Consider the following 57,671-nt stretch of genomic DNA (forward strand, 5'->3'; position numbering starts at 1 on the left):
TTTGTTCCAAACTTTTATACACCTTTTTTTGATCTTTTTTGGGCGATTTTTCATAACTCTCTGATAACCATTTCCTAACCTTCAAAAGTTTTTTTTATTATTTTTTGAAGCTGTGCGTTGAATTGGCACTTTACCCGTTTTCTCTATACTATATATAGGTAGAAAGTAGTTTTCACTATACTATATATATGTATAAAGATTTTTAAAAGTATCCCGAAAAACCACAAAAGCCCATCCCCTAGCCCCGATTGCAGTGGAAATCCCGTAGCATAGCGAAGGAATTGTAACGAAAAGCGGGAATTGCGCATCCGAATAAACCCGAAGTCTCGCTCCAATTAATCAAATCGGATAGCTTTGACCGGAGAAATTTTGGTAATGATATACGAAGGAATCAATAAAACCAACAAACATATAAGTATAGTCCCGGCATTCAAAGCCAAAACATGGAGCGGATTAATAACCACAGGGGCCACACTTACATAATAATTTTCCGGATTCAGCTTCACGATCCCAAAATATTTCTGAACAAGCAACAATCCGATTCCAATTAGATTCCCCCAAAAGAGTCCGCGGAAAATTAAATAAGCTGCATTGTACAAAAATATTTTTCGAATACTCCAGTTATTGGCTCCGATTGCTTTTAAAATCCCGATCATTTGAGTACGCTCCAAAATGAGTACCAACAACGCCACCACCATATTAATAGTCGCAACCACCACCATAATAATAAGGATGACCAGAATATTAAAATCAAACAATTTTAACCATTCAAAAATATTGAAGTACTTCTCCTGAATCGTTATACTATTATAGGTAGGCGGAATTTCCTGGTACACTTCCTCTCCTTTTTCTTCGATTTTTGAAAAATCATCAATGAACACTTCAAACGAACCTACCTGATCGGGTTGCCATTTATTGATGCGCTGCAAATGACGAATATCTCCTAATATATAGGTAGCGTCAAATTCCTGCAGACCGGAATTGTAGATCCCGACGATTTTGAAATTGCGAAGGTTTGGCAGTTTACCTTCTTCCTTCATAAAATAAGTATTGAATTTATCACCGACTTTCAACTCAAGACGATTAGCCAAATACTGAGAGATGATCACTTCAGGATTTAAATTGGATCTCAAATCTGGCAATCTTCCCTGCACAAGAAACTCTTCGATGTTCGACCATTGATAATCTTTACCCACTCCTTTAAAAACGACCCCTTCAAAGGCTGATTCCGTTCGGATGATTCCCGCTTTACTGGCAACAGCCTGAACATGACTGATTCCTTCAACACTTTTAAATTTTGGATAAAAATCTTGGTTAATGGAAATTGGATCAACACTTACCTCGGATTGATTGTCGTCGTAATTTGAAATAATGATGTGCCCGTTAAAAGCCGAAACCTTTTGGCGTATTTTTTGCTGCAATCCAATACCGGTCGCCACCGAAGCAATCATCATGATACTACCAACTGCAATGGCAACAATTGCAATTTTTATTATTGGTGCAGATATACTACTTTTATGGTTTTTAGATCCCGTAAGTCGTTTGGCTATAAAATATTCTAATTTCAAAAGGTTATGATTTCAAATTCGATGTTCAAAAATACAGTTTTATTCTTGGTTTTGGCGATTGTTTCGTGTGGAAATTCAATTAAGACACGACAAGCAGAGCCAAAGCAAAAAGAGCCAACAGCAACTTCAGAAGAAAAAACTGCTCTTGAGATAAAAACCGGAGCGGATAATTTCGAAGCGTATCTTCCTTTACTGAAAAATAAAAAAGCAGGCATCGTAACCAACCAAACGGGAATTCTAACCAACAAAATTCATTTGGTCGATTTTTTACTGGAGAAGAAAATCAATGTTTCAAAGATTTATGCTCCTGAACACGGCTTCAGAGGAACTGCCGATGCCGGCGAACTCATCAAAGACGGAAAAGACACAAAAACCGGTTTACCAATTATTTCGCTTTACGGCAACAATAAAAAACCAAAACCGGAACAACTGACCGGAATTGACGTAATGGTTTTCGATTTACAAGATGTAGGTGCGCGCTTTTACACCTACATTTCTTCGCTGCATTATGTAATGGAAGCCTGTGCGGAAAATAATATCCCACTAATAGTATTAGACCGACCAAATCCGAATGGAGGCATTGTAGATGGGCCCATTCTCGAGAAAGAATTTACCAGTTTTGTGGGAATGCACCAAATTCCGGTGTTACATGGAATGACTATTGGCGAATATGCAAAAATGATTAATGGGGAAAAATGGTTGAAAAATGGAACACAATGTGACTTAACCGTGATTCCGTGTTTGAATTACAAAAGGGAAATGCCGTACAGCTTACCGGTTAAACCGTCACCAAATCTTCCGAATGACCAAGCGATCAATTTATATGCAAGCTTGTGTTTGTTCGAAGGCACCAATGTAAGTATGGGACGTGGAACCGAAAAACAATTTCAGATTTATGGCTCGCCATTTTTACCCAAAAGTGATTTCAGCTTCACTCCCGGGCCTAATCTTGGAGCCAAAGACCCAACTTATAACGGAAAACTATGTTTTGGAGAAGATTTATCCAAAGCAGAAAAAGTAAAACGTTTGGAATTAAAATGGCTGATCAAAGCCTATCAGACAACTGCAGACAAAACAAAGTTCTTTAATGATTTTTTCACCAAACTTGCCGGAACCAAAAAACTGCAACACCAAATTGAAAGCGGAGTTTCAGAAAATGAGATTCGAAAAAGCTGGGAACAAGGAATTTTGAACTTCAAAAAAACACGAAAACCTTACCTTATATATTAATAAAAAAAGAGCTCAAATTGAGCTCTTTTTTATTCTTCTATATCCTGACCAAATTGGAGTAAGTAGCCATTATTATCATAAATCGCAAATTCGCGCATACCCCACTCAAAAGTTTCAATTTCATAACAAACTGGTGCTTTGTCTTTCAATTGCTCCCAAACTTCTTCCACATTGTCTACGTTAATATAAAAGGAGCCCGTAAAAGCAGGCTTATCAAACGGAGTATGTTCATTGGGCCTAGCCAACATAAGTTCCACTTCTTCCTTATGCAAGGCTGCCCATCCCCATTCCTCATTATATTCTCTGCAAGTAAAACCTAGAATTTTGACGTAAAAATCGATCGTTTCTTTAAGTTGTTGTGTCCAAAGCATAGGACGTAATGCTTGAAATTTTGCCATAGTTCTTTTTATAAAGGTAGTTTCTTTTTCATTTCCTCCACTATATTATAAGCCGCAGGGCAAATTGCCACATTTTTTAAGGTGAGATTGGAAATCTGCTGAAACTTTTTTCGGTCGGTATGAGGAAATTCCCGACACGCTTTAGGGCGCACATCGTAAATCATGCAATAATTCTCTGCATCCAGAAAAGTACAGGGAACATTTTGCAAAACATAATCGTTGTCTTCATCAATTCGTAAATACTGATCAATGAATTGTTGCGGCTTCATACGAAAGTGCTTTGAAATCCGTTCGATATCGGCAGAAGTAAAAAGAGGCCCGGTAGTTTTGCAGCAGTTCGCACATTTAAGGCAATCGGTTCGCTTAAATTCGGCGTCATGAAGTTCCTGCATTACATAATCCAGATTCTTTGGTGTCTTCTTTTTCAGCTTGTCGAAATACTTTTTGTTTTCGTTATGCTTATCTTTGGCAAGCTTTTGAATTTCGTTTAAAGAGGGTTTCAACATTAGTATTAGATTTCAAAATGCAAAGTTAAACAACTTTAAACATTAAAACTTTAAATTTCAGATAATGAAAGATCTTTTCGGAAAAGCCATATTAGATTTTCAAACCAACAATGATCCGCAGGATCTGATTACCGAAACTTCGATTTCAGAAGCTGATGAAATGAGTGTAGCTTATTTGTTTCGCGGTTATAACGAAATGCCCAAGATGGAACAAAAAGCACTCGATCTGGCAAAAGGCAAAATTTTGGATGTAGGCTGTGGTGCGGGAAGCCATGCGCTATACCTTCAAAACGACAAACAAATGGATGTTACCGCCATAGATATTTCAGCCAATGCCATTAAAGCTTGCCAATTAAGGGGTGTAAAAAATACTCGAGTTCGAAATGTAATGGATCTTGAGAAAGAAAAGTACGACACCATTCTGCTAATGATGAACGGAGCCGGTATGTGTGGAAAATTAAAAAAAATCAGTGCTTTTTTACAACATCTAAAAAGTATTTTAAATGAAAACGGTCAGATTTTATTAGACAGTTCCGACATCATTTATATGTTTGATGAAGATGAAGACGGAGGAAAATGGATTCCTACCGATACTGATTATTACGGTGAACTCATTTTTAATATTGCATACAAAGGAGAAAAGGAAGAGCCTTTTGACTGGATGTACATTGATTACAATACCTTACAAAATGCAGCGCACGCCAACGGCTTAAACTGCGAACTGGTTTTGGAAGGCGAACATTTTGATTACCTGGCCAAACTTACCCACTTATAACAAAAAAAGCCGAACAAATTGTTCGGCTTTTTTGAATGCAAATTGATTATTGCATATATTTCATCATAATTCCTTGCAATCCTGCACCCCATTCTTGAGCAGCTGCTGTAACTTTCTCTGTTAACGCATCTCCTTTTTGAGTCATTTTTTTCCCGATTGGACTGTCGTAGAATTTCAACATTTGTTTGATGTCGTCGTGGGTGTACTCCTGCATGTACACTTCAGCTACCTTATCATAGTAAGAAGGCAACGATGCGTCAAATTCCACTAAAAAGGCAGCCTGTTTTTCGGCAGGAATCATTTTTAAAATTTGTGTTTTTGCCATGTTCATTTGTGAGCTTGCGGTAACTTTTAAAACTTTTAAAACATCAGATTTAAAAGCTTCTTTTGTTTGTGCTGATCCTAAATTCGCCACAAGAACAAGTGCGAATACAAAAAATAGTTTTTTCATTGTTTTGGTTGTTATAAATATTAATTAATAATTAACGTGATTGCTAAAGTCGATTTCATTTTAACTTTCTTTCCATTTTGCATTGCCGGAATCCATTTTGGCCCATTGGAAAGGAGCTTAACAACTTCATCCACTAGAAGCCTACTATTATCCGAAATCCTAAGAAGTTCAACATTGGACAAACTTCCCTCTTTATCTACAATAAAAGTAGCCATTATTCGCAACTCATTTTTGATTTTTGTGGGGTTTGTAAAGTTTTTCATGAAATAATCTCTAAAAGCGGAATCACCTCCTGGAAACTTTGCCGGTTTTTCAACTGCCACATAAATTTTCTCATCTGCGCCTTCATTGTCTTTTTCATTAGAAACAACTGATTGCTGTTTTTCCTGATTCAAATTTTGCTGTGCCCTTTTGAAGGTAAAGGGTATCTTATATGTCGTTGAAAATGGTTTTCCGTTACGCGTGGCAGGTTGCCATTTTGGAGAAAGACGCAAAACCCTGATCATTTCCAATGCAGAATCACCCCCTAAATCTTTTACAATCCTAATGTTTTTAAGTTCTCCAAGTTCGTTGATCGAAAAAGCGCAGATTAATTGTCCTTCTTTTTCAATTTTGGTCTTATCGAGATTTGTAAAAACAAAATCTGCAAATTTATTCAAGTCTCCACCTTGAAACTTAGCTTCAACTTTATCGCCGTCTAAATAAACTTCATCTTCGCCTCCAATTTGAGAAAAAACAGAGTTACACAACAACAATAAGAAAACAACAAGAGCAGATTTTTTAAACATTTTAAGGGATATTCAGGTATTTATGCGTTTGTAAAGATACGCGCCATTTCGGATTATTCATAACATAATCCACAATTAACGGGGTCATTTCTTCTTTTTTACTCCATTCCGGCTGCAGAAAAAGAATGGCTTTATCGTTTACTTTAGCTGCCTGTTCTTCGGCAAAAATAAAATCGTGTTTGTTGTGAATGATAACTTTTAACTCATGCGCCGATTGGTAAGCTTCTTCAACCGGTAATTTGGTTTTCTTGGGAGAAAGGCAAAACCAATCCCAACTGCCCGTTACCGGATAAGCCCCCGAGGTTTCAATATGCACACGAAGTTGCTGTGCTTTGAGCTTATTGGTTAAAGTAGTCATGTCCCAAGTTAAGGGTTCTCCACCGGTTACCACAACCGTCTCTGCATATTTTTTAGCATTGGCTACAATCACATCTGTGGCTGTTGGCGGATGCAATTCCGCATTCCAGCTTTCTTTCACATCACACCAGTGGCAACCTACATCACATCCTCCAATTCGGATGAAATAGGCCGCGGTTCCGGTATGATAGCCTTCTCCTTGTATGGTATAAAACTCCTCCATTAAAGGCAACATTTCGCCTTTTTCAACTGCAATTTGTATTTCTTTCTTTAACATTTTAATCCAAAATAGTCTGCAAAGATAGTTATTTTCAAAATGATTCCCGAGAATTCCCTTAGTTTCCCCTTTAGCCCTGATGGGAGCGGCACCTTGTAGAGCGGACAGCAGGAATTACCTTTGCAAAAATCCCCGGAGATTCGCTCCAAAAAAACAAAAACCGACAACTTGCGCTATCGGTTTTTAGTATAATGACGCTTAAAATTAAGCTTTTAATGCTTTCAAAGTTTTTGCAGCGTAAGCATTTGCAGGATCTAAAGCAATTAATTTTTCAAGGTTTTCAATTGCTTTTGCCTTTTCAGAACTGTTAGCGTAATGTGCACCTACAAAAGTATACGCCTCGATCAAGTTCTTTTTAGTAGCTGGTTTTGCTTTTTCCGCATCACCTTTAGTGTTCACGATTTTTACGTATTCCTCGTAAGAAGCCAACGCCACTTTTTTAGATTCCGGAGTATCCATAGCATCGTTTACACGCGCTTTGTAAAAATACGCATCCTGAGTTGTTGGCGATACTTCAATTACTTTTGAAAAAGCAGCATCCGCTTTAGTCAATTGATCTTTCGGTGAAGTTTTCTCATCGTAATCAAAATACAATGCATAACCTAAATAGAAATTATCATACAGATAGTTTTTCGATTTCGGGTTTTTGATGGCTACCTCGAACAATTTCGCAGCATTTTTATACAATTTCTCTTTAAACATTTTCTGTCCAAGAGGATTCAATTCATTTGCGATTACCGGATCTTTATCTACGGCTTTGTGCATTTCTGCAACTCCTTCGCTAAAGATTTTATCATCGTAAGTTCCGTCTGCTTTTTTAGCCTCAGCCATTTTGGTAAGTCCTAAATAAAGGTAATCTCTTGCGATAATTCTTTTTGGCTCAACTTTAGAGAAAAACTCCGTTAACGCTTTTGAACTCTCTGCAAAATTTCCGTTTTCGTAAGCGGCATATCCTAAATAACGGTAAATACGAGGATTTACATTATTTAATTTTTTCATTTCGTTGGCTTCTTTCTCAAGCGCTTTATAATCTTTAGCCAAGATCAAGAAGTCTGCATGACGCATACGAGAATCTACTGAATAATCGGTAAGGCTCATGTATTTTTCATAATACCCTAAAGCTTTTGCGATGTACTCGTTGTATTTTGCCGGCTCACTTTGTGCCCAAAACGAATAGGTTTCAGCAAGTTCACGATAAACCGGTCCGTAACTAGGATTGATCTTTACGATTTCTTCAAATGAGCTAACCGCTTCACCAAAAGCTTTTGCATTTTTAGTAATTGCAGCCAATTTCATTTTAGCAGCCAATAATGAATTGTCTAAATCATAGGCATTTCTATACGCACTGAATGCTTCGTTGGTGTTTTTGTCTCCAAAATAAGCATTACCTAACACATAATAAGCCTGAGCATTTTTATCGTCAATCAAAAGTACCTTTTTGGCAGCTTCAACCCCTTTTTTGTAATCCGGGTTTTCCGAATTCACATAGGCTCTGGCAATTAACAACAACTCGTCTACATCTTTTTTCTTGATGTTTGCAGTGGCTTTATTGAAATTATCCTGAGCAGCAGCCACTTTTTTGTTGTCCAAATCGATTTGTCCTAAACCGATAAGGTTAAGCGTACCTCTGTCTTTACTGGCAATACCTTTATTGAAGAAGATCATTGCAGAGTCTGTCTCGGATTCTCTTAAATAAACATCTCCTAAATAGAAAAAGTTTTTCCCATTATCCGGATTTGTTTTCACTAACGCTTTTAATATTTTTTTAGCTTTATCATACTGTTCCGCATCAATAGCCTTTTTAGCCTGCTCTAAATCCTGAGCAAAAACCGAAGAGGACAATCCAAGTAGTAATAAACTTAAAATCTTTGAACTTTTCATTTCTAAAACTTTTTAATACAATTATTTATTTTTTTCAATTTCGCTTCTCAACTCAATTTTTCTGGTTGGAAAACGAGAAGGAATCAGGCCGGACTTCAGTATAATTCGCTGTCCTTGCTGTCCTGCTATATACGATGCAAATCCCATGCCTAAACCGGTAGATCCCTGGAAATTTAACAAATATAATTTTCGAGTCACCGGATAACTCCCATCTGCAATATTAGTTTGATTCGGTTTAATAAATCTATTTTTTTCCTTAACTTTAACATTTTCAACGCCTAAAACCTGAATTTTATCAAGATAAGGCTGTAAATCTTCGGTCGGCTGAAAAATCCAGTTAACTCCTAAAACCCCAACAGCACCCTCATGTTCTGTAACGTATTTTATTACTTCTTTATTGGAATTCACCGAAAAAACATTCTCTTGCGGTAAAGTATCAACTCCGGCAAGCTTTTTTAATTCTCTTACCGTACTGGAATTCGGATTATCGAAAACCAGTGATTTATTACCCTTCGTTTTTTCGCCTTTCATTATTGAAATGACCTCGTTAAGGGTCAGGGTGCTATCCTGAGCTTTTTTGTTTCCGATAAACGTAATTGCATCAACCGCAAATTCCGTAATACGCGGATATACTTTTTTTGTGTTGTTAAAATAACTAATTTCCGAAGAATCCAAAGAACGGGACATAATGGCAATTTGCCCTTTGTTTTCATGAATAATTTTCAAAATCTCATTTTCCGGTTTACTTACCAGCTTCAATTTAACCCTTTTGTATTCGTTCTCAAAAAGAATCGCCAGGTCTTCAACAATTGGAAAAACGGTTTCGTCAACCAAAACAGTTGTACTTCCGGTAACTGCAGTTTCATTTAGTTTAGCCGCTGTGGTCTCTTTGTCTTTACAACCTACAACTGCGATGCTTGTCAAAGCTATAACTAAAAAAAGGACATAAAATATTTTTCTCATAAGCGCATCTAAATAGCTTTAAGCCACTTTATTCTTCTGTTTCTGATTCCAAAAGCCTGTAAAAGCGAAAAGCCGCATAAACAATTAGCAAAACCCCTAATATGATTCTCCTGGTATAAGGAATTTCAACCGGCATGCTTTTCCATACAAACAAAGTTACACCTAAAAACAGATACAATCCTAAAAAGACAAGTCCTAAAACAAACAGAAATCGCTGTTGTGGCGATTTCTGCTTAAAATTCTGAAATAATTTCATATTAGTTTGCTACCTGAATAGTAATCGGTAAGGTAAATTGTGACCTAACAGGACGACCATTTTGAATAGCCGGTTTCCATTTAGGCATACTTTTCAAAACTCGGATAGCTTCTTTTCCTGCTGCAGGATATCCACCGTCTCTCAAGACTTTTACTTCCGTAAAGCCTCCATCTTTTTCAACAACGAATCCCAACATCACACGAATTTGAGAAACACCTTCGTCTACTTCCGGTGCATTGAAAGAGCTACTGAATTTTTTGTAAAATCCAGCCATTCCACCAGGTGGTTCAGCGGTAACTTCTACAGCTACATATACCTTGTTGTCGTCTTCAACAACCTGATTCCCTTTATCTCCATCTCCAACAGGCTGATCGATTACGATGTCTCCCGCATCTTTATCTCCTTTTTGGTTTTTTTGACCCGGATCTGCTTCTTTCAAATCTTCCACCGTTGGTGGATCTTCATCACGAACCAACTCTTTCTTAACCACTTTTGGTGGTGGGAATTTCACCTGATCGTTTACCGATTTTGGTGGTTCAGGTGGTGGAGGTGGTGGTAAATCTTCTTTTGGTGGAGGTGGCAACAATGCAGTTTCAATTACTTTGTCCATGTTTTCCTTTTCATTATTAGCAAGATTCTCGTTAATAATGTTTTTTACCACAGGAGCCGCAATTGCTGCAGCAAACAAGAAAGCTCCGATTAAAAGAGATCTTGTTGTGGTTTTAGGATTCTCTGAACGCAATTGGTATGCACCATAAGCCTTGTTACGGCCTTCAAAGACCATATCAATCCACTCGGTTTTAAATATGTTTAACTTTGACATAATTATAATTTTAATGGTTAAAAAGAATTATTTGGTTAACAATCCTTCTTTATCCAACATTGCGTTTTCTTCTGGTGTAATATCAACAATCGCATAAGTAGGTACTTTAGCGATAGCCATCTCATCCAAAATATCTACTAAGTTTCTATAAGTAGATTTTTTACTTGCTTTGATCAAAACGATTAATCCTTTTTTAGGATCACCATATTTAGACAAAACTGTTTTTTCTTTATCCAACAGTTCTTTTCTAACACCGTTTTTACCATACCCAACTTTTGTTGGCCCTTGAATAGGTTTGTCTGGTAAACCATAATACCATACAATTTGGTTTTTCTCTCCCAAAAGCAAAGTCATGGTACGGTCGTCAGCAACGTCTAAAACTGGCTCGTCTTTTTTCTCTTGATCTTTATCCGGCATGGCCAAATTCATGGATTGAGGCTTTGACAATGACGTAGTAAGCATGAAGAAAGTAATCAAAAGGAATGCCAAATCCACCATCGCGGTCAAATCGACACCTGCATTTTGTTTTTTACTTCTTACATGGCCCTTCTTGCCACCGCCGCCACCGCCGGTATTTAATTCTGCCATTTTACAGTACTTTTTTTAATTAAAAATCTTCACTTCTTAAACCAGTAACCAAGAAGAACTTGTTTACCTTTTGTTGCTGAAGGATATCAATTACCTTTTTAACGGTTGGATACTCTTCTTTTGCATCTCCTTTGATTGCCACTTTCAATTCAGCTCCGTGAACGTCTTTAGCTGCAAAACGCGCTGCCAAAATCCATTCTCTTAACTGATTATCCAAAGAATCGTATGGAATACCTTGTTGTACACCAGGCTTGTTTCTATCGTCTCCTTTTAAAGCAATCAACTGTTTAAGATTTCCTACCGGAACACCAAATCCATCGATCAAAGAGAAACGCTTAGTTTCATCTTCGGTAAATGTAATTTTGTATTTCTCAGCAATTTTACCCAAAGCATCTCTTCGAAGATCTTGCCCTGTCATTCCAAAAAACACCTTTTTATCTCCTACGGTAATCGTTGCCAAATCGGTATCCGGCAATTTCGTTTGAACTGTAGAAGCTGGCGTGTCAACAGGAAGAGCCTCCGGAACTTTAGCCGTAGATGTCATTACGAAGAACGACAACAACAGGAACGCTACGTCACACATAGCCGTCATGTCAATCTTCGTGCTTTTCTTTGACATTTGAACTTTTGCCATTTTCTTTTGTTTTATAATTGATGATACATTTCAGAATTAGAAAATACCGTTGATTCATCAATATCTATTAATAAATAACTTTTAATTGCTGCAGAAAATTATCCACGAGCTTTCATTCTTCTGTAAGCCTGAGTAATAGCGAAACCAGCCTCGTCGATAGAATAAGTTAATTTATCAATTTTAGATGTAAACACGTTGTACATGATGATCGATAATGTAGATGTACCGATACCAGTAGCTGTATTAATAAGTGCCTCAGAGATACCTGTTGCTAGAGCAGCCTGGTCAGGAGCACCCGCAGCAGCTAATCCAGAGAACGCTTTAATCATACCTGATACCGTTCCTAATAATCCCATTAACGTACCAATAGATACTAAAGTAGCGATGATTGTCATGTTTTTCTCTAACATTGGCATTTCTAATGAAGTAGCCTCATCGATTTCTTTCTGGATAGATTCTGTAGCTTTCTCACTGTCAAAACCTTCTTTTCTTACTTCCTGGTATTTAATTAAACCAGCTTTCACTACATTAGCAACTGAACCTTGTTGAGTATCACACTCATTCATTGCCTCATCAATTTTACCTTGTCCGATTAAAACCTGAACGTTTTTAACGAAAGCCTCAACATTACCTTTACCGGCAGCTTTAGAAATAACGAAGAATCTCTCGAAAGAGAAAACTACCGCCATTAAAAATAATCCCATCAACGCTGGTACGATAAATCCTCCTTTGTAAACCATCCCTAAATAGTTTCCTGGTAGTGGGTGACCTTCTGGATCGTTGTTTTCAAAGTTTGAAGGGTGACCCATTACGAATTTCCATACTAGAAATCCGATAACTAAACAGATTACAATTGTTAAACCTGCAAAAAAGTTTGAACTTTTAGAGCTAGCTCCATTCTCAACAGTTTCGTTAGATACGTTTGTCATTTTTAAAAAATTTTAGTTTTTCGATTTATTTAACTTAATTTCTTACACACATTTTCAATGCATAAGAGTCGCAAATTTATGTTTTTAGAGGAAATAAAAAAACAAATTAAACTTTTTTTACAGGTTCTTTATAAATAATTTAACCTAGAAAACATGTTTTGTTTTAAATCTTTTCCCATATATTAACATAACTTTAATTTTATAACGCTTAATTGTTAATTTTATTCTAGGTGTCATTTGTTATTTTCATAATTATTTAAAAACACCCAATTTCATGTAAAGTTAATACTATTATATTTGTAAATAAAAACAATCTTACAAGAAAATACCTCCTTATATGTCAAATTCAAATTTTTCAGAACAAATCAATGCCGGGTACAGCTGCAGCGGAGAACATATCATTTTGGGCGCCGCCATTTTAAATGGTGAAGCAATAGCCGATACACAAATAAAAATTCCTCTAAAAACAATTAACAGACATGGTTTAATTGCCGGAGCTACCGGAACAGGAAAAACCAAAACAATACAGGTTTTATCGGAACAGTTGTCGCAAAACGGAATTCCGGTTCTGATGATGGACATTAAAGGAGACTTTTCCGGAATTGCCGCACAAGGCGAAGAAAAACCGTTTATCACAGAACGTCATGCAAAAATTGGAATCCCTTATCAAGCCAAAGCTTTTCCAGTAGAGTTAATGACTTTGTCTGAGCAGAACGGAGTGCGTCTAAGAGCAACGGTTTCCGAATTTGGCCCGGTATTATTTTCCCGTATATTAGACTTAAACGACACCCAAGGCGGAGTAGTTGCCGTAATTTTCAAATACTGTGACGACAATAAAATTCCGCTTTTGGATTTAAAGGATTTCAAAAAAGTACTTCAATACGCCACCGAAGAAGGCAAAGATGAATTTGAACAGAACTACGGAAGAATTTCCACCTCTTCCACCGGTTCCATTCTAAGAAAAGTGATCGAATTGGAACAACAAGGTGCTGATGTCTTTTTTGGAGAACTTTCTTTTGATATCGACGACTTGATGCGCATTGATGAAAACGGAAACGGCTACGTAAACATCATCCGCCTGACGGACATTCAGGACAAACCCAAGTTATTTTCCACTTTTATGTTGAGTTTACTGGCAGAAATCTATCAAAAAATGCCTGAAATTGGCGATAGCGGAAGACCTGAATTAGTAGTATTTATTGACGAAGCGCACCTAATTTTCGATCAGGCCAGCAAAACCTTATTGGATCAAATTGAAACCATTGTAAAACTGATCCGCTCTAAAGGAATCGGAGTATATTTTATCACCCAAAACCCAACCGATGTTCCTTCCGGAGTTTTAGCACAGTTAGGTTTGAAAATCCAGCATGCTTTACGCGCTTTTACGGCCAACGATCGAAAAGCCATCAAAATGACTGCCGAAAACTACCCGCTTTCCGATTTCTACAAAACAGAAGATGTGATTACTCAATTAGGAATTGGTGAAGCTTTTGTTACTGCCTTAAATGAAAAAGGAATCCCAACACCTCTTGCAGCCTGTATGATGCGCGCGCCGATGAGTCGAATGGATATTTTAACAGAGGCAGAAATCGCGTCCATCAACAATAATTCCAAATTAGTTAAAAAATACAATCAGGAAATTGACAGCGAAAGTGCCTATGAAATCCTGAACAAAAAAATTGAGCAAGCGACAGCTCAAGCTCAGGAGCAAGAAGAAACACAAGCTGAAGAAAAAAGAAAAAAATCAGAACCGAGTACCGCAGAAGTGATTGGTAAATCGGTAACAAAAGTGGTTACCAGCGCATCATTTATCAGAGGTGTTTTTGGCATCCTTACTAAAATGTTTAAAAAATAATGCGGGCTTTTTTCACCATTGGTTTATTAGTCCTTTCCAACGTTTTTATGACTTTAGCCTGGTACGGACATTTAAAATTCAAAGAACTGAAGTGGTTTGAAAACGCGGGCTTAATTACGATAATATTAATCAGCTGGGGCTTAGCTTTATTTGAATATTGCTTTCAGGTTCCGGCCAACAAGATTGGATTTCAAGGCAACGGAGGACCATTTTCTTTGATGCAACTAAAAGTAATTCAGGAAGTAATCACACTTATAATTTTCGTGATTTTTTCGATGTTGTTTTTCAAAAACGAAACCTTTCGCTGGAATCATGCCGTAGGTTTTTGCTTTTTGGTTTTAGCTGTGTATTTCATCTTCAAAAAATAAGTATTATGAAAAAGAAATTTGCATTGACAGTACTGATCGCATCGTCTTTATGGATAAGCTGTACCACAAAAGTTGAAACCAAAAACACCGAAGATTACAAAGCAGAAATCTTCAAGGCCGAAAAAGATTTTGAAACAACCGTAGCCAAAAAAGGCATCGCAGAAGGCTTTTATCAGTTCGCAGATGAAAATGCAACGATAAAAAGAGAGCAGGACACTTTGATTACCGGAAAAGAAAACATCAAAAAATACTATTCCAACCCGAAATTCAAAAAAGCATCCGTAACTTGGAAAGCAGATTTTGCCGATGTTTCCGTATCAGGTGATTTGGCTTATACCTATGGAAAATATGCCTGGACGGTAAAAGACTCTACAGGCAACTCAAAAACCTTCAAGGGTGTTTTCCATACGGTTTGGAAAAAACAAGATGACGGAAACTGGAAATACGTTTGGGATTAAACTTCAATTATTATGAAAAAATATTTTATTCAAAACGCTCCGTTCGTAGTACCAACTACTGACGGTAAACTAATCGAAGAACATCACGGTTTGGCTACAACCGCCAACAAAGAAATTTCAATCGCCCACATGATTGCGCCACCGAACTGGAGCGAACCTTTTCAAAGGCCGGAATTTGATGAGTACACCTATATAATAAAAGGAAAAAAACAGTTTATTATAGATGGAGAAACCGTAATTCTCGAAGCAGGACAATCCATAAAAATTGAGCGTAACGCACGAGTGCAGTATTCCAATCCTTTTTCGGAACCATGCGAATACATCGCCATTTGCACGCCGGCCTTTAGTATGGATTTGGTACATCGCGAAGAACTATAAAAAAAGAGACTAAAAGTCCCTTTTATTTTTTCAGCAATTCCAGAATCTGATTTTCTACCACTTCAGTATCCCAAATTTGTTCAATATTTTCAATACTCAGAACTTGCTCCATAATTTTATTTTGCTTATCTCCTTCTGCCAAGGCTTCTGAATAAGGCTGGTGACTAAAAGTTACTCTACTGTATAAAGGTACCCATTTTTCGGGATGCTTATCGGAAAACCACTTTTCAATTTTCTTTTGCAGATGGAATTTTGAATCTGCTGTTTTGGAACTCATTTCCATAAAATTGCGGTAAGACAGTTCCGCAATTGCATCTGTATTAGGTTTACGCGATTTTTGATACTCTTTGAAAATTGTCATCCAATCATCCCCGTACTTTTCCATTAATTGATTTAGGATTGTAATATCTTCAAAACCAGCATTCATACCATGACCATAAAAAGGAACTATCGCATGAGCCGCATCCCCTATCAAAGCTACTTTATCCTCATACGCCCAAGGATAACACTTCATGGTAACCAGATAACTGGTCGGGTTTTTAAAAAAGTCCTCTACCAAATCTGGAATTACTTCTTTAGTATCGGGAAAATGCTTGGCAAAAAAGGCTACTAAGGATTCCTTATCCTTCAGTTTTTCAAAAGAATTTTCTCCTTCATGCGGCATAAAAAGGGTACAGGTAAAACTTCCGTCGGGATTGGCTAACCCCATCAGCATAAACTCACCTCTTGGCCAGATGTGCAATGAGTTTTTATCAATTTTATGTGTTCCGTCTGGATTTGCCGGTATATGCAATTCTTTATAACCAACAGGTATAAAATCCTGAGAATAGTTAAACATGCTCTGACGCTGCATTCGGTGACGCACCCTTGAGAAGGCACCATCAGCTCCGAAAACGATGTCGTAATCCAGCTCATTCCATTGGCCTCGCTCTGTTTCTCCCTCATGCAAAGTCGCAGTGGTCAAGGTCACATCCCAAACTTTCGTATCGAAGAAAAACTCAACACCCGCAGCTTCGGCCAAGTCTACCATTTTTCTATTCAAAACACCTCGCGATAAAGAAAAAATGGCTTCGCCGTCCTTCCCATAGTACTGGTAGCTTAATTCACTATTGGCCATATGGATGGCACGCTTATCCACTGGAATCCCAATCTTTTTGATCTCATCGTCCAAACCGATTTCCTGCAACGTCCTCCAACCCCGATCAGACATCACCAAATTAATGGAACGCCCAGAAAACTGAACTTTTCGAATATCATGACTACGATCGTAAACATGAACGGTATGACCTGCTTTTTTGAGGTAAATTGCCAATAGTGTCCCGACTAATCCAGAACCAACTACGGCTATTTTTTGGGGAGTTTGCATTGATCTTTTCTTGAATAGATTACAAATGTAACGATAATAGCAATTTAATATCGTAATAAACTCGGATTTTATCAAAGAAAAAAGTGTCCAACATTTTACTTGTCGGACACTTTATATATTATTAAAACTCGTTATTTTTTCTTTTGACTCTCATCAATGATTGCTCCGGTTCCGGCACCAACACCTGCTCCGGCCAATCCACCAATAATTGCACCTTCACCTTTCTTTTTACTTACTGCTGCACCTGTCACAGCACCAACACCGGCTCCAATCAAAGCACCTTTAGCAGCTCCGCTCATTTTTTTTCTCTGAGGAGCCGCTCCTTGCGATGTATTATTGACAACCACTACTTCTTTTTTTGTGTTTTCAGTCGTTTTACTGTTTTCCGCCATTTTAACCGAATCGATTATTCGTTGTTTCTCCATGGCTATTTTCATGGAGTCAATAGTGGCCTGTTTAGCTAATTCACTATTCTCCTTTTGCATATCCTTACAAGACAACACCATCACAAACAACATCCCTAAAACTACTAACTTTTTCATAACTATTTGTTTTTAAAGTACTAGACAAAATAACTACCAAAACCTTTCATAACCCTTATATAATTTTCACAAAAAGTTATAGGATTCCAATAAGACACAAAAAAAGCGAACTCAAAAGTTCGCCTGCATTTTAAAACTGTATTTTCTGGCCCACGTTCAAACCATTGTTTTTAGCTAAAATCCCGCACATATGAAACAACATACGAGCTCCTACATTTCCGTCCCAGTCATCATCTCCCGGAGCAACTTCCACTAAATCAAACCCGATGATTTCTTTCCCGGAATCCGCTAATAAATTAAAGAGGTAAGCGGCCTGTTCAAAGGAGAAACCTCCTGGAACCGGAGTTCCCGTATTTGGACAATACCACGGATACATTCCATCAATATCAAAGGAAATACAAACTTTTTGTGGCAATTGGGCAATTATCTCTTCACATTGTTGTTTCCAGTTTTTACCTTCAAACTCCTGAGCTTTCAGATCGCTGTCGCTGTAAACTTTAACCCTTCCGTTAGATGCTTTAACCACATCTACCTCTTGCTCGCAAAAATCGCGGATTCCCACCTGAACAATTTTCGAAATCTGTGGAAGCTGTAAAGCATTGTACATGATCGAAGCATGGGAATACGTAAATCCTTCATAGGCAATGCGCAAATCCATGTGAGCATCCAAATGCAGAATTCCGAAGTTTTCATATTGACTCGCCAACGCTTCGTAGTAACCCAGTGGAGTTGAATGATCTCCACCCAAAAGCACGACTTTTTTTCCCTGTTTTACCCAATGCAAAACACGCTCTTTCACTTCGGTATGCAATTCTCTGCATACTTTATTGATTTTATCCAAATCCGATTGCAAGGCCGGAAAAGTAGCTACATCTTCACCTGCTTCCAAGGCCTCAATAATCGGCTGTGCTAATCCTTTATATTTTTCGGAGTTTTTTGCCCAATGACTAGGCGCCTGATCCATATAAATTCCCAATTTCCACAATTCCGGAAAATCCTGATGGTTCAAATCTACCTGAAAGGAAGCATCCATAATTGCCTCAGGTCCTTCAGAAGCACCCGCTCCATAACTTACCGTTACTTCCCATGGTACCGGAACCACAATAATCTCACTTTGATCAGCCGAAAACGGCAATCCAAATACCGTAGCATCGGCTAAACCTGGCTGCGACGGATCGAAATTCGCTATAATTTGTTCTTTTGTCATTGTATCCTTTTAATTAAAACGCAAAGTTACGCTTTATTCAAGATTCCTTGTTTTAAAATCTGTCCGAAATCGTACATATCTTCGAAGGAACAGTAAAAAGGAACGGGTGCCAATCGAATAACGTTTGGTTCTCGCCAATCGGTAATTACACCGTTTTTCATTAAATAATCAAATAATGCCCTGCCTTGTCCGTGAAGAAACACTGATAATTGACAAGCTCGTTCTTCTTTGTTTTCCGGTGTGATGATTTCAAATTCAGTTCCCTCAATTTCTTTATCCACCTCATGCAAAATGAATTCAAGGTAAGCAGTAATCAAGTCGCGTTTTGCAATAAGTTTATCCATTCCAACTTCAGCAAACATTTCAACCGAAGCCAAATAAGGCGCTAAGGAAATCACTGGAAGGTTACTCACCTGCCAACCGTCTGCCCCTCGAACTGGATCAAATTGAGGCTCCATTTTAAAACGGCGCTCTTTATTATGACCCCACCAACCGGCAAAACGCGGTAAATCAGTATTGTTGTGGTGTGCTTCGTGGATAAAGATTCCGGAAACGTTACCTGGTCCCGAATTCATATATTTGTAACTGCACCAAGCGGCAAAATCAACACCCCAATCGTGCAAATTCAATTTAATATTACCCGCAGCATGCGCTAAATCGAAACCTACATAAGCGCCATGTTTATGACCTGCTTCCGTGATGGTTTTCATGTCAAAAACCTGTCCGGTATAATAATTTACTCCTCCGATTAACACCAAAGCCAGCTCATCACCTACTTCATCAATTTTAGCTAAAACATCCTCCATCCGAATATTGTGTTCCCCTTCGCGACGTTTGATTTCCACAATGGCATCTTTAGCATTCAATCCGTGAAAATGCACTTGGCTCTGGAACATGTATTGATCGCTCGGAAAAGCCTTCTCTTCACAAATAATTTTATATTTCTTAGCCGTTGGACGGTAAAAAGAAACCATCAATAAATGAAGATTCACTGTTAAGGTATTCATCACTGTCACTTCTGAAGGTTTTGCGCCCACAATACCACTTAAGGGAAGTGCGAAACGCTCCTGGTAGTCCCACCAGGGTTTTTCTGCATAAAAATGACCTTCAACCGCCAGTGCTGCCCAATCGTTCATAATTTCATCCACATAAGCTTTGGTGCGTTTTGGCTGAAGCCCTAACGAGTTTCCGGTAAAATAAACTACCTCTTTCCCGTTTACCTTGGGAAAAATAAACTCCTCACGGTACTTTCTAAGTTCATCCTGAGCATCTAACTGCCTAGCAAATTCTCTGGTATTTTCGAATGTCATTTTCATAGTTTTTGGTGGCGCAAAAATAAGAAAATTTAATAATTCACGTTAACAATTATAAGGACGATATTTCATACATTTATAACACTTAAAACCCTATTCGTTATGAAAAACAACGTAAGTACCCTTATCATGGCATTAGCAATTATCATCGCTGCATTTCTGTTTTCCAGTGCTTTTAAGAATCGAAACCAAAGTAATGACACCATAAGCGTTACCGGATTGGGCAAACAAGATTTCACTTCTGATTTGATTGTTTGGAGCGGATCGTTTTCCAGAAAAAGCTATACCTTAAAAGAAGCCTATGCTTCCTTAGATATTGACAGAGAAAGCATTAAAAAATACCTTGTTTCTAAAGGAATTGGAAACGATGAAATTGTTTTTTCCGCTGTGAATTTCAACAAGGATTTCCAAACCACTTACAACGAAAACGGCACTACCAGAGAGCAGATTTTCACCGGTTTTTCATTAACTCAAAACGTGACCATACAATCAAAAAACGTAAATAAAATTGAGAACATCTCCAGACAATCCAGCGAACTGATCAATACCGGAATTGAATTTTACTCCAATCCGCCCGAATATTATTACACCAAACTGGCCGAACTTAAAATAAAAATGATAGCCGAAGCCACCAAAGATGCCCAAACCCGCGCAAAAAGCATTGCTGAAAATGCCGGTGCAGACTTAGGAAACCTGAAAAAATCGGACATGGGTGTGTTTCAGATTACCGGGCAAAACTCTTCGGAGGACTTCTCTTATGGAGGCTCATTCAACACTACTTCTAAAAATAAAACCGCAAGTATTACGGTAAAGTTGGTTTATCAGGTAGATTAAGTATATTTGAATACCAAACCTAAAACTACTTATGAAATACACTACCGAAATTGAAATCAATCAGCCGATTGACAAAGTAATTGCTCTGTTTGACAATCCGGAGAACATGACCAAATGGATGGAAGGACTCGAGAGTTTCGAACATTTAAGCGGTGAAGCCGGTCAACCCGGAGCCAAATCGAAGCTGAACTTTAAAATGGGAAAACGCAAAATGGAGATGATCGAAACCATAACCGTGAGAAACCTTCCGGAAGAATTCAGTGGCTATTACGAAATGGACGGGGTTACCAACCATATCAAAAATAAATTTATTGCACTTTCCCCAAACAAAACGTTATACAAAACAGAAAGTGATTTTGTAATCAAGAATAATTTCGTGATGAAACTATTTTCAATACTAATGCCTTGGATGTTTAAAAAACAAAACCTAAAATACCTGGAAAGTTTTAAGAAATTTGCAGAAAGTCAGGCATAAAAAAAAGCGTTCAATAAATGAACGCTTTTTATATTTATTTTAGGATTACAAAATCAGCATGGCATCACCATACGAATAGAATTTGTATCCTTCTTTAATTGCTTCATCATAGGCTTTACGCATCAAATCATGACCACAAAATGCTGAAATCATCATTAACAAAGTAGATTTTGGCGTGTGGAAATTTGTCACCATACAATCCGCAACACTAAAATCGTAAGGAGGATAAATAAACTTATTAGTCCATCCGGTAAACGGATTTAAAGTTCTTGAGGAAGAAACCGAACTTTCCATAGCACGCATGGTTGTTGTACCGATAGCACAAACGCGTTTTTTATTTGATTTTGCCTTATTAACAATATCACAAGCCTCCTGATCGATTACCATTTCTTCGGAATCCATCTTGTGTTTAGACAAATCTTCAACTTCCACAGGATTAAAAGTTCCTAAACCAACATGCAAAGTTACCTCTGCAAATTCAACCCCTTTGATTTCAAGACGTTTCATCAAATGCTTTGAAAAGTGTAATCCTGCAGTTGGTGCTGCAACAGCTCCTTCTTCTTTAGCATAGATCGTTTGGTAACGCTCGGCATCTTCCGGAGTTACTTCACGGTTGATGTATTTAGGGATCGGAGTTTCACCCAATTCTAATAATTTTTCACGGAATTCTTCATACGAACCGTCGTATAAGAAACGTAACGTTCTACCACGAGATGTTGTGTTATCGATAACCTCAGCTACTAACGAATCATCATCTCCAAAATATAGTTTATTACCGATACGGATCTTACGTGCCGGATCTACCAAAACATCCCACAAACGTTGTTCTGCATTCAATTCTCTTAACAAGAATACTTCAATTCTTGCACCGGTTTTCTCTTTGTTCCCGTAAAGACGCGCAGGGAATACTTTAGTGTTGTTAAGCACCATCACATCGCCTTCGTCGAAATAATCTAAAATATCTTTAAATAATTTATGCTCAATAGTTTGTGTTTTTCTATTCACCACCATTAAACGTGCTTCGTCTCTGTTTTCTGCAGGGAATTCGGCCAGTAATTCAGCCGGAAGATTAAAATTGAAATTCGATAACTTCATTTTATGAATTTTAAATTGAGTGCAAATATACTATCGCCAAATAGGCGTTGTCAAGTGTTTTGGCTTTTATTTTAACAAATCACGATGTAATGCAGTAAAACCAAGACTTTCGGTTTACCTTTCAGAAATCTGAAAACCAATGTTTTTTAAATCGTTCCAAAAATCCGGGTACGATTTAGAAACCACTTCTGCCTCTTGAATTACAAGATCTGTTTTCAAAGCCAAAGGCGCAAAAGCCATGGCCATACGATGGTCTTGATAAGTAGCAATTTCAATACCGGAACGAATATTTTGAGCAGGTTCAAGCGTAAGAGAATCTTCCGTAACAGAAACCCTTGCTCCCAGTTTGCCCAATTCGTTTTTTAAGGCAAGTAAACGATCTGTTTCTTTTATTTTTAAGGTATGCAATCCGGTCAAATGACAGCCAACTCCCAGGCCGAAACATGTTACTGCTATGGTTTGAGCAATGTCGGGGGAGTTGTTTAGATCACGGCTTATCGGTTGTAAAATACAGGCAACTTTTTCAAGAAGTAGTGTATTTTCTTCAAATGTGGTTTCAACACCCAAATCGCGGTAAATTTCCATCAAAACCGAATCACCTTGCAAGCTGTTTTTTTTATAACTGGACAATTGGATTTGAGTACCAACTTCGGATAAAGCAACTATGGAATAAAAATAAGAAGCCGAAGACCAATCCGATTCAATTATAAATTTTGAAGCCGGAATTTCAAATTTAGGTTTAACCTTAAAGATTTGCCCTTCAAATTCCGCGCTAATCCCTAATTCTTTTAAAACCGCTAAAGTCATTTGAATATAAGGAACGGAAGTTATTTTTCCTTCCAAAGTCAATTCTAGACCGTTTTGCAGTTTTGGAGCAATTAAAAGCAGGGCAGAAATGTACTGACTGCTTATATCTGCCGGTAGAGAAACTTTATTCTCAACAAGTTTTTTTCCTTTTATCCTAAGCGGGGGAAAGCCTTCGTTTTGTTCGTAATGAATCTCGGCACCTAGTTGACGTAAAGCTTCCACTAAAATTTTAATCGGACGTTCTTGCATTCGATTAGAACCCGTAAGCACAACCTCATTCGCATCCTGAACAGCAAAATAGGCCGTCAAAAAACGCATTGCTGTTCCGGCGTGATGAATGTCTTTCAAAGTTTCTGAACCGGAAAGAGCCTTAAGCATCACTTCAGAATCGTCCGAATTAGAAGAATTTTCCAGGATCAGGTTCGGATACAAAACCTGCATCAAAAGCAGCCGGTTGGTTTCCGATTTTGAACCCGAAACCGCAATTGTCGCCTTTGACTTAATTTTTGACACCTTTAGCCTTAAATTCAAACTATTTCAGTTTTTCGTTATTGTGATGGCGATCGTGGTCGCGTTTGGTTTTCATATCCATTTTCTTATCGAAAGCCGCCTGTAAATCTACTCCGGTTTGGTTGGCAAGACATAACACTACAAAAACCACATCGGCCAATTCTTCACCAAGATCTTTGTTCTTATCGCTTTCTTTTTCGGATTGTTCGCCGTAACGACGCGCAATAATTCGGGCCACTTCGCCTACTTCTTCCGTAAGCTGCGCCATATTGGTCAATTCGTTAAAATAACGGACACCGTGATTCTTAATCCAATTGTCTACTTCTAGTTGAGCGTTTTTTAAATCCATTATTCTTTATTTTTTGTATCAATTATGATGGTTACCGGCCCATCGTTGATTAAAGCCACTTTCATATCGGCACCAAACACTCCGGTTTGTACTTTTTTACCCAATTCGGTTTCCATTTGCTTTACAAAACGTTCATAAAGCGGAATAGCAATATCGGGCTTGGAAGCTTTAATATAAGACGGTCTATTTCCTTTTTTAGTGGAGGCATGCAAGGTAAATTGGCTTACTACGATCATTTCCCCATCAATGTCTTTTACCGACAGGTTCATTACACCATTCTCATCTCCAAAAATGCGCAGATTGACAATTTTAGCCGTAAGCCACTCCAGATCTTCTTTAGTGGAAGCATCTTCAATGCCTATCAAAACCAACAATCCTTTTTGAATCTCGGCCACTTTTTCACCTTCAATAGTTACAGAGGCTTGGGCCACTCTTTGTATTACGGCTTTCAAATCAACTTGAATTTAATATTATGACTGACGGGTTTGGTCGCTGGCTATACGATCTTCTCCGTAAATGTCGGTGCGGTAGTGCTCGTCATCTCCTTCTAAAATCTGAAGGTAACTTTTGTAGCGCGACCAGGCAATTTCGTCTTTTTCCAAAGCCGCTTTCACCGCACAATTCGGTTCTTCTTTATGCAGGCAGTTGTTGAATTTACATTGATCTTTCAAAGCGAAAAATTCCGGAAAATAATCCCCAACTTCCTGTTTTTCCATATCTACAATTCCAAAACCTCTAATTCCCGGGGTATCAATAATTTTGGCATCAAACGACAAATCAAACATTTCTGCAAAAGTGGTGGTATGCTGTCCTTGGGAATGTGAATCGGAAATCTCTTTGGTCTTTAAATTTAGACCCGGTTCCAAAGCATTTACCAAAGTGGATTTTCCAACTCCCGAATGTCCTGAAAACATCGAAACTTTACCCAGCATCATTGCTTTAAGTTCTTCCAGACCTTTCTTTTCTTGGGCAGAAACCCGAAGGCATTTGTACCCAATTTGCGAATAAATGTATTGCAGATACAATTGCTCATCCAGCGTAGCCTCGTCGTAAGTATCAATTTTATTAAAAACCAATACCGCCTGAATGCCATAAGCTTCTGCCGTTACCAGAAAACGATCAATAAAACTAGTCGTCGTTGGTGGATTGTTGATTGTGACCAGTAAAAAAACCACATCAATATTCGTAGCAATGATATGGGTTTGCTTGGACAGGTTTACCGATTTACGAACGATGTAATTTTTCCGCTCATGAATATTGGTAATTGTCCCGGTGGTTACATCGGTAGTATCTTCCAATTCATAATCAACACTATCGCCCACAGCAATTGGGTTGGTACTTTTAATTCCTTTGATGCGGAATTTCCCTTTGATGCGGCATTCCAAAAAAGTACCGTCCTGTGTTTTTACAGTGTACCAGCTTCCGGTTGATTTATAAACGATTCCTGTCATGTTGCAAAGATAGGATTTCTGAATTTAGCATTATTTGTCCCGAATCACTTTTTCCTGATGGCTGATACTTTCCTGATGGATCGCCTTGAAAAGTTTTAAGATAAACTCTTCGCTCAAGCCTTTTTGTTCCCCTTCGTCGATCATCTTTCCAAGAATTTCATGCCAGCGCTTACTCTGAAGCACCGCCACATTGCGTTCTTTTTTCAGCAAACCGATGCTGTCAGCAATTTTCATCCTTTTGGCTAAAATATGAATAAGCTTGCTGTCCAATTCGTCAATTTGCGCGCGCATACCCGACAACTTCTGGTTGTAATCGTCGGCATCATCGGTTTCTTTTCTAATTTTTAAATCGATAAAAATCTGCTTTAACGCATCAGGTGTGACTTGTTGAGCTGCATCGCTCCATGCCTTATCCGGATTGCAATGCGTTTCTATCATTAAACCGTCGTAATTAAGATCCAAAGCTTGCTGAGACACTTCTAAAATCATGTCGCGCTTTCCGGTAATGTGTGACGGATCACAGATTAAAGGCAAATCTGGAAATTTACTCTGCAATTCTATCGCAATCTGCCATTCCGGTATGTTTCGGTATTTCGATTTTTCGTACGTAGAAAACCCTCGGTGAATCACTCCAAGTTTCTTAATTCCGGCATTGTACAAACGCTCCAATCCGCCTAACCACAAAGACAAGTCTGGATTTACTGGGTTTTTAAGCAATACGATTTTATCCGTATTCTGTAAAGCATCAGCAATTTCCTGAACCGCGAAAGGGTTTACCGTGGTTCGGGCGCCAATCCAAAGTACATCCACATCGTTTGCAATTGCCAACTTTACGTGTTGGGCATTAGCCACCTCAACTCCAATGAGCAAGCCAGTTTCTTCTTTTACACGTTGCAACCACTTCAGACCGATTTCCCCAACGCCTTCAAATCCTCCGGGGCGGGTTCTCGGTTTCCAGATTCCGGCGCGAAAGATCGATACATCAGAATTTTTAAGCTGATGCGCAATTTCCAAAACCTGCTCTTCGGTTTCGGCACTGCACGGCCCTGCAATTACAAGCGGATGGGTCAACTCGAAAGCCTCCAACCAGTTACGCATTGATTTACTGTTTTCCATAGTTCTGCAAAATTAGTTTTTTGCCGTTTAATTTTGAACAAAAAAAATCCCGATAAATTATCGGGATTGTATATTCGTTTTTAATGACTTTCATCTTTAATTAACACATAGCAATCCCTGTTCGCTTTTCCAAGCAAACCAAAGAGTAGTGTTCCATGTATTTTGAGAAATAGATTTCATCGGTACAAATGTAAAAAATTAAGTTGCAGCTAAAACGCTTTTGAGCAATAATTTTCACTTAAAGCTTTTTTACTCTGCTCGGCGTATCAATACCTTTGATGATACTTTCAGAACTTATTGCAATAGCTTTGATGATTTCCGTCATGTTCTTCAAATCCAGAGTAGTCACTTCATCGCTTAACTGATGGTAATTTTGTTCCGAATCCATTTTTGAGGTGGAAATGGTGTGTGCAGGAACCCCCAAAGCCGCCAAGGTTGCGTTATCAGAACGATAAAACAGCTTTTGACTCGGATAAGGATCGGGCTGAAACATAAAAGTAGAGTTCTTTAAATTGTTTTGCAACAGCACACCAAAATCGGATTTTTCATATCCTGTTATGTAAGCAGAATTCTTCCCCCATTTGCTTTCAGTTCCTATCATTTCAATGTTAAACATTGCCACAACCTGATCCGGATTGATGCTTCTGGAGAAAAACCCAGAACCAAAACCACCCACTTCCTCTCCGGTAAAGGCAACAAAAATTAGCGTTCGTTCGTTTTGTCCCAAAGTTTTAAAATACTTTGCCAAGGCTATTACCGCAGTAGTACCGGAAGCATCATCGTTGGCACCGTTGTATATTTTATCTTCTCCGAAATCTTTCATTCCCAAATGATCGTAATGTGCGGAGAAAATCACGTATTCATTCGGCTTGGTCTTTCCGGGCAAAATCCCAATTACATTGTTGGCGCGTCTTCCTTTTACTCCAAACTCCTGACGGAAATTTTTTAAATCCTGATAAAACGCAAGCCCTGTTTTCTGAAATTCTTTTTCTATAAATGCCGATGCGGAATCAATTCCGGGAGTGAAAATTTCCCTTCCCTGCATTTTATCGGATGCCAATACGGTTTCAATGCGTTCCACATCCACAGCATCTATCAATCTGTTTTCCTGACTGAAAGCCAATGGTCCCAAAAACAAAAACAGCAAACCGATTCTTTTCATACTTGATATTTTTTCGCAAATTAAGATTTTTCTGTTAATGTAAAACTATATCCTTTCAGCCTAAAATTAATTAATTGATTTATTTTTTTACTTTTGCTGTAAATCACGAATTATGTCTATTGAAGTTCAGAATATTTCCAAAAATTACGGCGAGCAAAAAGCGCTGGATAAGGTTTCATTCTCTGTAAAAAAAGGAGAAATTGTTGGGTTTCTTGGTCCAAACGGTGCCGGAAAATCTACTTTAATGAAAATCCTGACCACTTACCTTACTTCGGATGAGGGCTCTGCTTCGGTAAACGGACACGATGTTTCTGCTTCACCTCTACTGGTTCAGAAATCAGTTGGGTATTTGCCCGAGCACAACCCTTTGTATCTGGATTTATATGTTCGTGAATATTTGGCCTTCAACGCAGAGGTGTACAAAACACCTAAAACAAGAATAGACGAAGTAATTGCCTTAACGGGTTTAACCCCTGAAAGTCACAAAAAAATTGGCGAACTTTCCAAAGGATACCGTCAGCGTGTTGGACTCGCAACGGCATTATTACACAATCCGGAAGTATTGATTTTAGATGAGCCCACAACCGGTTTGGATCCGAATCAATTGGTAGAAATACGTGAGCTGATCAAAAACATTGGAAAAGACAAAACCGTTTTCCTTTCCACACACATTATGCAGGAAGTAGAAGCGATTTGTGACCGCGTGATCATTATCAATCAAGGGAAAATTGTTACCGATAAAAACCTTGAAAAACTGGTAACCGAAGTTGAAGAACAGATCATCGAAGTAGAATTTGATAAAGAAATTGCAGAAACGCTTTTGGCAAGCATTCCAAGGATCAGTTCGTATAAAAACCTTCAAAACAATATTTGGGAACTTACCTTCACCACCAATGAAGACATGCGACCTGCCTTGTTTGATTTTGCACAGGCCAACAATTACAGAACGCTTCAGCTTACTTTAAAGAACAAAAACTTAGAGCAGATTTTCAGGGAAAAAACCAAAAAACAATAAATTTATTGGTAAATCAAGTGACCGGTATAATGCTGAATCACATTCACTACTGCAGGATAATTTAAAAGAATTACATTTCCGTTGCTATAGATATCGCCTTCAATTTTATTGTTGGGTTTGAGAATAATATCGTTTGAACTGCGCTGAAAAATCTTCGCGTTTTCCACTTCCAATTCTTGTCCTTCAAAACGAGCTTCGCCCGAATAAAACGAAACATATAAATTTGTTGTCATTCCTTTTATTCTAAAAACTGAAGCATTATTATTTTCAATAACTAAATTTTGAGAATTTACATCCAACACAAACAATCCCGAAGCGGTTTTCCCAAACAAACCTTGCTGAAGCGTTAAACCAGGAAAATTTAAAATACCATCCGATACTACATCGTATTGAGACTCCGAATAAATTTTGGTGATATCAGGTGCCGTTACAGTAATTCTCGCAGGCGTGGTGGTTCCTAAACTGCATTTCATATTGTTTTTAAGCAACAAAACACCATCGGTTACCTCAGTGGTTACTTCCCCAATAATGTTTTCTCCGGTTTCAACCTTCACTTCCTGAACCGAACCTTGTTTAAGCACCAGATTGACTCCTTCCCCAACATTAATCTGATTGAAAAAAGAAAGTTCATCAATACGGGAAATGGTCGTACCCGGTTCACGGTAGCAATCCGGAACCAAATCCGAAGTACAGGAAATCAGCATCAAACCAGCTGCACAATAAAAAAATAGTTTTCTTATCATAATCGAATTCCTAAACCAAATTCTAAGGCTTCGGCACTGGCCATATGGGTTTTTAAACTTAATCCTGCCGAAACGTTTTTCGTAATATAATATTTTGCACCCAAACGCTGATAAACCGCTCCGAACTTTTTAGCCGGGTCATAAACATAGCATCCAATTTGTGTATCTACCGCTAATTTATTGATAAATAATTCATGACCAACTAAAACACCTATTCTGCGGTAATCTATAGACTCGCTGTACTTCATCTCGGGATAGGCAACATGTTGAAAATGGATGTATTCCTTCATGTACTTCATCCAGAAAACATCGGCTCCAAACTGAAACGCACTTTTCTGATTGATTCTTTTATCCGCATAAATTGAAGCTACATAAAACGGATACTGCCCACTGTTTATGATATCACTTTCGTTTATCCCGCTGCGAAACACAAAATTATAGCGAATCGGCTCCGTAAATTTTTCTTTTTCATGAAACTGATAGTGGGGCATTTTTTCGGCATTTAGCGTATAATTTACCCCAAAATTAAATGTAACAGTATTGGTACTGGTATTTGGAGAACGAAGATTCGCATTGGAATGATGCACGAAATTCACTCCGGTTTGAACTCCGAAACCTTTCCAAATGTTTGGTTTGTGGTAGTTTAGCATGAAGTAAGTACTGGGCATGTACCGGGCACCATAAGCCAAATTTCTGTAATTGGTTTCCCGATCGTATGGATTGGTATTGTAGGCAATTCCCTGACCTACACGCAACTGCAGCCTCCTTTTAAGGAAATAAAAATTAAAATGCGCATACAAACTGTACAAATCCCCTAATACTTCATTTTTATTGTTCTGGCATTGGAATGATAAGCCATAATCCGGATAATTGTACCAGGACTCCCATTTTTTTAGGCCAAAGGTTTTTCGGTTAAAACTCAAAATCATTCCTTCGGGATGCCCTTTAATCAGATGCAGGATATTGTTATTGTGAGGTAAAATACTTCCGTAGAAATAATTAGCATCAATTGTATAGGATTTAGCTTCCTTGTTTTGAGCAAGCAATCCAAAAGATACTAAAATAAAAAGACAGGTTAGAAAACGCATCGGGTTTTGAAAATCAAGCAAATATAGAAGAATATTTTATTTGAAATCCGATTTGTAAACTACTTTCGAAATCAATGTGTACAACCAATAAAAAAATCCGACTTCAAACAAGAAATCAGGTCTACTCTTTTCAGTCAGGACTTCACTAATCCAGATCGGCGTACTTTTTTCTTTCTGAAAAATTTGTTTTCAAAAGATAGGTTCTACGCAATTCGTTATAATCACTTTCAAGCAACACTACGGCATTGCTCAAAAATTCTTTTTTCAGAACTTTATTCTGTTCAATATCGGTTAAGGTTGCTCCATAGTTTCGAACAGCTACTTTTAGAAATTTAACAGCCTGTCGTTCATTACCTTGCTTAAGAAAACAATCTGCTATTTCGAAACAAAGGCTTTGAGCCACTTCCGAATCATCTTCTTTGGTTTTTAAAGCTTTCAAGAAATACCTTACCGCCTCCTGATAATTCGCCTCTTTTTTAAATTTCAAGGCAGCATCGTAATTCGCATTAAAGTCGTTAGCAAAAATTTGCAATGAGGAGAAAATCAACAAAAAAGTCGTTAGTAGTATCTTTTTCATAATAGCAGTGTTTGGGGTTAACAACTAATAATCTCCTATAAATATACTAATATTATTTACACATCAAACATAATTAAGTTAAATTATCACTTAAATCATAAAGCAATATTTGAATTGTTAAAAATATAAAAACCCGAAAGCAGGGCCTCGGGTTTTAATTGTGGTTTAGGTTAAGCAAAATGGTGGTTTATATTTTAAAATACTGCCGAAGCAATCTGTCGTATGTTTTCTGATTTCCCCATCGAATAATAATGCAATACCGGAATTCCCGCTCTTTGCAATTCTTTACTCTGTTCAATACACCATTCAATACCGATTTGCGAAACCACTTCATTGTCTTTAGCTTTAACAACTTCCATGATTAAGTCGTCCGGTAAATCTACTTTGAAACGATGTGGAATTAGATTCAGCTGTTTTTTGGTAGAAATCGGTTTCAGCCCAGGAATGATAGGCACTGTAATACCCGATGCACGGCATTTATCCACAAACTCAAAGAATTTTTTATTGTCGAAAAACATTTGCGTGATGATATAATCTGCTCCGTTATTGATTTTCTGTTTTAAGAAATGAATATCGCTGTCCAAACTTGGCGCTTCCATGTGTTTTTCCGGATAGCCCGCCACACCAATACAGAAATTGGTTTTGTTGGTGTTCTGCAAATCGGCATCCAAATAAATTCCGTTGTTCAGATTATTGATTTGCGTAACAAGTTCCGAAGCGTAGGAATGACCTTCCTTTTCAGGCTTGAAATAAATTTCACTTTTTACCGCGTCGCCTCGTAAGGCCACTACGTTATCAATCCCAAGGAAATCCATATCAATTAAAAAATTCTCGGTATCTTCTTTGGTAAAACCGCCACACAGAATATGCGGAATGGCATCCACCTGATATTTATTCTGAATCGCCGAACAGATTCCCACCGTTCCCGGACGTTTCTTTACAACTTTTTTCTCGAGCAAACCGCTTGGCAATTCTTTGAATTCATACTCCTCACGATGATAGGTCACATCAATAAACGGCGGTTTGAATTCCATTAACGGTTCGATGTTGTCAAAAATGCATTTAATGTTCTGTCCTTTTAACGGCGGAAGAATCTCAAAAGAGAATAATGATTTTCCGTTGGCTTTTTCTATATGTTGCGTTACTTTCATTTTTAATTATGAATTATAAATTATGAGTGATGAATTAATCCTGAAAGCGCTAATCTGCTATATTCGGATTTAACCATTTCTCGGCATATTCATAGGTACAATTTCTTCTTTGGGCGTAATCGCGTACCTGATCTCCTTTTATTTTTCCGAGGCCGAAATACTTGCTGTCCGGATGTCCGAAATAATAACCTGATACTGAAGAAGCGGGCCACATCGCCATACTTTCAGTAAGTTTTACGCCGATTTTTTCCTCTACATTCAGAAGATTCCAGATGGTTGGTTTTTCCAAATGATCAGGACAGGCCGGATAACCGGGCGCAGGACGTATTCCTTTATATTCTTCTTTGATTAATTCTTCATTGGACAAATGTTCTTCCGAAGCATAACCCCAAATTTCCTTACGGATTTTCTCGTGCAGGTATTCCGCAAACGCTTCCGCAAAACGATCGCCCAAGGCTTTTACCATGATGGAGCTGTAATCATCGTTAGCTTCTTCAAAGGCTTTTGCTTTTTCATCCACTCCGAAACCAGTCGTTACACAGAAAGCACCCATATAATCCTGTTTTTGACTTTCCTTCGGCGCAATGAAATCGGCTAGAGCAATATTTGGAGCTCCAACCGTTTTTTGCGATTGCTGACGAAGCGTTAAGAAGGTTTCCAATACGTTTCCGTTTTCACCGTACAATTCGATATCGTCGTCCTTTACCTGATTCGCCGGAAAAATTCCGTAGATCCCTTTGGCCTCCAACCAGTTTTCCTTCAATAATTGCTTTAACATTCTTTGTGCATCGTCGAACAAAATAGTCGCTTGTTCCCCTACCACATTATCCGTTAAAATGGCAGGATATTTTCCGAAAAGTTGCCATGATTGAAAAAATGGTGTCCAGTCAATATATGGCACTAACTCTTCCAACTTCACTTCAATGGTTTTTACTCCGATAAAATTTGGCGTTTTGGCTTCGAAGTTTTCCCAATCCAATTGCAGTTTATTGGCTCTTGCTTTTTCAATCGTATGGTAACTCTTATCGCGCTGACGGTTTAAAAACGTTTCACGAAACGCTTCGTATTCTGCTCTTATCGTACTCGCGTAAATTTTTCGGTCTTTATTCAGCAGGTTTCCTGCTACGGTTACCGCTCGTGAAGCATCATTCACGTGAACTACAGTCGACTGATATTCTGGTGCAATTTTAACGGCTGTGTGTGCTCGCGAAGTCGTGGCCCCACCAATCATGATTGGAATTTTAATGTCACGTTTGTCCATTTCTTTGGCCAAATACACCATTTCATCCAACGACGGCGTAATCAATCCACTTAAACCAATAATATCTACGTTTTCGGCAATAGCGGTTTCGATAATTTTCTCCGGCGGCACCATTACTCCTAAGTCAATAATTTCGAAATTGTTACAAGCCAATACTACCGATACAATATTTTTACCGATGTCGTGTACATCGCCTTTTACGGTTGCCATCAATACTTTTCCTGCTGAAGATGTAGCGCCGTCCTTTTCGGCTTCGATATAGGGAAGAAGATACGCTACGGCTTTTTTCATCACACGCGCTGATTTTACTACCTGTGGCAGGAACATTTTTCCGCTTCCGAACAAATCCCCTACCACGTTCATACCGGCCATCAGATTGATTTCGATGACTTCGATGGGTCTTGCAGCGGATTGTCTTGCTTCTTCAACATCAATTTCAATAAATTCGTCAATTCCTTTTACCAAAGCATGAGTGATTCTGTCCTGTAGCGAACCGCTTCGCCATTCCTGAACGGCTTTTTCATGGGCCTTAACATCACCTTTAAAGCTTTCTGCTAAATCCAGCAACCTTTCAGTGGCATCATCTCTTCTATCTAGTAAAACGTCTTCTACATATTCTAATAAGGTAGGATCAATTTCATCGTACACTTCCAACATTTCCGGGTTCACGATTCCCATAGTCATCCCGTGTTTTATGGCATGATATAAGAACGCCGAGTGCATTGCTTCACGCACTTTGTCATTCCCACGGAACGAAAACGACACATTACTTACCCCGCCCGAAATATTCGCATACGGCAAGTTTTCACGAATCCATTTGGTAGCTAAGAAAAAGTCCAGCGCATTGCGGCGGTGTTCTTCCATACCGGTTGCTACCGGGAAAATATTCGGATCAAAGATGATGTCTTCCGCAGGGAAGTTGATTTCGTTGACTAAGATATCGTACGAACGTTTACAGATTTCGATGCGACGCTCGTAAGTATCCGCCTGACCGACCTCATCAAAGGCCATCACAATAACTGCGGCTCCATAGCGTTTTACCAATTTTGCATGATGTAAAAAGGCTTCTTTCCCTTCTTTTAAACTGATGGAATTCACCACACATTTCCCCTGCGCTACTTTCAATCCCGCTTCGATGATTTCCCACTTGGAACTGTCGACCATTACGGGAACTCGGGAAATATCAGGCTCGGAAGCAATCAGGTTTAGGAATTTAGTCATCGCATACACGCCGTCCAGCATTCCTTCATCCATGTTGATGTCGATAATCTGCGCACCACCCTCTACTTGGGCACGGGCAATATCGAGCGCTTCCTCGTATTTTTCCTCCTTAATTAAACGCAGGAATTTTCGCGAACCGGTTACGTTGGTACGTTCCCCTACATTCACGAAATTGGTCTCGGGCGTAACGATTAGCGGTTCTAATCCCGAAAGTTTTAAATATTTATTACAGACTCCTTCACTCATTATACTTCCTCCAGAATTCTTGGTTTGTAATTGGCGGCTACTTCAGCAATTAATTTGATGTGTTCCGGTGTCGTTCCGCAGCAACCGCCTATGATGTTGATTAAATTATCGTCTAAATAGTCCTTAATTAACCCCTGCATTTCTTTCGCAGTCTGGTCGTATTGTCCGAATGCGTTTGGTAATCCTGCATTTGGGTGGGCTGAAATGTTGAATGATGTATTATGCGCTAACCTTTTCAAATAGGGTTTCAACTGATCGGCTCCTAAAGCACAATTGAACCCGACACTTAATAACGGAATATGCGAAATCGAAATTAAAAACGCTTCCACGGTTTGCCCGGATAAGGTTCTGCCCGAAGCATCCGTAATCGTTCCCGAAACCATAATCGGAATGTCAATGTTGCGTTCTTCCTTTACTTCTTCGATGGCAAAAAGGGCTGCTTTGGCGTTTAGCGTGTCGAAAATCGTTTCTACCAATAAAATATTGCTTCCGCCGTCGATTAAGGCTTCTACCTGTTCTTTATAGGCAATACGCAACTCATCGAAAGTGACCGCACGGAATCCCGGGTCGTTTACGTCGGGACTCATGCTGGCCGTTCGGTTGGTTGGGCCGATGGAACCTGCTACAAAGCGAGGCTTATCGGTAAATTCGTCGGCGACTTCACGGGCGATTTTAGCAGATTGATAGTTTAACTCGTAGACCAGATCTTCCATGTGGTAATCGGCCATTCCGATGGTGGTTCCTGAAAAGGTATTGGTTTCCACGATATCGGCTCCGGCTTCGAAATAAGCGCGATGTACTGATTTAACGGCTTCCGGTTGGGTTAAGGTCAACAAATCGTTGTTCCCTTTTAACGGATGCGCGAAATCTTTGAAACGCTCGCCCCGAAAATCTTCCTCTTCGAATTTGTAGCGCTGCAGCATCGTTCCCATCGCTCCGTCGAGGATGAGGATTCTTTCTTTTATCGCTTCGTGTATTTTTGACATTTCTTTTGAGTTCACAGTTTACGGTTAACAGTATTAAAACAGTAACCAAAAATTCAATTCGTTTTTTTACTAGCCCCGATAGCAGCGACATCTTTTTTGGTGGCTGAGGCTCTCGAAGTCACCAAAAAGATATAGCGGATAGCGGGAACAGGGACAGCAAAAAAGCCCAAGCCGTTCGCTCCCAATCCTAAAAAAATATGTTATCATGAAAATCAGAGAGATACCGAAAAAGTATCTTGTTATCTGCCCGCATGTGCGGTAGAATGTAGCACCTTCTACAAGAGTAGGGTTGCTAAGGCTTCATCGGGTCTAGTCCCTCTGCCTTTCGTGATAACGTCAGCTTGTGTAAGAACGGTGCAAAGCTAACAATTAATTTTTAATTCGGAAATATTTTCTAATTATTGATTTTAAAATCAATAATTTTAGATTTATATTCTTTTATTTTAGAAAAAATTAGTTTATAATTCTAACGCTTGCTGCAAATCCCTAATAACATCCTGAACGGTTTCCAAACCTACCGAAACACGTACCAAACCATCGGTTATACTTACCGCTAGACGTTCTTCTTCCGATAATTTGCTGTGCGTGGTGGATGCCGGATGCGTTACAATCGTTCTAGTGTCACCTAAATTTGCCGACAAAGAGCACAATTGAATTTTATCCAGAAACTTTCTTCCTGCTGCTATTCCACCCTGAATTTCAAACGCAACAATATTACCCCCCAAACGCATTTGCTTTTTGGCAATTTCATACTGCGGATGCGATTTCAAAAACGGGTATTTTACTTGCTTCACCTTCGGATGACTTTCCAGAAACTCGGCTATCTTTACAGCATTCTCGCAGTGTTTTTCTACACGGATCGGCAAGGTTTCCAAACTTTTGGACAAAACCCAGGCATTGAATGGCGACAAAGCAGGACCGGTATTTCGTGAAAACAAATAAATCTCACGAATCAAATCAGCTCTTCCAACCGTGATTCCGCCTAAAACACGTCCTTGACCGTCAATTAATTTGGTTGCGGAATGCACCACTAAATCCGCACCATACTTGATAGGGTTTTGCAGAAATGGTGTAGCGAAACAGTTGTCGATGATTAAAATCAGGTTGTGTTTTTTGGCTATTTGCCCTAACAATTCCAAGTCGATGATATCTACCGCTGGGTTGGTGGGTGATTCAGCAAAAAGGATTTTCGTATTCGGTTGAATGTAGCTTTCAATGGTTTCCGGCTTGTTGATGTCGAAATAACTGGTTGTGATGTTCCACTTGGGAAAATATTTGGTGAACAACGTATGGGTTGAACCAAAAACACTCCCTACGGAAACGATGTGATCACCTGCTTCCAATAATGCCGCAAATGTGGAATAGACTGCTGCCATTCCGGTTGCGAAAGCATACCCATCTTCCGCACCTTCCATTCTGCAGATTTTCTCCACAAATTCGCTGGTGTTCGGATTCGAAAAGCGACTGTAAATATTGCGCTCTTTTTCTTCTGTGAACGACGCTCGCATGTCTTCCGCATCTTCGAAAACGAAACTAGAGGTTAAATACAAAGGCACGGAATGTTCCAAAAACTGGGTGCGCTCGGTTTGGGTTCGGATGGCTTGGGTTTCAAAGCCGAATTCGGAATTGCTCATTTTAAATTGTTTTGTTTATTTTTTAACCATATAAGTCATATAAGTTTCAAACTTTGCCTTTTAGAATTTCAAAAAACTTAAATGACTTATATGGTTAATGTTCTATGTTCTATGCTCTTTTTACTATTTACTTTTCTCAGCTAGACGTAAAATATCCCCGAATACGCCACGAGCCGTTACTGCCGCTCCTGCTCCAGCACCTTGGATCACGATTGGATTTTCGCCATACGATTCGGTATAGATTTCGAAAATGGAGTCGGAACCTTTTAGTTGCCCCAATGAACTTTCCTGCGGAACAGACACCAGACTCACTTCGAGATTCGCACCGTTTTCCACAGATAAATCACCAGACAAATCGCCTACGTAGCGCAATACTTGGCTTTCGGATTGGTTGGCTTTTGTGTTCTGGTAAATTGGGTTTAATTCTTCTAATCGATTTAAAAATTCCTCAACGCTTCCTTCGCGTAAATTCTCCGGGATAAGATTCTGGATTTTGATTTCCGAGAATTCGTTGCTTAAATCCAACTCACGGGCCAGAATCAATAATTTTCGCCCTACATCGTTCCCATTCAAATCTTCGCGTGGATCGGGTTCGGTGAAGCCTTTTTCGATAGCTTCTTTTAAAACATCGCTGAAGGTTTTATCGGTGACGGAAAACGTATTGAACAAATAACTCAACGTTCCTGAAAACACACCACGGATTCGGGTAATGTTTTCTCCGGAATGGTGCAGCAATCGAATCGTATCAATTAACGGTAAACCGGCACCAACATTGGTTTCGTACAAATAATTTTTCTGATAATAATTCAGATTTTCACGTAAGTTTTTGTAGAAACTGTATTCTTTGGTATTGGCGATTTTATTGGCAGAAACCAGATCGAAACCGTTCTTGATCAATTCCACATAATTGGAAACAAAATCCTTGCTGGCCGTAGTATCGATGGCGATCAAATTCCCTAAATGATGATCATTAACTGCTGATAAAATAGATTCGATGGACGATTTTTGAGAGGAAGTTTGCAGTTCCGACTCCCATTTATCAGAAACCCCTTTTCCATTGAAGATAAACTGTCTGGAATTGGCAATCGCGACAATGTTCAGTTCAATCCCTTTTCTCTGGATGATGTTTTCACGGCTCTCCAACAACTGATTAATCAAGGTTTTACCAACCGTTCCGTGACCGAAAACCACCAAATTGATTTTCTTAGTAATCCCGAAAATTTCACTGTGAATTACGTTCAGGGCTTTTTTAAGTTGCACGCGTTCCACCACTAAACTCACGTTCTTTCCGGTCACGGTGTTGTTGAACAAAATCGGAACAATCTGGTTGCGAATTAAAGCATCATACGGTTTATTGAACGTGGCCAATTCCTGTCCGATGATGGAAATTACCGAAACGTTTTCCGTTAAATACACACTGCTTACATCATTCGTATAAAAGTCCAATTCGAATTCGGCTTCAATGGAGGCTTTTGCCTTTTGAGCGTCCGCAGCATTTACAATAAAACCGATACCTCGTTCCGAAGAACCTTGGGAAATTATACTTACACTAATGTTGTTCTGCGCCAAAACACGGAAGATCCTGGCATCGATTCCCGGTTTTCCTAACAACCCGCGGCCTTCTAAATTTACCAAGGTTACATTTTCCAAAACGGAAAGCGACTTGATGCCTTTCCGGGAATTTTCAGAATTGATTAAGGTTCCGTTATGGGTATGGTTGAAGGTATTTAAAATTCGAAGCGGAATTTTCTTTTCAATAAGCGGAATGATGGTTTTTGCATGAAGAATAGTAGCACCGAAAGTGGCTATTTCGTTAGCTTCCTCAAAGGAAAGCTGGTCTATTTTTTTGGCATCCGGTACTAAATCCGGGTTGGCTGTGAAGATACCGTCTACGTGGGTGAAGCTTTGCAATTCTTCAGCATCTAAATAATTAGCAAGAAGTGAAGCGGTGAAGTTACTGCCGTTGCGTCCTAAAGTAGTGGTTTCGCCATCGGTACTCGAAGCTATGAAGCCAGTTACAATATTTACGGTTGTTCCATTGTTGGCCGCAAAATGGTTTTGAACGTTCTTTCGGGAAATCACATCGACCGGTTGGGCGTTCCCGAATTTGGCATCGGTTTTTATTAATTGTCTTGTGTCTGAAAAATTAGCATTGATTCCCTTTTCTTTCAGGGCTTGAGTTACGACCTTTCCGGAAATTACTTCGCCTTGGGCTAACACATTGTCTTTTATTTTTTTACTGTAATCACCTAAAAGAGCCACGCCTTCGAAGAGTTTTTCCAGTAGTTCGAACTCGGTTTTCAAATCTGCGGAAGAATTACTTCTCTGATACTTTTTAAAGTTTTCCAGCTGAACCTGATAAACCTCGTTTCGCTTGGCTTTCTCTAGGATTTCTTCCAAATCGTCCGTTGCATTTCCAATAGCGGAAACCACAACGGCAAACTTTTCCTGACGATGAACCTTGTCTAAAATAATACTGATGGCTTTATCGAACCCGCCATCATAGGCTAAGGATTTCCCTCCGAATTTTAAAATTTTCATAGTTGTCTTGGTTTTTTAGTTTAGTTTTATCTTATGTATATTAAAGGTGTTTTTTAAAATGGTGTTGAGTTGTTCGAACTCTATTAAAAAAGCGTCGTGCCCATGAATTGATTGGATTTCATAATAGCTTACATTTGAATTGACGCGTTTCAGAATCTCATAGGTTTCACGGTTTTCATCCGCAGTAAAAAAATAATCCGAATCAACCGCTATCAGATGAATCTTAGCTGAGGTCTGCTTAGCAAAACTGATAAACTGGCCACAATTTGTGCTTTCTCCGATGGTTTTCAAAAGATGATTCATCAGTTTATAGGATTCCAGAGCGAAACGATTTTCCAGTTTTTCTCCATGGTGCAACAACCAGCTTTCTATCTGATACAACTCCTGATTTTCCTGCTTACCACGATTGAATTTCGCTTTAAACGATTGCGGCGTACGATACAAAAGCATCGCATGCAAACGGGCATCGTGAACCGGATTTTCAGAATTATTCAAGATTTTGTCCTGCACCAGAACATTGGCAATCAACCAATCCGATGCTTTCCAATCCGAAGCCACCGGAATCAGGTGTTCAATGTGGTTTGGTTTTAAAAAAGCCATTTCCCAGGCGATTCCACCACCCAAACTTCCTCCGATTGCTGCAAAAAGATTATGAATTTCTAAGAATTGTAATCCTTCCCAAAACAGTAGCGCGATATCTTTTGTAGTGAAATCCTTGTAGTTCTGGATCAGGTTTTCTGCAATACCGTCAAAACCGTTGCCCGGAATGTTGAAAGCGATAACCGTGTAAAAATCCGTATCGATGGTTTTCTCTTTACCAATTAGCGCATTCCACCAGCCTTTTTCTCCAATCACTTGTGAATTTCCAGTTAAGGCATGATTCACCAAAACCACCGGTGCGGTTCCGATTGACTGGCCAAATACCTGATAATACAAGGGTAACCAGCGTTTGTAACTTCCGCTTTGCAGGGTAAAATCGAAAATATCTATTTTTTGAAGTGTCGTCATTTTTAGCATTCGTTTAAAACAACCTGATTTTCATCGTGTTATCTTTTATTATTTTATCAATTTGATTTAAAAAAATCCTTTTGGAAAGGTTACCAAAAGGATTGTACAGTTTGAACTATAACACGAGATTAACTCTTCCTTTTTGGGTAACAACAAACCTGGTGCATTCGCATCATTCTTTTCATTGATATTCTATTTGCTGTTATACTTTTCATATAAGTTGTATTATTTTCAATAAAAAAAACCTCCGTGGAATGCAGAGGTTTTTTGATACTATTCGTTAGAATTAAGCAAAAAACTTCCTCTGCGGAAATCCGCACATCATAGCCATCATATTTTGCTTAATTGTTTTCATTTTCTTTTATTACGGTGCGAATTTAGATATTTTTTCTGTTTAAAAAAATAAAATAGTTGTTTTTTCTATTTAAACTAAAAAATAAATTCTTTTATAGATTTTTTTTCTTTTTTTTTTAAAACCTCCCCCGGCTGTGTTGGCAGACGTACCGGAGGTGGTTTAACAAACAAAACAACTTATCGTTAGGCAGCGTCGTGCTGCTTGTATTCTTTTAAAAGCGTGAGTAAAACCGGTGTGGAATTGATCAGGTTATCGCGTAACGGACATCTTTCTTTTACCTCATCAATCCATTGTTTGAGCAAAGCTAACGGCGCATCGGAGGTAGGTTTTACGATTACTTCGATTTTTCTAAATCCCGCTCTGGAACGTGTGGGCAGTCCTTCCGCTTTTTTGGTTTCCAATTCTCCGACAATATCTACTTGAACCGATTTTAACTCAATTCCTAATTCTTCTGCGACAATTAAGCCAACAGCGTTAATGCTACCGGCAAATCCTGCAAGTAAATAATCTGTTGGACTAGGTACTTTGCCTTCGCCGATAGAAAGAGCATTGTTAATTGATAAATCCGAGCCGTTTGCATTTACCGAAAACTGGTTGCTGTTGATGGAAATTCCTGTTACTGATACTATTTTACTGCTCATGATTACTGTATTTTAAGGGTTAAATGAAAAGGAACTCGTTTTCGTTTGTGTTGATTTCTAGAATCAGTAATTCTGATGCTGGGATTTCTCTTTCCTGGCTTAACTCCAACAAATTCTCATTGAGTCTTCTCTCTGCATTCTCGATTAAGGAAACGATGGTTTGTATTTTTTTGATTTTATTTTTTAAAGCTGTCATGATCTTATTTTTTTAAAATAATTGAAATGTATTTGAATAAAAAAAGTCCTTCTGGTTGTGTTACCAAAAGGACTTTTACAGTTTGAACTATAACTTGAGATTAACTCGTTCGCTTTCGGCAACAATAATGGGGAATGTGGTGCGTATACTTGCACATCATTCGTTTACTAAACAGGTTTTTAATTGCCGTTGTTCTCATTTTTTATTCTAATTAATTATTTTAAGTTTTTTAGTTGAATTGGGTTTAAATTAAAAAAGCCCCTGCGGTGTGCAGAGGCTTTAGCTTTTATATTTTTAAATGAATTTAAAATTAAGCAATAGAGTCCTCTGCGGATATTTTCCACATAAAATGACATGTATAGCGTTTAATTGAATTCATTTTTTCTTCTGTTTTGATGCTGCAAAATTGAAAACTAAAATCGACTTAACCAAACAAAAAAACAAATTTTAACATTTTTAATTGCCAAATATATATTTAAATACTTTGTATTTACTTTTTCATTGCGAATTCTTAAAATTCAAAAAAATGTTAAGTTTTGTTTGCGAATCGAAATTCTTTCATACATTTGCAGCTGAAAATCAAGAGGAAAAATTTGAACTGATTGCAACCTCATAAAAAAATGCTAAAGCAGTACTACTACTCCTTTAGGCAATCTCTGCAAATTAGTTTCCTCGCTTAAATTTTAAAACAATTTACTATGGCTTATTTATTTACGTCAGAATCAGTGAGTGAAGGACATCCGGACAAAGTTGCGGATCAGATTTCAGATGCATTAATCGATAATTTCTTAGCTTTCGATGCTGAATCAAAAGTTGCTTGTGAAACTTTAGTTACCACAGGACAGGTTGTTTTGGCTGGAGAAGTAAAATCCAAGACTTACCTTGATGTTCAACAAATTGCACGCGATGTAATCAAGAAAATTGGTTACACCAAAAGCGAATACATGTTTGAGGCCAACTCTTGTGGGGTTTTGTCTGCAATTCATGAACAATCCCAAGACATCAACCAAGGGGTAGACCGCGCCAGCAAAGAAGAGCAAGGTGCCGGAGACCAAGGAATGATGTTCGGTTATGCAACCAACGAAACGGCAGATTATATGCCGTTAGCTCTGGATTTGTCTCATAAATTACTCCAGGAATTAGCTGCTTTGAGAAGAGAAAATTCAGCGATTACCTATTTACGTCCTGATGCAAAATCTCAGGTTACATTGGAATACGATAACAACAACAAACCAACGCGAATTGACGCTATTGTAATTTCAACACAGCACGATGATTTCGCTGCGGAAGCTGAAATGTTGGCAAAAATCAAACAAGACATCATTGAGATCTTGATTCCTAGAATCATTTCAAAATACCCTCAGTATGCGCACTTGTTTAACGATAAAATCCAGTACCACATCAACCCGACAGGAAAATTCGTAATCGGAGGACCTCACGGAGACACTGGTTTAACCGGAAGAAAAATCATCGTAGACACTTACGGCGGAAAAGGTGCGCACGGTGGTGGTGCTTTCTCAGGAAAAGATCCTTCAAAAGTAGACCGTTCTGCTGCTTATGCAACCCGTCATATCGCTAAAAACTTAGTAGCGGCTGGTATTGCTGATGAAATCTTAGTGCAGGTTTCTTATGCAATTGGTGTAGCAAAACCGATGGGAATCTACATCAATACTTACGGAACTTCTAAAGTAAGTTTAACCGATGGAGAAATCGCTAAAAAAGTTGAAGCTATTTTCGATATGCGTCCTTACTTTATCGAGCAACGTTTAAAATTAAGAAACCCAATCTATAGTGAAACAGCGGCTTACGGACACATGGGAAGAAAACCTGAAACCGTAACCAAAACATTCAAATCACCAAGTGGTGAAGAAAAAACCGTAACGGTAGAGTTGTTTACTTGGGAAAAACTGGATTATGTTGACCAAGTGAAAGCTGCTTTCGGATTGTAATTTAATTATTAGTTCAGATATTTAAAAAAAACCACGCAAAAAGCGTGGTTTTTTTATTCAAGCTTCCAGAAATAAATCATAATCAATACCGAAATGAACAAGAAAACTATCGCAAAAAGTTTTCTCTTAGGATCGAAAATTTTGTTGCGCATCTCAAAAAACAATCGGTAAAAAAAAGCCAACGATGTCACCAATGCAATTCCTGAAATCATGTAGACTTTCATATCGGAATCCTTATCCTTGTAGAAAAAATTAACAAGAAACATCAATCCCAAACAAACAAAAACAATCCCTCGGGTTCTTGCAACAACCTTTTCATGTCTTTCCAAAACTTTTCTTTCATCAATCATTATAAAGCATATTTCAAACTCAAAATCACATATCGAGGCTGTACAAAATAACTTGAGAAAATACTCCCTCCTCCAATCTGATTAAAACCGCTGTCGTTCAACGAAGTTGTGTTTAAAAGATTCGTTCCGGAGAGTTTCCATTCCCATTTGCTGTCTTTTTTCTGGTACATTAAATTGGCGGTCAAGAAATCGTATTCGTTATTGGAGGTTTTCGACTTGTTTCGGTTGTGGTAAAACGAATATTCCGAAGTAAACGAAAACGCATCCCAGAAATAATACTCCAAAGTAACCGAAGGACTGTCCACATAAAACGTATCACTTGTAAAATCATTAACCGTAAAATTATAAGCCAATTCGATGTTTGGTATTTTTTTATAATTTGTTGAAAATTTCACATTATAATTTTGGGTAAAAGACTCCGTGCTTTGTACCTCTGTTGGATTGTTATTAGGATCTAAATCCAGATCTGGATAAACACGGATGTTGTTGAACTTACTCCAATTTAAACTTGCCCCAAGCGAAGCTTTGTAATAACGCAAAAACGAACGTCCATAATTTCCACTTCCGGAAAGCGTTTCATCGGCGAACGAAGAATTCATGTTAACCGCAGTCGATTGCTGGTTAATTCCTGTGAACATTGCTTTACTTTTTACCCCATCCACTTGCTTGGTATACATTAGGTTAGCGAAAATATTTTCAAAATTAAACATATTGTATCTGAAATAACGCAACGAATGCACCTGAGACAAGGAGTTTTCCAAAAATCGATTTCCACCAAACAAACTATTATAATTGGAAAACACGTAACCTTCTGCTAATTTGTTGATATCAGTAAAATTGTTGCTCATCATAAAATTATAGGTAAGCGTTTCCGATTTTTTCAACTGCCAAAGCGCATATACATCCGGCAAGATTCGGTTGAAGGAATTCTTGTTCGAACTGCCCAACTGCTGGTCGGTCGTTTGATAATTATGCACACTGAACCCCGGATTGAACGTGAATTTACCCATCAAAAATTTGTAATGCAGCCCTAAAAAAACATCATTAAACGCATAATTTACCTTGTTATTGTTTTTCGCATCATCCAAATCATTGCGGGTTCCGCCATTCAAAACCTGAAAAATATGGGAGTTGAAATTTTGGCAGGAATAGGTATTTCCTAAAGTAATGTTGATGTTACTTTTCGGGGTAAGCATATAGTAGTAATCGAATTTCCCGTCAAGTTTATTAGTCTTAACAAAACGACTTTGGTTTACATCATTTCGGGTTTGCCCCGTTTGATATTCCAAACCAAGATCAAAAGGCTGAATTTTCAGATTGGCGTTGTAAAACGGATCTTCATCCTGATACAAATGCTGCAATTCGAAGGCAAAAACGTTCTTTTCGTTTAAGGTATAATAATAATTCAGGTTCTGATTAACCGAAAACGGATTTTGCTTCTTATTGGAATAGACATCATTAAAAAGCGTGTAAACTCCGGCATCATTGGTTTGTGTAGAATTAGAAAGCAAGGTTGTTTTTTCGTCTTGCTTGGAAATTTTAAGCAAAGCATCATAATCGAAATGTACTTTTTCACTAGGAACATAACTGGAACTCAATTTAAAAAGCCCCAAATTACTATTCTGATTAGTGGTCGAACTTTCGTTATTTACTGTAGTTGTTGTTAAAGTGTTACCATTAGTATCTTTGCGGGAATCCACTCGTGTAGATTTAGAAGTGGTCTGCAAATCGGTCTGACTTCCCATCAAAATCCCAAAACCACTAATCGTCCAAGCTTTTGATGGATTGTAACTGAAGTTTGCCGCCCCGAACTTTGTATCGATTTCTTTCGCTTGATTGTTGCGCAAGCCTAAAATCCCCAAATCATTAGAAGAAACATTAAAACTCGTTCCGGCTTTTCGCATCATGTTTTTAAAGCCACCGGTAAACTTAAAATAATCTTGCATAGTAAGCGGAAGCTCGCCTATATTGTTCAAATTTCCTATTACATTCAAACTGTATTTGGGATTATAATAAAACAGTTTCGGATTCACAATGTGCCGGTCTTCTTTATGACCTACCCCGATACCCGCCGTAATATCACCAAACCAGAAATTCTTCTTACCTTCTTTTAATTTGATGTTTAGCGCCACGTTTTCCTCATTGTTTTCGAAGCCTTTCAGATTACTTACTTCGTTATAGTTTCGCAATACCTGGATTTTATCAAGCGCATCGGCAGGAATGTTTTTGGTTGCAATTTTGGTATCACCGTCGAAGAAATCCTTTCCTTCCACCATTACTTTCTGAACTTTTTTCCCTTCTACCTGAATTTCACCGTCTTTGTTTACCTCTACCCCGGGAAGTTTTTTCAGTACATCTTCCAATTTGCGCTCCGTACCGTTACGAAACGAATCGGAGTTGTAAATAATTGTATCTCCACTTATAGAAACCGGCATTTCCTTAACAATTTCAATCTCATTAAGCATTGTTCCTTCTTTCAAAACGATGTGCTTAACTATGTTTTCCGTAGTGGTTTTTATTGTTGTTTCATACGGTTGAAAACCAACATAACTTACCTTAACCGAATACGACGTATTTGGGTTCAACAAAATCTGAAAGCGCCCTTTGTCATCGGTTATGGAATACCCATCCATGGCTTTGGTAGCCTGATTTACCGCCATAATATTGGCCATTTCCAAAACCACACCGGTAGAATCTTTAATGGTTCCTTCGAATTTTACGTTTTGTGAAAATGAAAAAGCTGTTATGAAAAACACAACAGCGAAAAATAGATTTCTCATAAGAGTACCCTCAGATTATTGTTTTGATTCTTAATGTCCGCCCATACGAATTTGCATTCCACCGCGATTACCTCCTTGGGATTGGAATTGTTCGCGCATTTCCTCCATTTTCTTTAGTACGGTTTCATCGAACTCTTTTTGTTTGACTACTTTTCCATTTTTAGGTGCTTTAATTTCAACCTTGTCTTTGGTATTCATCACCACTTTGGAACACATAATTATGGTTTTCCCGTCGTTCACTTCCAGAATAAGCCCCGGCAATCCCCAATAGCTTTCCGGTCCTTGATTAATAGGGATTTCAGGAGTATACCAAGCGGTTATGGTAACTTCTTTAGGCATTTCGAAATCGGTCATGAAATTGGTTCTTCCTTTGGGAGTTTCGGTTGTTTTTTCGTCTTTCTTGGCTTCCTCTTCTTTTTTAGGACGTGCCTGACGAAAATCGGAAGCACTTACTTTCTTAACAGCTGTTGCTTTAAAACAGGTGTAATCTCCAATTTTCTTGGTCTCGTTTTCAAGTTTCCAATTCAGTTTCGGCAAGGTGTCTACTACCAGAAATTCTTTTCCCATAAACTCTTTATCAACGGTATAGGATTTTTCTTTTACGTTTTTATAGTAGGTTCCTCCAACGCCCATCATCGAACTCATCATTCTGAAACCACCCTGACTTTGCCCCGGAGCATCTAATTTTTCTTCTTCTTTATAAATGGAGGCCGATTTATCAAAATTTAAAATAAAGGTTTTCTCCATCATTTTTTTCACCCGCTCTTCGATCATTTTGCGCATTTCGGGCGTCATTTCTTTATTGCCGTCCATTCGGGATTTGAAATCGGAAGTACTTGTTTTCGACTCATACACTGCCATTCCTTGAAATTCCTGAGCAAAAGCTGAAATCGAAAATGCAAAAACTGCTAAAATTACCAACGCTGATTTTTTCATACGTGCTTGTTATTTTTTAAGAAATATTAGACGAGCCAATTCACTGTTTGTTACAAATTTATTGTTTTGACTTTTATTTTTTTAAAAGGTTTATTCGTAATTTGGCTCTCATGCAAAATTTATTCGCAATCGTTTTCTTCCTAATGACTTCTTTGGGGTTTTCTCAAGAGAAACAACTCGATTTGAAATTCATCGGAACTGAAAAAATTAAACCTGACACTTTTGTCGGAAAAGATGCATACGCAAACACTTACAGCATTACGCAAAACGAATTCAGGAAAGAGAATCCACAAAAAAAATACGTTTACAGAAGCCTTCCTCTCGGAAAAATTCACAGTGTTGATCTGCAGAATCCATTACAAATTGTGCTCTTTTATAAAATCATGAATTCGGTGGTTTTACTGGACAGTCAGCTTAACGAAACCTTTAAAATCAATTTTTCGGAAAGTAATCCTGAGTTATTACCTCAACAAATCGGACTAGCCTCCCAAAACCGGCTTTGGTTATTTGATTTAGCTACTCAAAAATTGGGATTATATGATTTTCAAAAGCAGGTTTTCAATCCTATAACGGTGATTTTCGAACATCCGATCTTGTTTTCCCAATCCGATTACAATTATTTTTACTGGGTGGATGATCAGCATAAACTCTTCGCCTGTAACCTTTTTGGGAAAATAAATTTTCTGGGAGAAGTCCCCAACTTTGACAGCATGCAAATTATCTCCTCCAAAGAAATCCTGTTAAAAAAAGGCAGTATTCTAACTCTTTGGGATTGGGAAAAACAAACTTCACAAATTGTCCCGATTCCGGAAAAAAGCTTTCAAAGTTTTTATTATAAAGAACAAATTTTATCTATTTTTACCGACAACGAAATCAGAAATTATAAATTAATTTTACCATAATGCACATAGCAATAGCAGGAAATATCGGCGCAGGAAAAACAACACTTACACGACTTCTGGCAAAACATTTTAAATGGGAACCGCATTTTGAAGATGTGGTAGACAATCCGTATCTGGACGACTTTTACCATTCAATGGACCGCTGGTCGTTCAACTTACAGATTTATTTCCTTAACAGTCGTTTCCGTCAGGTATTGCAAATTCGCGAAAGTGGAAAAAAGATCATTCAGGACCGAACCATTTATGAAGACGCGCACATTTTCGCCCCGAATCTTCATACCATGGGACTGATGAGCAACCGCGATTTCGAAAACTATTCCTCTTTGTTCGAACTGATGGAAAACTTAGTAGGTTCGCCTGATTTATTGATTTACCTGAGAAGTTCGATCCCAAATCTGGTTTCTCAAATTCACAAAAGAGGACGTGAATATGAAAACACTATTTCGATCGATTATTTAAGTCGATTGAACGAGCGTTACGAAGCATGGGCGCAAACGTACAACAAGGGAAAACTTTTGATTATTGACGTAGACAACATCGATTTTGTAAACAACCCGGAAGATTTAGGAAATGTGATCAACCGTATTGACGCCGAGATCAACGGATTATTTTAAACAGAAAAGCCTCTAAATTTAAGAGGCTTTTTTGTATCTTTATGTACCTCTTTTACCGACTACTAATGCTCAATAATCAAAAATTTGAGCGATGTCAAAAAAGTACAAAAACCTGAAAACTATTAGCTTTCTTTTGGCGATAGTTTTTCTCTTTCAAAGTTGTAAAGCGTACCATTCAGTACCTGTGAGTTTGGAAGAAGCTTCAAAAGCCAACACCTTGGTAAAAATAACCACCCTTAACAATAAAAAAATTATTTTCAAAAGAGTAGAAAAAAACAATGATATTTATTACGGGCTGCAGAATACCAACAAAGGAGTCACAAGAATTCAACTCAATGAAGCCACAATTGAAAAAGTGCGGGTGCTAAACAAAAGAAAATCGAACACCCTTACAATTATTTGCCTTTCAGCTACTGCGGTTACCATTGTCGGACTCATCCTTATAATTAATACACTAAATGATATTGGCAACATAGATCTTGGTAGCAGCAGCGGCAAAACTAATCCAAATTGATCAGATTAAGGCTTTTGATTTCGGTCTGGGTCAGATTTCCTTCATAACGAATTATTCTTTTCTCTCCCGGAAGCAAATCGAAATAATTATCACTGAAACGGCATTTTTCTGCATTTAAAAAAACATTTTTAGCCAACACATCTGTACTTACCTCCACAGTGTTTTCATCAAGTTGCTTAATACTTATTTTAGGCAGTTTTAGTTGCAAGTCTTTAGGTTTCACAAAATAATACAAAGTTCGTTTGGTTTCGAATTCTGCAGAAAACACAATTTGGTTTAAATTCAATCCCTCCCACTCTTTTTTATCCAAAGCAAAAAGCATCTTGCAACTATTATCTCCAAACTTAATATTCATCTCTTTTTGCCAAACAATTCTTCCGTCAAAATTTAAAAGTTGTAGTTTTAATTTTCCGTTTTTAACAGCCAATTCATCATTAATCACATAGACTTTGAGTTGATTTTCCTCTTCACTAACAGAAACCAAAACATTCTCAAAGCTTCGTTTCGCCTGATAATGAAACGCTTTCCAGTTCCCAAAATAATCCACGGAACTCCACGAAGTAACCGGCCAGCAATCGTTCAATTGCCAATACAAGGTTCCCATGCAATAAGGTTTTGCGCGCCGATGGGCTTCGATAGCGGTCTTCATTCCTTCGGCTTGCAATAGTTGCGAAACGTAAATATAATCCTCAAATTTTGAAGGAACTTTATACTCCCGTTCCATATAGGTTTGAATGGTCTGATATCCGGTTGGATGTTTTTGATGGTTTTTTACGGCTTCAGAAGTCAGACTCAACTCATTTTCAGAAGCAAAAGATTTAAAAGTTTCCCGATTTGGCATTCCTTGAAAACCGTATTCACTCATAAAACGCCCTACCTTGTTCTTATACACCTCAAAGGGTTCCATTCCCCACCAAACGCCCCAGTAGTGCGAATCACCCTGTAGTAAACTTTCTTTTCTGCCCCAGCCTATTGAGGGAGAAGACGGCCAGTAAATGTTTTTTTCTTTCGGTAAAAGGCTGTCTAACGTCTTCGGAATCACCTCATGAAACAACTTTTTATAATCGTTCCAGATTTTAGTAGAATCCACAGCCGAATATTTATATTGTTTCTGCCAGCCCCAATTGTGCCAGCCTTCATCGCTTTCGTTATTTCCGCACCAAAGGGCTAAACTCGGATGGTTCTGCAAACGATTGACATTATCGATTACTTCCTGCTTTACATTCTGCACAAACGCTTCATCGCCCGGATACATCGCACAGGCAAACATAAAATCCTGCCAAACTAGAATCCCTTTTTTGTCGCATTCTTCGTAAAAAGCATCATCTCCATAAACACCACCGCCCCAAACGCGTAGCATGTTCATGTTCGCCTCAACTGCATTTTTCACAATACTTTTATAAACCGAATCATTTGCTCTTGGTATAAAACTGTCTGGAGGAATGACGTTGGCGCCTTTCATAAACACCGGAACTCCATTGAGTTTGAAGTAGAAACTTTTGCCCGTTTTATCCTTTTCCTGAACCAGTTCCAACGTTCTTAATCCCACACTAAGTGAACGCTGATCTATAGTTTGATTGTTCTTTTGTAAGGAAACTTGAAACGGATACAAGTACGCTTGGCCCAAACCATTAGTCCACCAGCGTTTTGGATTGGAAATTTCATAATCAACTTTTACTTGATTCGTTCCTTTTTTTAAAGAAACAACCTGAATTTTATCATTGATTTTTAAGTTATAATTACCTGATTTCAAGCAATTCACAGAAGTAATAAAAACGAGTTCAGCTTTGGCATCGGTTAGGCTTTTCTGTTCAAATTTTACATTTTGGATTGCTGCCGAATTACTGAAACACAATTGCACTTTTTTCCAGATTCCAGCCGTTACAAAACGTGGCCCCCAATCCCAACCGTACTGATATTGGGCTTTTCGTGTGAATATCTTTTCATCGCCTGGTAAGGTGTAATTTAATTTCCCTGCTGCTTCTTTCCCTTTTTTAACTGCCGATTCGAAAACGATTTGCAATTTATTCTCACCTTTTTCCAAGAACTTTTTCGCATCAATTTTCCAAATTCGAAACATATTGTCGGCTTTTAAAACTGATTTCCCGTTCAGAAAAACTTCCGCATAGGTGTCCAATCCATCAAATTGCAGCTTGATGTTTTCACTTTTTAAATCTTCCGAAGAAAGAGTAAACTTTGATTCGTATTCCCACGTTTCATTTTCAATCCATTGCAACTGTTTTTCATTGGCTGCGAAGAAAGGATTTTCGATAACTTTATTTTGAAGTAAATCAGTATGAACCGTTCCCGGTACACTTGCAGCAAGCCATTTAGAATCGCCTTTTTTTCTGAATTGCCAGTTTTCGTTTCCTAAATTTTTATAAGAATTTTGAGCCAAAACAAACATCGGCAAACAACAAAAAAATATTTTAAAACACGTTTTCATCTTTCTGGAAAATATAATTTTCAACCATATAAGTCATATAAGTGGCTTATGGTAAAAGCTTATATGACTTATATGGTAAATAATTTTCAGTTTCTATTACGATTTTAAGGCTTTAACTTCGTTACTGTTTGCAGTTTCACTTCCATCAGTAATAGCCGAAGAATGATAAAACCCTGCATTAGTTTGCTGCTCAATCAAATCGACATTGGTGGATCGTAAACCGCCACCGGGCATAATGGTAATACGGTTATTGGCTTTTTCAACCAATTGTTTTAAAACCGAAATTCCTTCCACCACATTAGACATAGTTCCGGAAGTAAGTATCGTCGAAAAACCACATTGAATTACCTGTTCCAACGACGGAAGCACCTCTTGCACCTGATCAAAAGCACGGTGAAACGTACACGGTAAAGGTCTTGCCAATTCAACTAATTCTGAATTTTGCTCAATATTAATGCTTTTATCTTCTTTAAGAATTCCAAATACAAATCCATTCACGCCAAGTTCTTTGAACTGTTGGATTTCGGTTTTCATTTGTTGAAATTCGGTATCAGAATAGGTAAAGTTTCCACCTCGAGGTCGAATCATTACATACAAATCGATGGAGATCTCCTGACGTATTTTTTTTGTGGAGTCGAAATCCGGGGTAGTTCCTCCTTCTTTGATGTTGGCACAAAATTCAATTCTGTTGGCACCGCTTTCCTGTGCAATTAGAGCCGATTCGCTGTTAAAACAGGCAATTTCTATTTTCTTCATCCTTTCAAATAATAATCCGAATCAATCAATTTATTTCCGGTTTGGTCGTATTTGGCGTAATTAAAACCACCCTGCACACAATATGCTCCGTGTTCCCCATTTTTATTTAAGGCGATGAACCCAACCTGGATGTCTTTCAGATTTTTATTTCGGTTTTTGGTCAGCTTTACGATGCGCATTACTGCTTCTTCACAAGCTTTTTGCGGTGATTTTCCCTGACGCATCAGTTCCACCACCAAATGACAACCTGCAATTCGGATTACTTCTTCGCCGTGCCCAGTTGCAGTAGCCGCTCCGATTTCGTTATCAACATACAACCCGGCTCCGATAATTGGCGAATCTCCCACACGACCGTGCATTTTAAAGGCCATACCACTGGTAGTGCAAGCTCCGGACAAATTACCCTGCGTATCCAAAGCAATCATACCGATTGTATCGTGATTTTCTATATTAACAATTGGTTTGTAGTTACTGGTTTTAAGCCATTCTTTCCACTCTTTTTCCGATTCTTCTACCAGAAGATTTTCTTTCTTATAACCCTGTGACAAAGCAAATTGCAATGCTCCTTCACCCACTAACATGACATGTGGTGTTTTTTCCATGACAGCCCTTGCTACGGAAATTGGGTGTTTAATATGCTCTAAACAAGCTACCGAACCAATATTTGAAAACTCGTCCATGATACAGGCATCTAAAGTTACGCGTCCGTCACGGTCGGGTCTTCCACCATAACCTACGCTTCTTTCTTTGGGATCGGCTTCGGGAATTCGTACTCCGGCTTCCACGGCATCTAAAGCACGTCCTTTTTTCTTTAAAACTTCCCATGCGGCTTCATTGGCCTGAATCCCGAAATTCCAGGTGGAAAGCACAATTGGTTTTTTCACCTTTGTTGAAACGGTTACTGTTTCTTCTACTTCTTCGGATTTACCTTTAAAAGCCTGCAATGCGACAGCCACTGAGGCCATTGCAGTAGTTTTTATAAAATTTCTACGATTTGTCATATCAAGTATTTATTCGATCATGATTTCATCTACAAACAACCAGCAATCGGAACCTGCACCAGGCTTCCCATCAGGAATTTTTCCGGCATTAGGCGCAATTACTTTCACGTATTGTACATTTTGTTGATCAAAAATCAAGTTTACAATTCCTTTACTTTTTAAAATTTCTTCTGTAGAAACCTTCTTTACTGACTGAAAGATTTTCCCATCATTGGAGACCAAAACCTCGACAAATTTCGGATAATGAATCCAGCTTCCGTCATTGGTCAAGACATCAAGCGAAACTTTAGAGACCGCTTGTTTTTTATCCAAATCAATTACGGCCTCCAAATCTTTTCCCCAGAAACCAATCCAGTCGCGACCGTATTTTTCCATATTGCCACGCATCCCGTCCACTAAAGTAAAACTTCCGCCAATTCCATAATTTTCATGAGGAAGATGAGTCAGACTTATTTTCTTTCCTGTGGATTTAGTTATAAAAAAAGGCTGTTCAATAATTGTGCTTTTCTGCTTTCCGTTTTCAAAATAAGCCGCTTTTACGGTTTGATTTTTAGTAATGGAAATTGGTTTAGAATAAAGTTCTGAAGTTACTTTTGGCGCTGTTCCGTCAGTAGTAAACCTTATACCAGGATTTGTAGATTTTAAATTAAAAAGTACACCTGTTCCTTTTTCATTTGGAGAAACTTTAGAAGTCACTTCAAAAATCGCTCTGCTATAATTGATGCCTATTTTATCATACACCGAAAAATGCTGGAGCAATCGGTTTTGAAAATCTTTATACTTGGCTGTATTTGAAGTCCCCCAAACCACTTCGGCTAAAGCTGCCATTCGCGGCATGGCCATATACTCGACGTGTTCAGGAGTATTCATGTATTCCGTCCACATATTACCTTGAGCGCCTAAAATATACTTCGCTTCATCTGCAGACAATTCTTTGGGAGTGGGTTCTAGCGAATAGACTTTTTCCACCGTGGTATAACCGCCAATGGCAACCGGTTCGTTTTTTGGTTCTCCCTGATAATGATCGAAATAACAGTGGGAACCCGGTGTCATTACTACATTATGTTTTTGTTTGGCTGCTGCAATTCCGCCTTCGGTACCGCGCCAACTCATTACCGCTGCGTTGGGTGCCAGACCGCCTTCTAAAATTTCGTCCCAACCAATGATTTTTCTTCCTTTGCTGTTAACAAATTTTTCGATGCGTTTGATGAAATAACTCTGTAGTTCGTGCTCGTCTTTCAAGCCTTCTTTTTTGATTAGCGCTTGACAATGCGAACAGTTTTTCCAACGGATTTTCGGGCTCTCGTCACCGCCAATGTGAATATATTCCGACGGAAACAGCACCATTACTTCGGTTAAAACATTTTCCATAAACTCAAAAGTGCTTTCTTTCGGACAAAGTACATCGTCCAAAACGCCCCATTGCAGCGCCACTTCAAAAGAACCTCCGGTACAGGACAATTCAGGGTACGAGGCCAAAGCCGCTACAGCGTGACCCGGCATCTCAATTTCTGGAACTACTGTGATGTGACGTTCTTTTGCATAAGCCACAATTTCTTTTATATCTTCTTGCGTATAATAACCGCCGTAACGCTTATCATCAAATTTTTGATCATTGTAATGCCCTACCATAGAGCCTTTTCGCCAAGCACCCACTTCTGTTAGTTTCGGATATTTTTTGATTTCGATACGCCAGCCCTGATCGTCGGTTAAATGCCAATGAAACGTATTCATTTTGTACATGGCCAGATAATCAATATATTTTTTGATGAATTCCTTCGGAAAGAAATGACGGCAAACATCGAGGTGCATCCCGCGCCAGACGTATTTCGGTTCGTCCTTTATTTCAACATTTGGGATTTTAAGTTCGTCTGCTGTTGCGGTTGACAATAATTGTTGCAGGGTTTGAAAGGCGTAAAAAAGTCCTAAATTACTTTTAGCGTTGATTAGGATTTCTTTGGAACTAACATTTAAGGTGTATTTAGCCGATTGCTCTTCTTTTGGATTTTCAACTTGAATTTGTATCGTATTTAACGAACTCTTGGAATTATCGGTTACTAACAATTCGAGATTGTAATTCGCTTTTAAAAATTCGTTGAACAATCTTATTTCACTTGTGCTTTCTGAATTGGAAACTACAATTACTGTTCCCTTGTTAAGAGAAAAAGCTCCCTGATTTTGCTTAAGTTCTTTAGGTTGCGGAATTAAAGGCAACGGATTTTGAGCCAATCCAACAGTAGTAATTACAAAAAAAAGAAAGGTAAAAAACTTATTCATTAAAATGTGTGTTGTTGTTTGGTTAAAAGTACTAAAATAAAAAAGCCCCACAAATTGCGGAGCTTTTTATTATCACGAAATACATACTATTTATCCCTGAATTCATCGATTTTTGCCTGAACTTCGGCCTCGGTTCCTTCAAAGATTTTCTCTTCGGTAGTCGCTTTTCCGTTTACTTCAGAAGTGATTTTAACCGTAGCTTTTACTTTACCGTTTACCTCTTCTTTCTGAATGGTTATTTGTTTGGAAACTTCTTTTTTCATCATACCTCCTTCAGTACAACAAGCCATTTTGCAATCGGCTTTTTTTATGAATTTTCCGTTTGCATCATAATGTGACATACACATCGCTTTTTCTTCATCATCGCATCCCATTTCATCACACATTTTAGCACATTCTTCTTTGGTCATGGTAGCCATCTTTGACATATCACACTTCATTTGGTGTCCTGCCTGCATTTCAGATGTGGCGCAACAAGCAGCCTTTTCATGATGGGAACCATGTCCGTTACCACTTCCTAAAATCGGAGCGATTACCAATCCTACCAAACAAGTCAATTTAATTAAAATATTCATCGACGGTCCTGATGTATCTTTGAATGGATCTCCAACCGTATCTCCGGTTACTGCTGCCTTGTGTGCATCGGAACCTTTGAACGTCATTTCACCGTTGATCATTACACCGGCTTCAAACGATTTTTTAGCATTGTCCCAAGCTCCACCGGCGTTGTTCTGGAAAATCGCCCAAAGCACACCGGAAACGCAAACACCTGC

56 protein-coding genes and 1 riboswitch (1 of these 57 running past the window's edge) are annotated in these 57,671 nt (G+C 38.4%); of the genes, 13 read left to right on the forward strand and 43 right to left on the reverse strand.

The features are described from left to right. Window positions 1-335: 335 nt before the first annotated feature. Window positions 336-1,568, reverse strand: coding sequence for an ABC transporter permease (locus LZZ90_RS00005; protein WP_237788632.1), 1,233 nt, complete (start codon window positions 1,566-1,568; stop codon window positions 336-338). A 6-nt stretch (window positions 1,569-1,574) separates the two neighbouring features. Here LZZ90_RS00005 and LZZ90_RS00010 point away from each other — a divergent pair, with 6 nt between their 5' ends. Further along, window positions 1,575-2,798 (forward strand): exo-beta-N-acetylmuramidase NamZ domain-containing protein, encoded by a 1,224-nt coding sequence (locus LZZ90_RS00010; protein ID WP_237788633.1) that lies wholly within the window; start codon window positions 1,575-1,577, stop codon window positions 2,796-2,798. A gap of 29 nt (window positions 2,799-2,827) precedes the next feature. Here LZZ90_RS00010 and LZZ90_RS00015 read toward each other — a convergent pair whose 3' ends face one another. Further along, entirely contained in the window at window positions 2,828-3,169 is a 342-nt protein-coding gene (locus LZZ90_RS00015) for a VOC family protein (RefSeq protein ID WP_237788634.1), read from the reverse strand. Window positions 3,170-3,204: 35 nt separating this feature from the next. After that, on the reverse strand, window positions 3,205-3,702 hold the full coding sequence (locus LZZ90_RS00020) for a YkgJ family cysteine cluster protein (protein WP_370640580.1): 498 nt from the start codon (window positions 3,700-3,702) through the stop codon (window positions 3,205-3,207). Between the two features lie 64 nt (window positions 3,703-3,766). Between LZZ90_RS00020 and LZZ90_RS00025 the strand changes: the two genes are divergently transcribed. After that, window positions 3,767-4,477 carry a bifunctional 2-polyprenyl-6-hydroxyphenol methylase/3-demethylubiquinol 3-O-methyltransferase UbiG gene (locus LZZ90_RS00025; RefSeq protein WP_237788635.1) on the forward strand — a complete coding sequence of 237 codons (711 nt, stop codon included), beginning with the start codon at window positions 3,767-3,769 and terminating at the stop codon, window positions 4,475-4,477. A 46-nt stretch (window positions 4,478-4,523) separates the two neighbouring features. Here the strand turns inward: LZZ90_RS00025 and LZZ90_RS00030 are convergent, their stop codons facing one another. The 10 genes from LZZ90_RS00030 to LZZ90_RS00075 form a co-directional block, all read right to left on the reverse strand. After that, the gene (locus LZZ90_RS00030; protein ID WP_237788636.1) at window positions 4,524-4,928 is read right to left on the reverse strand and encodes a DUF2059 domain-containing protein; all 405 of its coding nucleotides are present in this window, start codon (window positions 4,926-4,928) and stop codon (window positions 4,524-4,526) included. A gap of 20 nt (window positions 4,929-4,948) precedes the next feature. Then, complete coding sequence (locus LZZ90_RS00035) at window positions 4,949-5,716, reverse strand: energy transducer TonB (RefSeq protein WP_237788637.1); 768 nt, start codon at window positions 5,714-5,716, stop codon at window positions 4,949-4,951. Between the two features lies 1 nt (window position 5,717). After that, window positions 5,718-6,350, reverse strand: a complete 633-nt coding sequence (locus LZZ90_RS00040; RefSeq protein ID WP_237788638.1) for a 7-carboxy-7-deazaguanine synthase QueE — start codon at window positions 6,348-6,350, stop codon at window positions 5,718-5,720. Window positions 6,351-6,554: 204 nt separating this feature from the next. Further along, the gene (locus LZZ90_RS00045; RefSeq protein ID WP_237788639.1) at window positions 6,555-8,231 is read right to left on the reverse strand and encodes a tetratricopeptide repeat protein; all 1,677 of its coding nucleotides are present in this window, start codon (window positions 8,229-8,231) and stop codon (window positions 6,555-6,557) included. Between the two features lie 21 nt (window positions 8,232-8,252). Then, complete coding sequence (locus tag LZZ90_RS00050; RefSeq protein WP_237788640.1) at window positions 8,253-9,194, reverse strand: PstS family phosphate ABC transporter substrate-binding protein; 942 nt, start codon at window positions 9,192-9,194, stop codon at window positions 8,253-8,255. Window positions 9,195-9,222: 28 nt separating this feature from the next. Beyond that, on the reverse strand, window positions 9,223-9,450 hold the full coding sequence (locus tag LZZ90_RS00055) for a hypothetical protein (RefSeq protein WP_237788641.1): 228 nt from the start codon (window positions 9,448-9,450) through the stop codon (window positions 9,223-9,225). Window position 9,451: 1 nt separating this feature from the next. Then, complete coding sequence (locus tag LZZ90_RS00060; RefSeq protein WP_237788642.1) at window positions 9,452-10,273, reverse strand: energy transducer TonB; 822 nt, start codon at window positions 10,271-10,273, stop codon at window positions 9,452-9,454. A 27-nt stretch (window positions 10,274-10,300) separates the two neighbouring features. After that, complete coding sequence (locus LZZ90_RS00065; protein WP_237788643.1) at window positions 10,301-10,861, reverse strand: biopolymer transporter ExbD; 561 nt, start codon at window positions 10,859-10,861, stop codon at window positions 10,301-10,303. Between the two features lie 19 nt (window positions 10,862-10,880). After that, window positions 10,881-11,495: a biopolymer transporter ExbD gene (locus LZZ90_RS00070; RefSeq protein WP_237788644.1), complete on the reverse strand. Its 615-nt coding sequence runs from the start codon at window positions 11,493-11,495 to the stop codon at window positions 10,881-10,883. A 98-nt stretch (window positions 11,496-11,593) separates the two neighbouring features. Further along, window positions 11,594-12,424 (reverse strand): MotA/TolQ/ExbB proton channel family protein, encoded by an 831-nt coding sequence (locus tag LZZ90_RS00075; protein ID WP_237788645.1) that lies wholly within the window; start codon window positions 12,422-12,424, stop codon window positions 11,594-11,596. A gap of 337 nt (window positions 12,425-12,761) precedes the next feature. On the opposite strand from LZZ90_RS00075, the gene LZZ90_RS00080 reads away from it, so the two are divergent. The 4 genes from LZZ90_RS00080 to LZZ90_RS00095 are packed head-to-tail and all read left to right on the forward strand — an operon-like array spanning window position 12,762 to window position 15,483. Continuing rightward, entirely contained in the window at window positions 12,762-14,279 is a 1,518-nt protein-coding gene (locus tag LZZ90_RS00080; protein WP_237788646.1) for a helicase HerA-like domain-containing protein, read from the forward strand. Next, window positions 14,279-14,647: a DMT family protein gene (locus LZZ90_RS00085; protein ID WP_237788647.1), complete on the forward strand. Its 369-nt coding sequence runs from the start codon at window positions 14,279-14,281 to the stop codon at window positions 14,645-14,647. Before LZZ90_RS00080 ends, LZZ90_RS00085 begins: the two co-directional genes overlap by 1 nt. Before the next feature lie 5 nt (window positions 14,648-14,652). Next, a complete protein-coding gene (locus tag LZZ90_RS00090) occupies window positions 14,653-15,105 on the forward strand; it encodes a DUF4440 domain-containing protein (RefSeq protein ID WP_237788648.1) in 453 nt (150 codons plus the stop codon). Between the two features lie 12 nt (window positions 15,106-15,117). After that, window positions 15,118-15,483, forward strand: a complete 366-nt coding sequence (locus LZZ90_RS00095; protein WP_237788649.1) for a cupin domain-containing protein — start codon at window positions 15,118-15,120, stop codon at window positions 15,481-15,483. Window positions 15,484-15,505: 22 nt separating this feature from the next. Here LZZ90_RS00095 and LZZ90_RS00100 read toward each other — a convergent pair whose 3' ends face one another. The 4 genes from LZZ90_RS00100 to kynU all read right to left on the reverse strand — a co-directional run bounded on the left by LZZ90_RS00100 (window position 15,506) and on the right by kynU (window position 19,908). Then, a complete protein-coding gene (locus LZZ90_RS00100) occupies window positions 15,506-16,849 on the reverse strand; it encodes an NAD(P)/FAD-dependent oxidoreductase (protein WP_237788650.1) in 1,344 nt (447 codons plus the stop codon). 131 nt (window positions 16,850-16,980) lie between these two features. Then, on the reverse strand, window positions 16,981-17,391 hold the full coding sequence (locus LZZ90_RS00105; RefSeq protein ID WP_237788651.1) for a glycine zipper family protein: 411 nt from the start codon (window positions 17,389-17,391) through the stop codon (window positions 16,981-16,983). Window positions 17,392-17,521: 130 nt separating this feature from the next. Beyond that, a complete protein-coding gene (locus LZZ90_RS00110) occupies window positions 17,522-18,598 on the reverse strand; it encodes an agmatinase family protein (RefSeq protein ID WP_237788652.1) in 1,077 nt (358 codons plus the stop codon). 26 nt (window positions 18,599-18,624) lie between these two features. Continuing rightward, window positions 18,625-19,908 carry a kynureninase gene (kynU, locus tag LZZ90_RS00115; protein WP_237789170.1) on the reverse strand — a complete coding sequence of 428 codons (1,284 nt, stop codon included), beginning with the start codon at window positions 19,906-19,908 and terminating at the stop codon, window positions 18,625-18,627. A gap of 105 nt (window positions 19,909-20,013) precedes the next feature. Here kynU and LZZ90_RS00120 point away from each other — a divergent pair, with 105 nt between their 5' ends. After that, on the forward strand, window positions 20,014-20,745 hold the full coding sequence (locus tag LZZ90_RS00120; RefSeq protein ID WP_237788653.1) for an SIMPL domain-containing protein: 732 nt from the start codon (window positions 20,014-20,016) through the stop codon (window positions 20,743-20,745). Between the two features lie 31 nt (window positions 20,746-20,776). Next, window positions 20,777-21,220, forward strand: a complete 444-nt coding sequence (locus LZZ90_RS00125) for an SRPBCC family protein (RefSeq protein ID WP_237788654.1) — start codon at window positions 20,777-20,779, stop codon at window positions 21,218-21,220. Window positions 21,221-21,265: 45 nt separating this feature from the next. On the opposite strand, the gene queA is transcribed toward LZZ90_RS00125, so the two are convergent. From queA to LZZ90_RS00160, 7 genes are all read right to left on the reverse strand, one after another. Further along, on the reverse strand, window positions 21,266-22,315 hold the full coding sequence (queA, locus tag LZZ90_RS00130) for a tRNA preQ1(34) S-adenosylmethionine ribosyltransferase-isomerase QueA (protein WP_237788655.1): 1,050 nt from the start codon (window positions 22,313-22,315) through the stop codon (window positions 21,266-21,268). A gap of 114 nt (window positions 22,316-22,429) precedes the next feature. Then, window positions 22,430-23,653, reverse strand: coding sequence for a 3-phosphoshikimate 1-carboxyvinyltransferase (gene aroA / locus LZZ90_RS00135; RefSeq protein ID WP_237788656.1), 1,224 nt, complete (start codon window positions 23,651-23,653; stop codon window positions 22,430-22,432). A 1-nt stretch (window position 23,654) separates the two neighbouring features. Continuing rightward, the gene (locus LZZ90_RS00140; RefSeq protein ID WP_237788657.1) at window positions 23,655-23,981 is read right to left on the reverse strand and encodes a nucleotide pyrophosphohydrolase; all 327 of its coding nucleotides are present in this window, start codon (window positions 23,979-23,981) and stop codon (window positions 23,655-23,657) included. Next, window positions 23,981-24,433 carry a D-aminoacyl-tRNA deacylase gene (gene dtd, locus LZZ90_RS00145; RefSeq protein WP_237788658.1) on the reverse strand — a complete coding sequence of 151 codons (453 nt, stop codon included), beginning with the start codon at window positions 24,431-24,433 and terminating at the stop codon, window positions 23,981-23,983. The genes LZZ90_RS00140 and dtd overlap by 1 nt, the downstream gene beginning before the upstream one ends. Window positions 24,434-24,451: 18 nt before the next feature. Continuing rightward, complete coding sequence (rsgA, locus tag LZZ90_RS00150) at window positions 24,452-25,432, reverse strand: ribosome small subunit-dependent GTPase A (RefSeq protein ID WP_237788659.1); 981 nt, start codon at window positions 25,430-25,432, stop codon at window positions 24,452-24,454. A 30-nt stretch (window positions 25,433-25,462) separates the two neighbouring features. Then, window positions 25,463-26,548, reverse strand: a complete 1,086-nt coding sequence (locus LZZ90_RS00155; protein ID WP_237788660.1) for a bifunctional 3-deoxy-7-phosphoheptulonate synthase/chorismate mutase type II — start codon at window positions 26,546-26,548, stop codon at window positions 25,463-25,465. Window positions 26,549-26,786: 238 nt separating this feature from the next. After that, window positions 26,787-27,710, reverse strand: a complete 924-nt coding sequence (locus LZZ90_RS00160; RefSeq protein WP_237788661.1) for a M28 family peptidase — start codon at window positions 27,708-27,710, stop codon at window positions 26,787-26,789. 112 nt (window positions 27,711-27,822) lie between these two features. On the opposite strand from LZZ90_RS00160, the gene gldA reads away from it, so the two are divergent. Then, complete coding sequence (gene gldA / locus LZZ90_RS00165; RefSeq protein WP_237788662.1) at window positions 27,823-28,725, forward strand: gliding motility-associated ABC transporter ATP-binding subunit GldA; 903 nt, start codon at window positions 27,823-27,825, stop codon at window positions 28,723-28,725. A gap of 2 nt (window positions 28,726-28,727) precedes the next feature. Here gldA and LZZ90_RS00170 read toward each other — a convergent pair whose 3' ends face one another. The 11 genes from LZZ90_RS00170 to LZZ90_RS00220 all read right to left on the reverse strand — a co-directional run bounded on the left by LZZ90_RS00170 (window position 28,728) and on the right by LZZ90_RS00220 (window position 42,373). Further along, window positions 28,728-29,468: a head GIN domain-containing protein gene (locus LZZ90_RS00170; RefSeq protein ID WP_237788663.1), complete on the reverse strand. Its 741-nt coding sequence runs from the start codon at window positions 29,466-29,468 to the stop codon at window positions 28,728-28,730. Beyond that, complete coding sequence (locus LZZ90_RS00175; RefSeq protein WP_370640582.1) at window positions 29,465-30,577, reverse strand: acyloxyacyl hydrolase; 1,113 nt, start codon at window positions 30,575-30,577, stop codon at window positions 29,465-29,467. The genes LZZ90_RS00170 and LZZ90_RS00175 overlap by 4 nt, the downstream gene beginning before the upstream one ends. A gap of 124 nt (window positions 30,578-30,701) precedes the next feature. Then, a complete protein-coding gene (locus LZZ90_RS00180) occupies window positions 30,702-31,133 on the reverse strand; it encodes a tol-pal system YbgF family protein (RefSeq protein WP_237788664.1) in 432 nt (143 codons plus the stop codon). A 194-nt stretch (window positions 31,134-31,327) separates the two neighbouring features. Next, complete coding sequence (metF, locus tag LZZ90_RS00185) at window positions 31,328-32,284, reverse strand: methylenetetrahydrofolate reductase [NAD(P)H] (RefSeq protein ID WP_237788665.1); 957 nt, start codon at window positions 32,282-32,284, stop codon at window positions 31,328-31,330. Between the two features lie 49 nt (window positions 32,285-32,333). After that, window positions 32,334-35,012, reverse strand: coding sequence for a methionine synthase (metH, locus tag LZZ90_RS00190; protein WP_237788666.1), 2,679 nt, complete (start codon window positions 35,010-35,012; stop codon window positions 32,334-32,336). Then, complete coding sequence (locus tag LZZ90_RS00195) at window positions 35,012-35,998, reverse strand: homocysteine S-methyltransferase family protein (RefSeq protein WP_237788667.1); 987 nt, start codon at window positions 35,996-35,998, stop codon at window positions 35,012-35,014. The genes metH and LZZ90_RS00195 overlap by 1 nt, the downstream gene beginning before the upstream one ends. A gap of 236 nt (window positions 35,999-36,234) precedes the next feature. After that, window positions 36,235-36,335: riboswitch (SAM riboswitch) on the reverse strand. A gap of 121 nt (window positions 36,336-36,456) precedes the next feature. Beyond that, window positions 36,457-37,632 (reverse strand): PLP-dependent aspartate aminotransferase family protein, encoded by a 1,176-nt coding sequence (locus tag LZZ90_RS00200; RefSeq protein ID WP_237788668.1) that lies wholly within the window; start codon window positions 37,630-37,632, stop codon window positions 36,457-36,459. Between the two features lie 123 nt (window positions 37,633-37,755). After that, window positions 37,756-40,173 (reverse strand): bifunctional aspartate kinase/homoserine dehydrogenase I, encoded by a 2,418-nt coding sequence (gene thrA, locus LZZ90_RS00205; RefSeq protein ID WP_237788669.1) that lies wholly within the window; start codon window positions 40,171-40,173, stop codon window positions 37,756-37,758. Between the two features lie 15 nt (window positions 40,174-40,188). Beyond that, window positions 40,189-41,181 carry an alpha/beta fold hydrolase gene (locus LZZ90_RS00210; RefSeq protein WP_237788670.1) on the reverse strand — a complete coding sequence of 331 codons (993 nt, stop codon included), beginning with the start codon at window positions 41,179-41,181 and terminating at the stop codon, window positions 40,189-40,191. 537 nt (window positions 41,182-41,718) lie between these two features. Then, window positions 41,719-42,177, reverse strand: coding sequence for an OsmC family protein (locus LZZ90_RS00215; protein ID WP_237788671.1), 459 nt, complete (start codon window positions 42,175-42,177; stop codon window positions 41,719-41,721). A gap of 19 nt (window positions 42,178-42,196) precedes the next feature. Then, window positions 42,197-42,373 (reverse strand): hypothetical protein, encoded by a 177-nt coding sequence (locus LZZ90_RS00220; protein WP_237788672.1) that lies wholly within the window; start codon window positions 42,371-42,373, stop codon window positions 42,197-42,199. A gap of 698 nt (window positions 42,374-43,071) precedes the next feature. Here LZZ90_RS00220 and metK point away from each other — a divergent pair. Then, window positions 43,072-44,322 carry a methionine adenosyltransferase gene (metK, locus tag LZZ90_RS00225; protein WP_237788673.1) on the forward strand — a complete coding sequence of 417 codons (1,251 nt, stop codon included), beginning with the start codon at window positions 43,072-43,074 and terminating at the stop codon, window positions 44,320-44,322. A 53-nt stretch (window positions 44,323-44,375) separates the two neighbouring features. Here the strand turns inward: metK and LZZ90_RS00230 are convergent, their stop codons facing one another. From LZZ90_RS00230 to LZZ90_RS00240, 3 genes are read right to left on the reverse strand one after another with little or no spacing between them, the layout of a single operon-like run. After that, entirely contained in the window at window positions 44,376-44,672 is a 297-nt protein-coding gene (locus LZZ90_RS00230; RefSeq protein WP_237788674.1) for a hypothetical protein, read from the reverse strand. Further along, window positions 44,672-47,452 carry a carboxypeptidase-like regulatory domain-containing protein gene (locus LZZ90_RS00235; protein WP_237788675.1) on the reverse strand — a complete coding sequence of 927 codons (2,781 nt, stop codon included), beginning with the start codon at window positions 47,450-47,452 and terminating at the stop codon, window positions 44,672-44,674. Before LZZ90_RS00235 ends, LZZ90_RS00230 begins: the two co-directional genes overlap by 1 nt. A gap of 30 nt (window positions 47,453-47,482) precedes the next feature. Continuing rightward, on the reverse strand, window positions 47,483-48,388 hold the full coding sequence (locus LZZ90_RS00240) for a GLPGLI family protein (RefSeq protein ID WP_237788676.1): 906 nt from the start codon (window positions 48,386-48,388) through the stop codon (window positions 47,483-47,485). A gap of 110 nt (window positions 48,389-48,498) precedes the next feature. Between LZZ90_RS00240 and LZZ90_RS00245 the strand changes: the two genes are divergently transcribed. The 3 genes from LZZ90_RS00245 (at window position 48,499) to LZZ90_RS00255 (ending at window position 50,418) form a co-directional block, all read left to right on the forward strand. After that, complete coding sequence (locus LZZ90_RS00245; RefSeq protein WP_237788677.1) at window positions 48,499-49,290, forward strand: hypothetical protein; 792 nt, start codon at window positions 48,499-48,501, stop codon at window positions 49,288-49,290. Continuing rightward, window positions 49,290-49,904, forward strand: coding sequence for a deoxynucleoside kinase (locus LZZ90_RS00250; RefSeq protein ID WP_237788678.1), 615 nt, complete (start codon window positions 49,290-49,292; stop codon window positions 49,902-49,904). The genes LZZ90_RS00245 and LZZ90_RS00250 overlap by 1 nt, the downstream gene beginning before the upstream one ends. A 91-nt stretch (window positions 49,905-49,995) precedes the next feature. Then, a complete protein-coding gene (locus LZZ90_RS00255) occupies window positions 49,996-50,418 on the forward strand; it encodes a hypothetical protein (RefSeq protein WP_237788679.1) in 423 nt (140 codons plus the stop codon). Here LZZ90_RS00255 and LZZ90_RS00260 read toward each other — a convergent pair. The 5 genes from LZZ90_RS00260 to LZZ90_RS00280 form a co-directional block, all read right to left on the reverse strand. Next, the gene (locus LZZ90_RS00260) at window positions 50,405-52,825 is read right to left on the reverse strand and encodes a glycoside hydrolase family 2 protein (protein WP_237789172.1); all 2,421 of its coding nucleotides are present in this window, start codon (window positions 52,823-52,825) and stop codon (window positions 50,405-50,407) included. The genes LZZ90_RS00255 and LZZ90_RS00260 overlap by 14 nt on opposite strands. Window positions 52,826-52,960: 135 nt before the next feature. Beyond that, the gene (locus tag LZZ90_RS00265; RefSeq protein WP_237788680.1) at window positions 52,961-53,620 is read right to left on the reverse strand and encodes a copper homeostasis protein CutC; all 660 of its coding nucleotides are present in this window, start codon (window positions 53,618-53,620) and stop codon (window positions 52,961-52,963) included. Next, entirely contained in the window at window positions 53,617-54,621 is a 1,005-nt protein-coding gene (locus tag LZZ90_RS00270) for an isoaspartyl peptidase/L-asparaginase family protein (protein WP_237788681.1), read from the reverse strand. Before LZZ90_RS00270 ends, LZZ90_RS00265 begins: the two co-directional genes overlap by 4 nt. Window positions 54,622-54,630: 9 nt before the next feature. After that, window positions 54,631-56,898, reverse strand: coding sequence for a family 20 glycosylhydrolase (locus tag LZZ90_RS00275; RefSeq protein ID WP_237788682.1), 2,268 nt, complete (start codon window positions 56,896-56,898; stop codon window positions 54,631-54,633). Window positions 56,899-56,984: 86 nt separating this feature from the next. Next, window positions 56,985-57,671: the 3' end of a sodium-translocating pyrophosphatase gene (locus tag LZZ90_RS00280; protein ID WP_237788683.1), read on the reverse strand. It continues 1,890 nt past the right edge of the window; the window shows 687 of its 2,577 coding nt (coding positions 1,891-2,577); the start codon falls outside the window, past its right edge; it ends in the stop codon at window positions 56,985-56,987.

This window comes from Flavobacterium sp. SM15 (assembly GCF_022012335.1).
In the GTDB taxonomy this organism is placed as follows: domain Bacteria; phylum Bacteroidota; class Bacteroidia; order Flavobacteriales; family Flavobacteriaceae; genus Flavobacterium.

What these genes read in the sequence shown, in the direction of transcription:
- LZZ90_RS00010 (WP_237788633.1), top strand. Translation starts at nt 1,575, where the DNA reads ATGATTTCAAATTCGATGTTCAAAAATACAGTTTTATTCTTGGTTTTG.
- LZZ90_RS00015 (WP_237788634.1), bottom strand. Translation starts at nt 3,169, where the DNA reads ATGCTTTGGACACAACAACTTAAAGAAACGATCGATTTTTACGTCAAA.
- LZZ90_RS00020 (WP_370640580.1), bottom strand. Translation starts at nt 3,702, where the DNA reads ATGTTGAAACCCTCTTTAAACGAAATTCAAAAGCTTGCCAAAGATAAG.
- LZZ90_RS00025 (WP_237788635.1), top strand. Translation starts at nt 3,767, where the DNA reads ATGAAAGATCTTTTCGGAAAAGCCATATTAGATTTTCAAACCAACAAT.
- LZZ90_RS00030 (WP_237788636.1), bottom strand. Translation starts at nt 4,928, where the DNA reads ATGAAAAAACTATTTTTTGTATTCGCACTTGTTCTTGTGGCGAATTTA.
- LZZ90_RS00035 (WP_237788637.1), bottom strand. Translation starts at nt 5,716, where the DNA reads ATGTTTAAAAAATCTGCTCTTGTTGTTTTCTTATTGTTGTTGTGTAAC.
- LZZ90_RS00040 (WP_237788638.1), bottom strand. Translation starts at nt 6,350, where the DNA reads ATGTTAAAGAAAGAAATACAAATTGCAGTTGAAAAAGGCGAAATGTTG.
- LZZ90_RS00045 (WP_237788639.1), bottom strand. Translation starts at nt 8,231, where the DNA reads ATGAAAAGTTCAAAGATTTTAAGTTTATTACTACTTGGATTGTCCTCT.
- LZZ90_RS00050 (WP_237788640.1), bottom strand. Translation starts at nt 9,194, where the DNA reads ATGAGAAAAATATTTTATGTCCTTTTTTTAGTTATAGCTTTGACAAGC.
- LZZ90_RS00055 (WP_237788641.1), bottom strand. Translation starts at nt 9,450, where the DNA reads ATGAAATTATTTCAGAATTTTAAGCAGAAATCGCCACAACAGCGATTT.
- LZZ90_RS00060 (WP_237788642.1), bottom strand. Translation starts at nt 10,273, where the DNA reads ATGTCAAAGTTAAACATATTTAAAACCGAGTGGATTGATATGGTCTTT.
- LZZ90_RS00065 (WP_237788643.1), bottom strand. Translation starts at nt 10,861, where the DNA reads ATGGCAGAATTAAATACCGGCGGTGGCGGCGGTGGCAAGAAGGGCCAT.
- LZZ90_RS00070 (WP_237788644.1), bottom strand. Translation starts at nt 11,495, where the DNA reads ATGGCAAAAGTTCAAATGTCAAAGAAAAGCACGAAGATTGACATGACG.
- LZZ90_RS00075 (WP_237788645.1), bottom strand. Translation starts at nt 12,424, where the DNA reads ATGACAAACGTATCTAACGAAACTGTTGAGAATGGAGCTAGCTCTAAA.
- LZZ90_RS00080 (WP_237788646.1), top strand. Translation starts at nt 12,762, where the DNA reads ATGTCAAATTCAAATTTTTCAGAACAAATCAATGCCGGGTACAGCTGC.
- LZZ90_RS00085 (WP_237788647.1), top strand. Translation starts at nt 14,279, where the DNA reads ATGCGGGCTTTTTTCACCATTGGTTTATTAGTCCTTTCCAACGTTTTT.
- LZZ90_RS00090 (WP_237788648.1), top strand. Translation starts at nt 14,653, where the DNA reads ATGAAAAAGAAATTTGCATTGACAGTACTGATCGCATCGTCTTTATGG.
- LZZ90_RS00095 (WP_237788649.1), top strand. Translation starts at nt 15,118, where the DNA reads ATGAAAAAATATTTTATTCAAAACGCTCCGTTCGTAGTACCAACTACT.
- LZZ90_RS00100 (WP_237788650.1), bottom strand. Translation starts at nt 16,849, where the DNA reads ATGCAAACTCCCCAAAAAATAGCCGTAGTTGGTTCTGGATTAGTCGGG.
- LZZ90_RS00105 (WP_237788651.1), bottom strand. Translation starts at nt 17,391, where the DNA reads ATGAAAAAGTTAGTAGTTTTAGGGATGTTGTTTGTGATGGTGTTGTCT.
- LZZ90_RS00110 (WP_237788652.1), bottom strand. Translation starts at nt 18,598, where the DNA reads ATGACAAAAGAACAAATTATAGCGAATTTCGATCCGTCGCAGCCAGGT.
- kynU (WP_237789170.1), bottom strand. Translation starts at nt 19,908, where the DNA reads ATGACATTCGAAAATACCAGAGAATTTGCTAGGCAGTTAGATGCTCAG.
- LZZ90_RS00120 (WP_237788653.1), top strand. Translation starts at nt 20,014, where the DNA reads ATGAAAAACAACGTAAGTACCCTTATCATGGCATTAGCAATTATCATC.
- LZZ90_RS00125 (WP_237788654.1), top strand. Translation starts at nt 20,777, where the DNA reads ATGAAATACACTACCGAAATTGAAATCAATCAGCCGATTGACAAAGTA.
- queA (WP_237788655.1), bottom strand. Translation starts at nt 22,315, where the DNA reads ATGAAGTTATCGAATTTCAATTTTAATCTTCCGGCTGAATTACTGGCC.
- LZZ90_RS00140 (WP_237788657.1), bottom strand. Translation starts at nt 23,981, where the DNA reads ATGGATTTAAAAAACGCTCAACTAGAAGTAGACAATTGGATTAAGAAT.
- rsgA (WP_237788659.1), bottom strand. Translation starts at nt 25,432, where the DNA reads ATGACAGGAATCGTTTATAAATCAACCGGAAGCTGGTACACTGTAAAA.
- LZZ90_RS00155 (WP_237788660.1), bottom strand. Translation starts at nt 26,548, where the DNA reads ATGGAAAACAGTAAATCAATGCGTAACTGGTTGGAGGCTTTCGAGTTG.
- LZZ90_RS00160 (WP_237788661.1), bottom strand. Translation starts at nt 27,710, where the DNA reads ATGAAAAGAATCGGTTTGCTGTTTTTGTTTTTGGGACCATTGGCTTTC.
- gldA (WP_237788662.1), top strand. Translation starts at nt 27,823, where the DNA reads ATGTCTATTGAAGTTCAGAATATTTCCAAAAATTACGGCGAGCAAAAA.
- LZZ90_RS00170 (WP_237788663.1), bottom strand. Translation starts at nt 29,468, where the DNA reads ATGATAAGAAAACTATTTTTTTATTGTGCAGCTGGTTTGATGCTGATT.
- LZZ90_RS00180 (WP_237788664.1), bottom strand. Translation starts at nt 31,133, where the DNA reads ATGAAAAAGATACTACTAACGACTTTTTTGTTGATTTTCTCCTCATTG.
- metF (WP_237788665.1), bottom strand. Translation starts at nt 32,284, where the DNA reads ATGAAAGTAACGCAACATATAGAAAAAGCCAACGGAAAATCATTATTC.
- metH (WP_237788666.1), bottom strand. Translation starts at nt 35,012, where the DNA reads ATGAGTGAAGGAGTCTGTAATAAATATTTAAAACTTTCGGGATTAGAA.
- LZZ90_RS00195 (WP_237788667.1), bottom strand. Translation starts at nt 35,998, where the DNA reads ATGTCAAAAATACACGAAGCGATAAAAGAAAGAATCCTCATCCTCGAC.
- LZZ90_RS00200 (WP_237788668.1), bottom strand. Translation starts at nt 37,632, where the DNA reads ATGAGCAATTCCGAATTCGGCTTTGAAACCCAAGCCATCCGAACCCAA.
- thrA (WP_237788669.1), bottom strand. Translation starts at nt 40,173, where the DNA reads ATGAAAATTTTAAAATTCGGAGGGAAATCCTTAGCCTATGATGGCGGG.
- LZZ90_RS00210 (WP_237788670.1), bottom strand. Translation starts at nt 41,181, where the DNA reads ATGACGACACTTCAAAAAATAGATATTTTCGATTTTACCCTGCAAAGC.
- LZZ90_RS00215 (WP_237788671.1), bottom strand. Translation starts at nt 42,177, where the DNA reads ATGAGCAGTAAAATAGTATCAGTAACAGGAATTTCCATCAACAGCAAC.
- LZZ90_RS00220 (WP_237788672.1), bottom strand. Translation starts at nt 42,373, where the DNA reads ATGACAGCTTTAAAAAATAAAATCAAAAAAATACAAACCATCGTTTCC.
- metK (WP_237788673.1), top strand. Translation starts at nt 43,072, where the DNA reads ATGGCTTATTTATTTACGTCAGAATCAGTGAGTGAAGGACATCCGGAC.
- LZZ90_RS00230 (WP_237788674.1), bottom strand. Translation starts at nt 44,672, where the DNA reads ATGATTGATGAAAGAAAAGTTTTGGAAAGACATGAAAAGGTTGTTGCA.
- LZZ90_RS00235 (WP_237788675.1), bottom strand. Translation starts at nt 47,452, where the DNA reads ATGAGAAATCTATTTTTCGCTGTTGTGTTTTTCATAACAGCTTTTTCA.
- LZZ90_RS00240 (WP_237788676.1), bottom strand. Translation starts at nt 48,388, where the DNA reads ATGAAAAAATCAGCGTTGGTAATTTTAGCAGTTTTTGCATTTTCGATT.
- LZZ90_RS00245 (WP_237788677.1), top strand. Translation starts at nt 48,499, where the DNA reads ATGCAAAATTTATTCGCAATCGTTTTCTTCCTAATGACTTCTTTGGGG.
- LZZ90_RS00250 (WP_237788678.1), top strand. Translation starts at nt 49,290, where the DNA reads ATGCACATAGCAATAGCAGGAAATATCGGCGCAGGAAAAACAACACTT.
- LZZ90_RS00255 (WP_237788679.1), top strand. Translation starts at nt 49,996, where the DNA reads ATGTCAAAAAAGTACAAAAACCTGAAAACTATTAGCTTTCTTTTGGCG.
- LZZ90_RS00260 (WP_237789172.1), bottom strand. Translation starts at nt 52,825, where the DNA reads ATGTTTGTTTTGGCTCAAAATTCTTATAAAAATTTAGGAAACGAAAAC.
- LZZ90_RS00265 (WP_237788680.1), bottom strand. Translation starts at nt 53,620, where the DNA reads ATGAAGAAAATAGAAATTGCCTGTTTTAACAGCGAATCGGCTCTAATT.
- LZZ90_RS00270 (WP_237788681.1), bottom strand. Translation starts at nt 54,621, where the DNA reads ATGACAAATCGTAGAAATTTTATAAAAACTACTGCAATGGCCTCAGTG.
- LZZ90_RS00275 (WP_237788682.1), bottom strand. Translation starts at nt 56,898, where the DNA reads ATGAATAAGTTTTTTACCTTTCTTTTTTTTGTAATTACTACTGTTGGA.